57 protein-coding genes (1 of these 57 running past the window's edge) are annotated in these 57,671 nt (G+C 33.1%); 29 read left to right on the top strand and 28 right to left on the bottom strand.

The window, feature by feature from the left end:
- The 3 genes in view from Z053_RS0113915 to Z053_RS0113905 are tightly spaced (at most 22 nt apart) and all read right to left on the bottom strand, a layout consistent with a single transcriptional unit that may run on beyond the window.
- On the bottom strand, positions 1-40 hold the beginning of the coding sequence (locus tag Z053_RS0113915) for a hypothetical protein (protein WP_152538312.1). It extends 311 nt beyond the left edge of the window; the window shows 40 of its 351 coding nt (coding positions 1-40); its start codon is at positions 38-40; the stop codon falls past the left edge of the window.
- Positions 41-62: 22 nt separating this feature from the next.
- A complete protein-coding gene (locus tag Z053_RS30130; protein WP_025665619.1) occupies positions 63-659 on the bottom strand; it encodes a prolyl hydroxylase family protein in 597 nt (198 codons plus the stop codon).
- A complete protein-coding gene (locus Z053_RS0113905) occupies positions 640-1,542 on the bottom strand; it encodes a GlcNAc-transferase family protein (RefSeq protein WP_035096155.1) in 903 nt (300 codons plus the stop codon). Before Z053_RS0113905 ends, Z053_RS30130 begins: the two co-directional genes overlap by 20 nt.
- 333 nt (positions 1,543-1,875) lie before the next feature.
- Here Z053_RS0113905 and Z053_RS0113900 point away from each other — a divergent pair, with 333 nt between their 5' ends.
- From Z053_RS0113900 to Z053_RS0113890, 3 genes are all read left to right on the top strand, one after another.
- On the top strand, positions 1,876-2,436 hold the full coding sequence (locus Z053_RS0113900) for a Crp/Fnr family transcriptional regulator (protein ID WP_025665617.1): 561 nt from the start codon (positions 1,876-1,878) through the stop codon (positions 2,434-2,436).
- Between the two features lie 87 nt (positions 2,437-2,523).
- A complete protein-coding gene (locus Z053_RS0113895) occupies positions 2,524-3,666 on the top strand; it encodes a helix-turn-helix domain-containing protein (protein ID WP_025665616.1) in 1,143 nt (380 codons plus the stop codon).
- A gap of 148 nt (positions 3,667-3,814) precedes the next feature.
- Positions 3,815-6,199, top strand: coding sequence for a TonB-dependent receptor domain-containing protein (locus tag Z053_RS0113890; RefSeq protein WP_025665615.1), 2,385 nt, complete (start codon positions 3,815-3,817; stop codon positions 6,197-6,199).
- Here Z053_RS0113890 and Z053_RS0113885 read toward each other — a convergent pair.
- Positions 6,196-6,648 (bottom strand): Lrp/AsnC family transcriptional regulator, encoded by a 453-nt coding sequence (locus Z053_RS0113885; RefSeq protein WP_025665614.1) that lies wholly within the window; start codon positions 6,646-6,648, stop codon positions 6,196-6,198. The genes Z053_RS0113890 and Z053_RS0113885 overlap by 4 nt on opposite strands.
- A gap of 122 nt (positions 6,649-6,770) precedes the next feature.
- On the opposite strand from Z053_RS0113885, the gene Z053_RS0113880 reads away from it, so the two are divergent.
- The 3 genes from Z053_RS0113880 to Z053_RS0113870 all read left to right on the top strand — a co-directional run bounded on the left by Z053_RS0113880 (position 6,771) and on the right by Z053_RS0113870 (position 9,967).
- On the top strand, positions 6,771-7,406 hold the full coding sequence (locus Z053_RS0113880; RefSeq protein ID WP_025665613.1) for a LysE family translocator: 636 nt from the start codon (positions 6,771-6,773) through the stop codon (positions 7,404-7,406).
- Between the two features lie 283 nt (positions 7,407-7,689).
- Positions 7,690-8,820 carry a PQQ-dependent sugar dehydrogenase gene (locus Z053_RS0113875; RefSeq protein ID WP_025665612.1) on the top strand — a complete coding sequence of 377 codons (1,131 nt, stop codon included), beginning with the start codon at positions 7,690-7,692 and terminating at the stop codon, positions 8,818-8,820.
- 895 nt (positions 8,821-9,715) lie between these two features.
- Positions 9,716-9,967, top strand: coding sequence for a hypothetical protein (locus tag Z053_RS0113870; RefSeq protein ID WP_025665611.1), 252 nt, complete (start codon positions 9,716-9,718; stop codon positions 9,965-9,967).
- A gap of 114 nt (positions 9,968-10,081) precedes the next feature.
- On the opposite strand, the gene Z053_RS28525 is transcribed toward Z053_RS0113870, so the two are convergent.
- Genes Z053_RS28525 through Z053_RS0113855 form a run of 3 tightly spaced genes read right to left on the bottom strand, consistent with a single transcriptional unit; the run spans position 10,082 to position 12,540 of the window.
- Positions 10,082-10,912: a DMT family transporter gene (locus tag Z053_RS28525; RefSeq protein ID WP_231389099.1), complete on the bottom strand. Its 831-nt coding sequence runs from the start codon at positions 10,910-10,912 to the stop codon at positions 10,082-10,084.
- 18 nt (positions 10,913-10,930) lie between these two features.
- Complete coding sequence (locus Z053_RS0113860; protein WP_025665610.1) at positions 10,931-12,217, bottom strand: type II toxin-antitoxin system HipA family toxin; 1,287 nt, start codon at positions 12,215-12,217, stop codon at positions 10,931-10,933.
- On the bottom strand, positions 12,211-12,540 hold the full coding sequence (locus Z053_RS0113855) for a helix-turn-helix transcriptional regulator (RefSeq protein ID WP_025665609.1): 330 nt from the start codon (positions 12,538-12,540) through the stop codon (positions 12,211-12,213). Before Z053_RS0113855 ends, Z053_RS0113860 begins: the two co-directional genes overlap by 7 nt.
- Before the next feature lie 347 nt (positions 12,541-12,887).
- Here Z053_RS0113855 and Z053_RS0113850 point away from each other — a divergent pair, with 347 nt between their 5' ends.
- The 3 genes from Z053_RS0113850 (at position 12,888) to Z053_RS0113840 (ending at position 16,076) form a co-directional block, all read left to right on the top strand.
- Positions 12,888-13,211 (top strand): hypothetical protein, encoded by a 324-nt coding sequence (locus Z053_RS0113850; protein WP_152538310.1) that lies wholly within the window; start codon positions 12,888-12,890, stop codon positions 13,209-13,211.
- A gap of 131 nt (positions 13,212-13,342) precedes the next feature.
- Complete coding sequence (locus Z053_RS0113845; protein WP_025665607.1) at positions 13,343-14,956, top strand: FAD-binding protein; 1,614 nt, start codon at positions 13,343-13,345, stop codon at positions 14,954-14,956.
- A gap of 154 nt (positions 14,957-15,110) precedes the next feature.
- Entirely contained in the window at positions 15,111-16,076 is a 966-nt protein-coding gene (locus Z053_RS0113840; protein ID WP_025665606.1) for a peptidase associated/transthyretin-like domain-containing protein, read from the top strand.
- A 7-nt stretch (positions 16,077-16,083) separates the two neighbouring features.
- Here the strand turns inward: Z053_RS0113840 and Z053_RS0113835 are convergent, their stop codons facing one another.
- Positions 16,084-17,802, bottom strand: coding sequence for a SulP family inorganic anion transporter (locus tag Z053_RS0113835; RefSeq protein WP_262482486.1), 1,719 nt, complete (start codon positions 17,800-17,802; stop codon positions 16,084-16,086).
- Positions 17,803-18,044: 242 nt separating this feature from the next.
- On the opposite strand from Z053_RS0113835, the gene Z053_RS0113830 reads away from it, so the two are divergent.
- Positions 18,045-18,800 carry a sulfite exporter TauE/SafE family protein gene (locus Z053_RS0113830; protein ID WP_025665604.1) on the top strand — a complete coding sequence of 252 codons (756 nt, stop codon included), beginning with the start codon at positions 18,045-18,047 and terminating at the stop codon, positions 18,798-18,800.
- 186 nt (positions 18,801-18,986) lie between these two features.
- Positions 18,987-19,790, top strand: a complete 804-nt coding sequence (locus Z053_RS0113825) for an MBL fold metallo-hydrolase (protein WP_025665603.1) — start codon at positions 18,987-18,989, stop codon at positions 19,788-19,790.
- Positions 19,791-19,892: 102 nt separating this feature from the next.
- Here Z053_RS0113825 and Z053_RS0113820 read toward each other — a convergent pair whose 3' ends face one another.
- Positions 19,893-20,342 carry a cold-shock protein gene (locus Z053_RS0113820; RefSeq protein ID WP_025665602.1) on the bottom strand — a complete coding sequence of 150 codons (450 nt, stop codon included), beginning with the start codon at positions 20,340-20,342 and terminating at the stop codon, positions 19,893-19,895.
- 329 nt (positions 20,343-20,671) lie between these two features.
- Here Z053_RS0113820 and Z053_RS0113815 point away from each other — a divergent pair, with 329 nt between their 5' ends.
- The 3 genes from Z053_RS0113815 to Z053_RS0113805 all read left to right on the top strand — a co-directional run bounded on the left by Z053_RS0113815 (position 20,672) and on the right by Z053_RS0113805 (position 23,783).
- Positions 20,672-21,262 (top strand): pseudouridine synthase, encoded by a 591-nt coding sequence (locus Z053_RS0113815; protein ID WP_025665601.1) that lies wholly within the window; start codon positions 20,672-20,674, stop codon positions 21,260-21,262.
- A gap of 278 nt (positions 21,263-21,540) precedes the next feature.
- Positions 21,541-22,662, top strand: coding sequence for a histidine decarboxylase (locus tag Z053_RS0113810; protein ID WP_025665600.1), 1,122 nt, complete (start codon positions 21,541-21,543; stop codon positions 22,660-22,662).
- A gap of 335 nt (positions 22,663-22,997) precedes the next feature.
- Entirely contained in the window at positions 22,998-23,783 is a 786-nt protein-coding gene (locus Z053_RS0113805) for a DUF3050 domain-containing protein (RefSeq protein ID WP_025665599.1), read from the top strand.
- A gap of 55 nt (positions 23,784-23,838) precedes the next feature.
- Here Z053_RS0113805 and Z053_RS0113800 read toward each other — a convergent pair whose 3' ends face one another.
- The 4 genes from Z053_RS0113800 to Z053_RS28520 are packed head-to-tail and all read right to left on the bottom strand — an operon-like array spanning position 23,839 to position 27,081.
- Entirely contained in the window at positions 23,839-24,468 is a 630-nt protein-coding gene (locus tag Z053_RS0113800) for a chloramphenicol acetyltransferase (protein WP_025665598.1), read from the bottom strand.
- Positions 24,469-24,470: 2 nt separating this feature from the next.
- Positions 24,471-25,163, bottom strand: a complete 693-nt coding sequence (locus tag Z053_RS0113795) for an HAD family hydrolase (protein ID WP_025665597.1) — start codon at positions 25,161-25,163, stop codon at positions 24,471-24,473.
- 1 nt (position 25,164) lies between these two features.
- Positions 25,165-26,856 (bottom strand): energy-dependent translational throttle protein EttA, encoded by a 1,692-nt coding sequence (gene ettA, locus Z053_RS0113790; protein WP_025665596.1) that lies wholly within the window; start codon positions 26,854-26,856, stop codon positions 25,165-25,167.
- A gap of 42 nt (positions 26,857-26,898) precedes the next feature.
- Positions 26,899-27,081 carry a CAL67264 family membrane protein gene (locus tag Z053_RS28520; RefSeq protein WP_034238511.1) on the bottom strand — a complete coding sequence of 61 codons (183 nt, stop codon included), beginning with the start codon at positions 27,079-27,081 and terminating at the stop codon, positions 26,899-26,901.
- 532 nt (positions 27,082-27,613) lie between these two features.
- Here Z053_RS28520 and Z053_RS0113780 point away from each other — a divergent pair.
- From Z053_RS0113780 to Z053_RS0113770, 3 genes are all read left to right on the top strand, one after another.
- On the top strand, positions 27,614-29,242 hold the full coding sequence (locus tag Z053_RS0113780; RefSeq protein WP_025665595.1) for an acyl-CoA carboxylase subunit beta: 1,629 nt from the start codon (positions 27,614-27,616) through the stop codon (positions 29,240-29,242).
- A 119-nt stretch (positions 29,243-29,361) separates the two neighbouring features.
- On the top strand, positions 29,362-29,553 hold the full coding sequence (locus Z053_RS0113775) for a hypothetical protein (RefSeq protein WP_025665594.1): 192 nt from the start codon (positions 29,362-29,364) through the stop codon (positions 29,551-29,553).
- Positions 29,554-29,747: 194 nt separating this feature from the next.
- Positions 29,748-30,989, top strand: a complete 1,242-nt coding sequence (locus Z053_RS0113770) for a M14 family metallopeptidase (protein WP_025665593.1) — start codon at positions 29,748-29,750, stop codon at positions 30,987-30,989.
- Between the two features lie 11 nt (positions 30,990-31,000).
- Here the strand turns inward: Z053_RS0113770 and Z053_RS0113765 are convergent, their stop codons facing one another.
- From Z053_RS0113765 to menA, 7 genes are all read right to left on the bottom strand, one after another.
- Entirely contained in the window at positions 31,001-32,323 is a 1,323-nt protein-coding gene (locus tag Z053_RS0113765; protein ID WP_025665592.1) for a M24 family metallopeptidase, read from the bottom strand.
- Between the two features lie 112 nt (positions 32,324-32,435).
- The gene (locus tag Z053_RS0113760; protein WP_025665591.1) at positions 32,436-34,526 is read right to left on the bottom strand and encodes a vWA domain-containing protein; all 2,091 of its coding nucleotides are present in this window, start codon (positions 34,524-34,526) and stop codon (positions 32,436-32,438) included.
- A 192-nt stretch (positions 34,527-34,718) separates the two neighbouring features.
- On the bottom strand, positions 34,719-35,834 hold the full coding sequence (locus Z053_RS0113755; RefSeq protein WP_025665590.1) for an AMP-binding protein: 1,116 nt from the start codon (positions 35,832-35,834) through the stop codon (positions 34,719-34,721).
- Positions 35,835-35,904: 70 nt separating this feature from the next.
- Positions 35,905-36,843, bottom strand: coding sequence for a CPBP family intramembrane glutamic endopeptidase (locus tag Z053_RS0113750; RefSeq protein ID WP_025665589.1), 939 nt, complete (start codon positions 36,841-36,843; stop codon positions 35,905-35,907).
- 6 nt (positions 36,844-36,849) lie between these two features.
- Entirely contained in the window at positions 36,850-37,890 is a 1,041-nt protein-coding gene (locus Z053_RS0113745; RefSeq protein WP_025665588.1) for an o-succinylbenzoate synthase, read from the bottom strand.
- On the bottom strand, positions 37,890-38,570 hold the full coding sequence (locus Z053_RS0113740; RefSeq protein WP_025665587.1) for a metal-dependent hydrolase: 681 nt from the start codon (positions 38,568-38,570) through the stop codon (positions 37,890-37,892). The genes Z053_RS0113745 and Z053_RS0113740 overlap by 1 nt, the downstream gene beginning before the upstream one ends.
- A 105-nt stretch (positions 38,571-38,675) precedes the next feature.
- Complete coding sequence (gene menA, locus Z053_RS0113735) at positions 38,676-39,575, bottom strand: 1,4-dihydroxy-2-naphthoate octaprenyltransferase (protein ID WP_025665586.1); 900 nt, start codon at positions 39,573-39,575, stop codon at positions 38,676-38,678.
- Between the two features lie 196 nt (positions 39,576-39,771).
- On the opposite strand from menA, the gene Z053_RS0113730 reads away from it, so the two are divergent.
- Together Z053_RS0113730 and Z053_RS0113725 are read left to right on the top strand one after the other, a co-directional pair.
- Complete coding sequence (locus Z053_RS0113730; protein ID WP_025665585.1) at positions 39,772-41,478, top strand: alpha-amylase family glycosyl hydrolase; 1,707 nt, start codon at positions 39,772-39,774, stop codon at positions 41,476-41,478.
- A 562-nt stretch (positions 41,479-42,040) separates the two neighbouring features.
- Positions 42,041-42,406 (top strand): hypothetical protein, encoded by a 366-nt coding sequence (locus tag Z053_RS0113725; protein WP_025665584.1) that lies wholly within the window; start codon positions 42,041-42,043, stop codon positions 42,404-42,406.
- Positions 42,407-42,516: 110 nt separating this feature from the next.
- Here Z053_RS0113725 and Z053_RS0113720 read toward each other — a convergent pair whose 3' ends face one another.
- The 4 genes from Z053_RS0113720 to Z053_RS0113705 form a co-directional block, all read right to left on the bottom strand.
- Positions 42,517-43,320, bottom strand: a complete 804-nt coding sequence (locus tag Z053_RS0113720; protein ID WP_025665583.1) for an alpha/beta hydrolase — start codon at positions 43,318-43,320, stop codon at positions 42,517-42,519.
- Entirely contained in the window at positions 43,307-44,182 is an 876-nt protein-coding gene (locus Z053_RS0113715) for an alpha/beta hydrolase (protein WP_025665582.1), read from the bottom strand. Before Z053_RS0113715 ends, Z053_RS0113720 begins: the two co-directional genes overlap by 14 nt.
- A gap of 104 nt (positions 44,183-44,286) precedes the next feature.
- Entirely contained in the window at positions 44,287-44,877 is a 591-nt protein-coding gene (locus Z053_RS0113710) for a porin family protein (protein WP_025665581.1), read from the bottom strand.
- 118 nt (positions 44,878-44,995) lie between these two features.
- Positions 44,996-45,343 (bottom strand): 4Fe-4S dicluster domain-containing protein, encoded by a 348-nt coding sequence (locus tag Z053_RS0113705; RefSeq protein WP_025665580.1) that lies wholly within the window; start codon positions 45,341-45,343, stop codon positions 44,996-44,998.
- A gap of 66 nt (positions 45,344-45,409) precedes the next feature.
- On the opposite strand from Z053_RS0113705, the gene Z053_RS0113700 reads away from it, so the two are divergent.
- The 8 genes from Z053_RS0113700 (at position 45,410) to Z053_RS0113665 (ending at position 52,156) form a co-directional block, all read left to right on the top strand.
- Complete coding sequence (locus Z053_RS0113700; RefSeq protein ID WP_025665579.1) at positions 45,410-46,471, top strand: acyl-CoA reductase; 1,062 nt, start codon at positions 45,410-45,412, stop codon at positions 46,469-46,471.
- 228 nt (positions 46,472-46,699) lie between these two features.
- On the top strand, positions 46,700-47,764 hold the full coding sequence (gene serC, locus Z053_RS0113695; RefSeq protein ID WP_025665578.1) for a 3-phosphoserine/phosphohydroxythreonine transaminase: 1,065 nt from the start codon (positions 46,700-46,702) through the stop codon (positions 47,762-47,764).
- Positions 47,765-47,836: 72 nt separating this feature from the next.
- Positions 47,837-48,787 (top strand): D-2-hydroxyacid dehydrogenase, encoded by a 951-nt coding sequence (locus Z053_RS0113690; RefSeq protein ID WP_025665577.1) that lies wholly within the window; start codon positions 47,837-47,839, stop codon positions 48,785-48,787.
- 175 nt (positions 48,788-48,962) lie between these two features.
- Positions 48,963-49,595: a DUF937 domain-containing protein gene (locus tag Z053_RS0113685; RefSeq protein WP_025665576.1), complete on the top strand. Its 633-nt coding sequence runs from the start codon at positions 48,963-48,965 to the stop codon at positions 49,593-49,595.
- Between the two features lie 118 nt (positions 49,596-49,713).
- Positions 49,714-50,226 carry a hypothetical protein gene (locus Z053_RS0113680; protein ID WP_025665575.1) on the top strand — a complete coding sequence of 171 codons (513 nt, stop codon included), beginning with the start codon at positions 49,714-49,716 and terminating at the stop codon, positions 50,224-50,226.
- Between the two features lie 4 nt (positions 50,227-50,230).
- Positions 50,231-51,127, top strand: a complete 897-nt coding sequence (locus Z053_RS30125) for an arabinofuranosidase catalytic domain-containing protein (RefSeq protein ID WP_051476048.1) — start codon at positions 50,231-50,233, stop codon at positions 51,125-51,127.
- Positions 51,128-51,174: 47 nt separating this feature from the next.
- Entirely contained in the window at positions 51,175-51,603 is a 429-nt protein-coding gene (locus Z053_RS0113670; RefSeq protein WP_025665573.1) for a DUF6146 family protein, read from the top strand.
- A gap of 31 nt (positions 51,604-51,634) precedes the next feature.
- Entirely contained in the window at positions 51,635-52,156 is a 522-nt protein-coding gene (locus tag Z053_RS0113665) for a DUF6787 family protein (protein ID WP_025665572.1), read from the top strand.
- On the opposite strand, the gene Z053_RS0113660 is transcribed toward Z053_RS0113665, so the two are convergent.
- The 3 genes from Z053_RS0113660 to msrA form a co-directional block, all read right to left on the bottom strand.
- Positions 52,153-52,452, bottom strand: coding sequence for a hypothetical protein (locus tag Z053_RS0113660; RefSeq protein WP_025665571.1), 300 nt, complete (start codon positions 52,450-52,452; stop codon positions 52,153-52,155). The two genes, Z053_RS0113665 and Z053_RS0113660, sit on opposite strands and share 4 nt — an antisense overlap.
- A 63-nt stretch (positions 52,453-52,515) precedes the next feature.
- Entirely contained in the window at positions 52,516-53,112 is a 597-nt protein-coding gene (gene folE, locus Z053_RS0113655; protein ID WP_025665570.1) for a GTP cyclohydrolase I FolE, read from the bottom strand.
- Positions 53,113-53,122: 10 nt separating this feature from the next.
- Positions 53,123-53,674 (bottom strand): peptide-methionine (S)-S-oxide reductase MsrA, encoded by a 552-nt coding sequence (gene msrA, locus Z053_RS0113650; protein ID WP_025665569.1) that lies wholly within the window; start codon positions 53,672-53,674, stop codon positions 53,123-53,125.
- Between the two features lie 145 nt (positions 53,675-53,819).
- On the opposite strand from msrA, the gene Z053_RS0113645 reads away from it, so the two are divergent.
- The gene (locus Z053_RS0113645) at positions 53,820-56,255 is read left to right on the top strand and encodes a DUF5916 domain-containing protein (protein WP_025665568.1); all 2,436 of its coding nucleotides are present in this window, start codon (positions 53,820-53,822) and stop codon (positions 56,253-56,255) included.
- A 55-nt stretch (positions 56,256-56,310) separates the two neighbouring features.
- Complete coding sequence (locus Z053_RS0113640; RefSeq protein WP_025665567.1) at positions 56,311-56,973, top strand: ABC transporter ATP-binding protein; 663 nt, start codon at positions 56,311-56,313, stop codon at positions 56,971-56,973.
- A 133-nt stretch (positions 56,974-57,106) separates the two neighbouring features.
- On the opposite strand, the gene Z053_RS0113635 is transcribed toward Z053_RS0113640, so the two are convergent.
- Positions 57,107-57,671 (bottom strand): M57 family metalloprotease (locus tag Z053_RS0113635; protein WP_025665566.1); only part of this gene is annotated, 565 nt, incomplete at its 5' end.

Below are 57,671 nucleotides of genomic sequence, written 5' to 3'. Positions count from 1 at the left end.
TAGAACCTTCGGCTTTTAAGTTTTTGATTTTTTTTGTCATATGCGTTTCAATTTTAGAGTTTTTATCGTATTGCTTTTTGTCTTTCCCAGGTAACCAATGTTGTTTTTTTACCATTAATAATGGGTAAGCCTGCATGCAACATATTATAATTACAATTTCCGTCTGGCAGTAAATTATCCCAGACCAATAATCTTCCTTGTTTTGGTTTGACTTTGATATCTAAATTTTTGAAATGTGTCGCACCTCCTTTTTTAGGTGTATTGAGGTATAACAAATAGGTTTTCTTTCGTTCTCCTGCATAATGCTCTCCCCAGGCTCCACTATCATAGTGATAATCAAACTTACCATGTTTGGCATATTTTGTGGCTTGCCATTGCTCTAGCCTATTCGGTTCTACATCAAATAATGATGTAATATCTTCTTCTATTTTCTTTATCACTCCTATAAGTGTATCTGTAAACAATTCCTGATCTGCACTTTTACTAATCCGGGTGTTGCTAAGATGACTCTTATGTATCCTTGGATCTATTACCGTACTGCGTTTCCAGAAAGAATATTCGAGTTCTTCTAATATTTTGGCACACATCGATGCAGGTACAAAACCATCAATACATATGATTTTATCTTTTTCTAATATCTCAGCTACAGATTGCTTCATTTTCTATACCATTATCATACAACTTAAGATCAATATATTTTTCATACTCAATCACTTTCCTATCAGGGCCAAGTATAGTATTAGAAGTCATGTTTGTTGTATAGATTATTTTCATTTTATGATAAGATATCTCCTCCTGTTTATACCATGAGGTATGATCATCCCAATGTGGTGTTCTTGTTTCTCTATCATATAAATGCCATCCCAAAATAATATGAGGGTGAAACAAATCATATCCATACGTATATGCCCTAAGACTGGTTAATACCTCATCTCCAAAAAAGTAGATCTCTGGATCGAAATGAATTTCATTATTAAAGAAACCATCGGCAAACAAAAAGTGTAATGAGATAAATTGTGCAAGAAGTGGTTTCTTAATTTTTTTCCAATGAGGAATAGGATAACTTGTTAACTTCGTAAGGAGTCCTTTGTCTCGCTCTAAAGGATAGATTTTAAGCGGGTATTTCATTCTTCCATCGGGTTCATTTTCGGGATCATAAGAAGGAAGATATGCTGTGATAATTGGTTTTTTTATACCTTCATCTTTTAAGGCTTTAAACATTTTTATAGTTTCCTCGTCCCAGTTTTTCACAAACCTATGATGAGAATCAAGGTATAAGGTATAGGCTTCATTTTTCCATTGTTTCTGAAGTAAATTACGTGCCCAGTTACAACCTTTACTGTCTTTGTAGTGAATATCAATAATTTCGACATTACCGTAGTCAAAAACTTCTTTTTTAAGTTGTTCTTTATTTCCATGTTGCCATGCAATTACGATTCTTAGTCTCTCGGGATGTTTAGCCATTTTATTAAGGTCAATCACTGTGTTAGACAGTTCTTTATCCCGGTATGCTGGTATTTGTATGTATATCTTTTCGAGCATTATTATTCTCTTTTTAGTTGCAAGTTGTATTGCTATACTTGTCTGTACAACTAAATTTTTATCAAGATACAATGGGTTCGCCTCTCAAAAAAGGGGGATTTACCTATTAATAGTCAGTGATTTACCCTTTTTAAGTATGATCTAATGTGATGTAAGCTTTGAGAGGTTAAGGTAGTGATATACTCTTCTTACGATGAGTTAACCTACTTTTTCAGACCTGATCCAGAATCTATAATTGAATCAAAATATCTACTTAATCATACTACTTCTTTAGTATATTGCAAGTGCATCATTTTTTAACTCAAAAAGACGGTTCGTTTAAGCATTTTTCAAATGATTAGGATTAATCAAGAATTATTAGATTTCTTTTCACAACTATCAGAGTCTTCTGTAAGTACTATGGTAAAAGAGAAGAGATTTATTTCAAAAGAAAAGATTATTATTCAGGGAAAATATGTACCCTCTATATTCATTATAAAAAATGGAGTAGTAAAATGTTATGTAAACGAGGATAATGGCAGAGATTTTATTCAGGAGTTTTTTAGCACTGGTGAAATCCTTGGAGAATTAGAAGTCTTTAATGATATTATTAGTTTTTGTAATGCAGAAGCAATAACAGAAGTTACTGGATATGAGATTGATGCTAAAGATTTCTATACCCTATTAGAAAATCACCCAAAACTTAATTTACTACTTTTAAAAGCATTAGCCAATAAAGTAAGAGATACTGCAATTAGAGCCTCTCAACAACAATCATATCCTATTGCTTATAATCTTAAAAAATTAATGAAATTTTCTTCTAATGAAGCCATGGCTTTTTCTAAACAAGATCTAGCTGATTATTTAGGAATAACACTACGCAGTCTTAATAGAGCTCTACATGAGATATCTTAATATAGTTAGTATATTTGATGAAATTATGAGAATCCTGTATAGAAACCAATGTATCATCAAAGGTAAACACAAGTATTAAATTATTAAATGGATAACTACGCTATTCTTAGCATTATAAGCCTGATGATTGTTTTTATATCGTCGCTTTTTGCCATCTTCTTACTAACTGTAAAAACAAAAAACAAAACCAGTAATCGGCTTATTGCTGCTTTTCTTATACTCGTAGCCATCGATATCAGCTCTTTTTTCTATCATCGGTTTATAGATATGCCTCTAACGCTAGAAATGATACGTATGGATCTTCCATTTTTTTCTAGTCCGGTACTTTATCTTTTTGTCTTATCGGTTATCTATATAGATTTTAAGCTGAAACCAAAACATTTGCTACATGGTCTTCCTTTTGTGATAAATACCTTGATATTAATTCCCAGATTTTATTTGGCAAACCAAGAAGCCAAGCTTTCTTTTATGAATAATTATTTGCTGACTCCAGAATCCATTTCCACTTTGATTATTGGTCATATTCAGGTTATAGCATATATTATTGCCATTTTTGTCATTCTAAAAAAATCTAAGAAGGTAATGCTGGAAAACTACTCTAATGCAACCACAGCAAAACATAAATGGTTGTTTCAGTTAAACGTTATTTCTAGCTTTATCTTTGTTGTTAGTACTTCTAAAACGATATTTAAGTTTTTCAATGATGATTTCCAAACCATAAATATTGCCAGAATTATTGTTGTGTTTCTGGTTCTATGCTTTATATGTTGGTTAATTTTAAAAGCATTGTATGATCCGGGAATTTTTAGAGGAATTGATTCTAAATTACTCCCGGTAGAAAATATGATCACAAAAAACGAGACCGTGATCAATCTTCCTGATGATAAAGAGGTTCAAGATCAAATACAGCAATTAAGAACACATATGATCGAGCAAAAGCCTTATCTGAATCCCACACTTACAATACAAAACTTGGCAGATGATCTACAATTGCCTGTTAGAGAAGTATCAATTCTGATCAACCATCATCTGGATCAGCATTTTTTTGATTTTGTAAATGAATATCGTATACAACATGCGATGGATATTTTAAAAGATCCTGCCAAAAAACAGGTAACTGTTCTCGAAATCTTGTACGAAGTAGGTTTTAATTCTAAATCTTCTTTCAATACTTCTTTTAAAAAATACGCTGGCACCACCCCTACTCAATACAGAAAAAACAACTCATAATCAGGTATTTGTAAAAAGTCGAACGTTTGGCTGTAAAAAGTCGAACTCATTTTTGGTGATCAAAAGCGTTCGATTATTTTAATCGGTCGCACAGGTTGTATTCAAAAATGATATTTGCCTCATAATTAATCTTAAATATAAAATTGTGATGCGATCTATCTTTATTTCTTTATTGTTTTTATGTCCCTTCTTATGCTTTTCTCAACTAGAAATCAAAGGAACGGTAATTAGTAAAACAGAAACCATAGCTTTTGCTAATGTTATTTTATCAACTCCAGGATCTGATGGAGCAGTAATTACGGGAGCAATTACTGATGAAAACGGAAACTTTACAATATCTGCAAAAGAAGGAACCTATATTCTGGCAATACGCTTTATGGGATATACCGAATGGCAACAAGATATTGTATTAAATAACACTGTGGATTTAGGTACTATTACCCTCGAAAGCAGTACTACCAGTCTTGACGAAGTGGTGATTACCAAAACCAAAAAAGTAATTGAACGTAAACCCGACCGTCTGGTGTTTAATGTAGAAAATAGTATTGCAGCGAGTGGCGGAGATGCTTTAGATGCCCTTAAGATAGCACCAGGGGTTACGGTTCAGAATAATACTTTGAGTATGATTGGTAGAGGTGCATCGCGTGTAATGGTAGACGGAAGGATATTACAGTTATCTGGAGAAGAACTGATAGACTTTTTAAATGGTATAGCAGCAAGTGATATTAAGAAAATAGAAATCATTACGAACCCACCAGCCAAATATGAAGCTGCCGGAAATGGTGGACTTATTAATATTGTTTACAAAAAAGGAGCACGTAACTCTTGGAAAAATACCACTACCCTGGCTTACAATCAGAATACATACAATTTTACTACGCTTCGTAACAACTTTTTCTACAACAAAAACAAACTACGATTTTCTGTAACTGCCAATGGTACTAAAGGGAATATAAGAGAAATCGAAGAAGTAGATGTGTATTACCCTAATGGTCCATGGGTGTTGGATATGGATAATAAAGCAAATAAAGACAATATATCAGGTCGTTTATCAATAGATTATGACATTACCGATAATATTATAGTAGGTGCACAATACCTGGGTAATCAAAATACTCCCGATAATACTGTACAATCAACTACTCAAATTTTTAATGCAACCAACCAACTGGATTCAATATTGGATAATACAGGTTTTTTTGATAGAAAGGTAAAAAGCCACCTGTATAACCTACACATGATTACTACATTAGATACCCTGGACAGAAAGATTTCTTTTGATATTGATTATTTTGATTATGATAATACTCTGAAACAAGACAATGTAGTAAATACGTTATTACCAAACGGTGAATTTGTTGGGATTAACTATGCTGCTATGAATCTATCAGATCAACGTATTGATAATTTTAGTGCAAAAATAGATGTCGAGCACCCTTTTCCTTCTGTTAATTTATCATATGGTGGTAAACTTAGTTTTATCAAAACCATAAATGGATTACAAAACTTTATAACAGAAACTGGTACTCCGGTTTTTGACCCTATATCTTCCAACCAATTTGAATACACAGAAAATATTCAGGCATTATATGTAAATGCTTCTAAAAAGATCAATGACAAATGGGAGTTTCAACTGGGGTTACGAGTAGAAAACACACTTACAGAAGGCTTCTCAGAAACCCTAAACCAAACCAATACAAACGAATACTTAAAGTTTTTTCCGACAGCCTATATATCGTATCAAAAAAATGATAATAACGTATTTTCGCTCAATTACGGAAGACGTATTAACCGACCAGGTTTTAGAAATTTAAATCCATTCAGGATATATGTTAATAGCAATAGTTTCTCTGAAGGAAATCCATTTTTACAACCATCATTTACAGACACTTTCGAATTTAATCATACCTACAACAATACATTAACTACCAATGCTTTCCTTAATATTACCACTGATGGTTTTGGTACTATTTTTACAGCAGATCAGGAGACCGAAGTACAGGCAGTAATACGAGAAAACTATTATAAAAGTTATAATTGGGGAATTGGTGAAACCTTCTCATTTAGCACACTACCGTGGTGGAAAAGCCAGAACCAGGTATATGTTCTTGGATACAAAACTGTCATTGATGACGCGATAAACGCTAATGCCGAGGATGGGTTTCAGCTTCATCTATCTACGAACAATACCTTTACATTAAGTAAAACCACCAAATTGCAGCTTAACTTTGTATATAATTCTCCGCATAAAGCAAACTTGTTTGACATTAGTGAAACCTACAATCTTAATTTAGCACTAAAACAAAGCATGTTTAAAGATAAACTACAGCTTTCAGTATTGGTAAATGATATATTAGATACATCGAGTTATAGTAGATTAGCTTCTGTAGTAAATGGTATAGAAACAGTATATGCCCAAAATTATAGCCCTCGATTTGCCAGAATATCACTATCCTACACATTTGGAAATAATAAGATAAAAGGTAAGCAAAGAGGTTTTGGAAATGATGAGGAAAGAAATAGAAGTAACTAATGAGCACATCTTCCTATCGCACCATTTTTCATCAACTCATTCAAAATCAATAATGTTGTTGGATCTCCATGTTGCGCTAAACGATTGATGACTTCTTCAAGATGCTTACTGTTCTTTACATGAAACTTCATAATTAAACAGTCTTTACCGGTGACTCTGGTGCATTCTACCATTTCAGGATACGCATCCGCATCCAGTGCATCGGTAAACGACTGAAAATTGATTCTATTTACACTCATCATAATGAATGCAGAAAGAGACCATCCTAGTTTAGCAGGGTTTACCTGTGTCGTATATCCTGTGATCACTTCTGTATCTTCTAAACGTTGTACACGCTCTGCCACGGCAGATGGAGAAAGCCCCACTACTCTACCTATGTGTGCAAATGGCAAACGTGCATTTTCCTGTAAGAGCTCTAAAATCTTCCAGTCTAAATCGTCTTTCACCATAATCGTCGGTTTTTGTTTATAATTAAGATATATTCTCCAGAAAAAACAAAGATAAACCAATGATTTGTTTTCTAAGTCTCCTTTGTTTGGTATAATTTTGAATCAAAATCTAATACAATCCTATGTTTGGCATTCTTAATTTTGGAACCTTTATTTTAGCAGGAATACTGCTTAACCTCACGCCTGGAGCAGATACTATATATATTTTAGGACGTAGCATTTCGCAAGGAAAAAAATCTGGGGTGATTTCTGCTCTGGGGATTTCTTCGGGAGCTCTTTTACATTGTATTTTTGCAGCACTTGGGTTATCTATTCTATTAGCAAAATCTGCTACTGCATTTAGTATCGTTAAATATGCTGGTGCTGCTTACCTAATGTATTTAGGAATTAAATCATTATTAACAAAATCAACAGTTATTGCTGAAGTAATTAAAGAAAAAGAAACAGCAAAAAACTACAAAAAAGTATATATCTCGGGGGTTTTAACCAACCTACTTAATCCAAAAGTTGCACTCTTTTTTTTGGCTTTCTTACCACAATTTATTAATCCGGATTACGCTAAAAGTGCCATCCCTTTCTTAATTCTGGGGTTAACTTTTGTGACTACAGGCACAATATGGTGCATGATACTGGCTTTCTTTTCTGCTAAGTTCGCTAACAAGATCAGAGAGAATAGTAAAGTGAAGTTTTGGATGGATAAAACTACTGGGGTTCTCTTTATTTTACTAGGAATCAAATTAGCCTTAAGTAAAAAATAATACTTCAAATAAGTGTTAAAACCTTACGTAACAGAATGTAAACAATTCTTAATAAACAATTAAAAACAATTAAAAAAAACAAAAAAAAGTAGGGTTTCGTATAAGTTAATCGTTATAATTAAGAGAAAGTAATTGGCTTTTGAGAATAAAGTTGGATATGTTGTTTTCTCATAAAAACATATAGAATAATTGATAGGTGAAATCATAATTATCAATTACCACGCAAATCATTAACAATCACTACCTTATACAGGATTCAATTGTTGATTTAAAAAGAAATATTATGAAAAGAATATCAAAATTAGCAAGTATTGTACTAATTTCATCCTTGCTATGGTTTTGTTCGGGAGATGATGATACTACAAATCCTGGTACAGATGAACCTGTAGAAGCGACAAAAATATTGGTAGAAACCTTAAGCGTTCCTTGGGAGCTAATTTGGGGTCCTGATAATTTCTTGTGGGTAACCGAACGTAATGGAAAAATTAGCAGGATAAATCCTGACAGCGGAGAGCAACAATTGGTATATACGATTCCTAATGTATCTCAAGTTGGAGAAAGTGGGTTATTAGGTATGGTACTTCACCCCAATTTTGATACCAATCCATATGTATACGTTGTATATACCTATAACGGGGGAAGTGGCTTATTGGAACGATTGGTTCAGTTTACATATGCAAATAACACCTTGTCTAACGAAACTGTACTTATCGATCAAATTCCCGCCAACTCTAATCACGATGGTTCTCGGTTATTGATCACACCAGATATGCATCTATTTATGACTACAGGCGATGCTGGTAATACCAACCTTTCTCAGGATATGAATTCTCTGGGAGGTAAAACACTAAGATTAAACTTAGATGGTAGTATCCCTGCCGATAATCCTTTTGCGAGTAGTTATATCTATAGTTTAGGGCATAGAAATGCACAAGGACTGGTATTGCATCCTAATGGTAAATTATATAGTTCTGAGCATGGACCCAGTTCTGATGATGAAATAAATATCATACAATCTGGTAAAAATTATGGATGGCCTGCTGTAAAAGGTAAAATAGATACTCCCAACGAACAGACTTTTGCAGCGAGTACAGAGGTTATCGAATCCATTTTTGAATGGACACCCACCATTGCTCCTTCTGATCTGGTCTATTATACGGGTAATCGAATTCCTGAATGGACTAATAAACTACTGATGACAGTGTTAAAAGATCAAAGAATAATTGCGCTTACTCTAAACAGTGACGGAACTGCAATTACCAATGAGGAAATATTCTTTAATGGACAGTTTGGTCGTCTGAGAGATATCGCTATTTCTCCTCAGGGACGTGTTTTTATCGCTACCAACGGAAATTCGTATGGGGATACCAGTAATACACATCGTATTATCGAGATTAATAAAATTGAAAAGTAACTCCTCAAAAAATATAATCCTAAATCCTATTTATTTATGAGTGTTCTGTAATTACACTTCTTATGAAATTTATATACAGGTATTAGTTTTCTCACATAAAATTAAATACATTATGTATAGTAATAATACGCTATAATTAGTTTTGTTTTTCTCTGAATTGAGAACAGATTTTGCATCTATTTGACTTTTTTCATTTTCTTCATTATGGCTACCCCATAAAAAGTGTAGAACAAACCTAGAAAGGAACTCCCGAAATAAGTATAATCCAACAAATACAATCACATATGCAGACATTCAAACAACTGGTTAAGAATTAATTAACATTGCTTTGTTATTAATTGATTAAATGTTAAATTTTTTATGAATAAACATGAGAAAATTTATAAAACTAAGATATCTTTGAACCAGTAAAAAGTAAAGTTGAAACTTCATAATTAGTATAAGTTGAGTTTGTGTTAAATACCGATTATGTTTCAATTTAGGCCCTCTATAGGAGTAGTTAACCTAGAGGGCCGCTTTCTATTAAACACCTATTTATTAGTTATTTACAACTAAAATAAACAAAAATCTACAAAGACATATTTTTTTGTAGGATTTGTTGTATTCCGACACAAGTTTTTTCTTACCAAAGGTAAAAAAACAGGGTTAAATAAAAGCCTGTGATAGGTACTTTATCCATACACCTATATTTGTTAAAAAAATCATAATATTCTTGTACTCAATATTAACCTTAAAGCTATTTAAAGTCTCTATATTTTATAGTCAAATATATTCTTAAACAAGGGTTATTCTATATGTGCATTTTATTGTTCTTCAGGATATTATACAATTTTCACTTGCATATGTTACGGTTTTTCCGTAATTTTATCCTGCCTCATTATAAAATTAATAGCTTATGCGCAAAATTACCCTTGAAGAAGAGTTTAATGCTCGACAGTTAGATATCAAATACAAAGACCTCTGGGATCGAGGTATTCACCTCTTTACTATAAATGACCAGAATCGCGATTTTTACTATTCTATTTACTACGTAGATTTATTGTTTGTTGAAGTGATTTATAATAAAATTACTGGTGATATCATTACTATCAAAAGTTTTACAGATAAAAGAAAACTCATGTTTTATCTTAGAGAAGACTTTTCGTAATTAAAGTTTTTTAGATACTTGCAAATACAGTAATCCGTTTTATACATTAGAAAATCTACTAAGTTTTCAGGCTTTCTAGTCTTATAACGATAAGATCCTAATGTATAAACCAGATTAACGTTGTCGATACCAAATATTAAGGATTAATCCGGTAATCACTAATAGGGTGCCTATAATACTTAGAGCTGGATATATATCGGCAAACCAAAAAGTACCTGCAATCATTGTAAAAATTACTTCGACATATTTTAGGGATACCACTTTATTTGTTGCTTGAGATTGAAATGCTTTGGTCATAAATAATTGCCCGAAATATCCAAAAACCCCTAAACTAAGTAATAGTGGCCACTCTATACCTTTTGGTGTAGTCCAGTTGAAAATAGAAAGAATACCTCCTACGGTAACAGAAATCCACATAAAATAGTTAACGATCACAACAGGGTGGTCTCTATGACCAATTTTATTTATTAGTACATATACTATTCCGCTAAATACTGCTGATCCCAGTACTAATAACAGACCAAAAGAATCAATATTAGGATCAAAACCTTTGATCATTAAAACACCGCTAAACGCCATTAAAAAGAACAACCACTGTATTGGTTTTACTTGTTCTCTAAGAAAAAGTATAGCAAAAATAGTAGCAAAGATTGGTGATAAATACCGTAATGATACTGCAGAACCAATAGGAAGGTAATTAACCGACATAAAGAATAACCCCATCGAGGTTACTCCTGCCAATCCTCTATAGATCAACAATCCTTTTTGGTTACCCAATATTGGAATCTTATGCCATAACAAGTAACTCATTGTAAAAAATAACGAGCCAAATGCTCTAAAGAATACAAGCTGTGCTCCTCCAAAGTGCGCTAAATACTTAACAAATAGGTTCATTGCTGTAAAAGACACAGCACTTAGAAGCATAAAGTATATAGCTTTCTTCATTTTATCTAGTTAGAAGGATCAAAGGTATAATCTAAATGGTTTTGCTAATGTATTACCTTGTGATTTTGGAATTCCTGTTTTCTGTACATAGTAATCCCAGTTAGAAACAACATCAATAATTTGCTGTATGGTCTCCTTATGACTTTTATAGCTAATCTTCTCTCCTATTGCAATTAAATCCTGTAATGTAAAATCATCTCGTTTACCATTAATTGACATTTGATGCATACTGGTCCAAATCCCTGATGGATTGTATGAATAGGTTACATCATATGCAGGCGAAAGTCTCCAAACTCCACGTTTATCCATCAAAAAAGAAATATTCTTGGTATGATCATCCTGGTTACGGGCAATAACATTAAATACCATTCTTTTATATAATTGTACAGCATCACTATGTGGTAATCGTAGTTGTCGCATTACTTCAAATGCATTTTCATAAGAGTGTGCACCTGGAGATTTATAATCAAAATGTGCTATCGAACACAAGGTTTGCATATGTATTTTTTCATTATTACCATGGCGATCAAAGCGTTTGGTCATAAAATGAGCTCTGTCATGTTCTTCAAAAAGCAAAGATTTTTCCATATTGATACCACAATCCAATGCCATTAAGTAATATGCATATTCGATCCTACCATACCCTTGTGGATCACCAAGAGTAGTATCATCTACTCCATCAAACTTAAAAATATAATGTTCAAATCCGTGAGGAGCTATGGCCTGGCCCGACCGTATCTCATTTGTTGTAGAGTTATAAGCAATTATAGCCTTAGCTCGTTGCCCTCCTGCCGAAGTTCCTACTTTAATCAATTCATTAAGGTGTTCTGTTTCAGAAAGATTAAGTTCTAGTTTTTCTCGTGTATTAAGTATCTTTTCTGCCAGTTGTGCTAGTTTATCTACCTCTAATGTAGTAGTTTGAGCTTGCCCTATATGTTTCGCAGGTTGAAACTCTAGTGCTCCCATACCGCGAGTGCCAATATAACATAAGCGATCTAGTGGGGTAAATTTGGATTTTGGAATGTTATTAAGAGCAAGCCATTGGTCAATTAAACGATTCCCAAAATCATCGGGCAATACATCAGATAACATTCCTGGTAATCCACGGTAGGTGTCCTGATTTAGATTAGGAAAGCTATATATTTTTTTTGCAGAAGACTGTATTGGCATATGTATTGGTGAGACATCCTGGTTTTTATTTAGGAATGAAGGAAAAAACTCAAAAGAAGCAAAGTTTTTTTGACTATCCCAACTTAATGCTCCCAATTCTTCTCCCCAAAGGGTAATTTTAATAACATCTACCATAATGGATCTTCTTTTTGATTTTTAGAGCTACGTGATGCACGCTCACGTTCCTTTCCTTTTAGTTTTAATAATTCTATAGGGCTTATGCCCGGATCGGGAAATAAAGAGCTTAATGCGTTTAAATCTCCAAATGCTCGGAGTATCTGTATAAAAGTTAATAGTGTAGTTGTCTTTCCGGATTCAAAATTCTTAATCGTTTGCACATGCACTCCTGCCCTCTTAGAAAGTTCATCCTGAGTAATATTAAGATTAAGACGCCGTTGTTTTACTCTTTGAGTAAGTTCTGCTAGTATTTGTTCGTCTGAAAGGTTATTTACATTCATCACACATAAATTTAATTAATGTATAGAAAAATATACATTAAAATCATAAAACGTAAATTACGTATATTTTATTATACTTTATAACATAATTCTTTACTAAATACAATAAAGTATAATAAAATATACACAAAATTATTAAAAATAAAATAAAGTACACCATAATATACCTTAAATATTATGATTAGATTTTAAATATCTTCATCATTTATCGAAACTGAATTTTAGATATTTGTCTTCATAAAAAACAGGTAAATCCCCCTTTTATATCGTTTAAAATAGTATTATTTTTAACCTACTTAGCGATCCCCCTCTAATCATATCGTCTGATTGTCTTAAAGTCTAAGACAATGAAACATTCTATCCGATTACAATACATAAGCATAGTACTGGCAATAACTATTTGTTGTACAAGCTGTATGTCTACACGAGTTGTAAGTCTTCATGACAGTGATGCTGTAGTTAAAAACACTAAAACCACCTGGAGCTTTGCTTGGGGGCTGGTTTCTCCTAAAGATATCGATGCCAGATGTGAATCCAAACATTTAAGCTCAGCAACCAACACCACCAATTTTGGATACATTTTATTATCCACAATCACATTAGGCATTGTTGTACCGCAAACCATAACATGGGAATGCGCCCCACCAGACCCTCCAATAGAAGAGTTATAGAGAAAATGCATCATCTCTACTTGATCTATACCAATAAAGACAGAAATCATATCTGGTTTTGATATTGGCTTACTAACAGTACTACCTAAAAAACAAAGAGCAGTTGCAATAAAATATTAAAAAACATAATCATGGCGTTACCAAAAGGCATTGAAACATTACCCATAAGAAAATGGGAAAACAGGCATCAAAATTTTACACAAAAGCTAACACAAAACGCTTCTTTTAAAGTACGTAATGATGATTCGCTAAGCAAAGGAGCGGATAAATATATTGCTACAACCAAAAACTTACGATGGTTAATAGGGCATGCAATTGATAACAATATTCGATTACGTGCTATGGGTAGCGGCTGGTCATTTTCTAAGGTAGCGGTTTCTGAAGGCGGTATCTTAGATACTAAATCATTACGTCTAAGTTTTTCGGTTAGTAAGTCTAATATAAGCAACGAATACCTCGATAAAGGAGGGCTAGCCGACGATTTATTTTTTGTGCAATGCGGCGTTTCTATATTGCAACTCAACTCAAAATTAGAAAAAGAGAAACGTCCTAATCGCTCTATCAAAGCCTCGGGAGCTAGTAATGGTCAAACAGTAGCAGGCGCATTATCCACAGGTACACATGGCGCTGCTTTTAACGTAGGAGCAATACAGGATTTTGTAACAGGAATACATCTCATCGTTGGTCGCAATCGTCATGTATGGCTAGAGCGAAGCTCCAACCCTGTAGTATCAGATCGGTTTATTGATTGGTTAGGCGCAGATTTAATAAGAGACGACACTATGTTTAATGCCGCTTTGGTTAGTTTCGGAAGTTTTGGGATTATACACGGTATTATGATCGAAACAGAGCCCAAATTTCTACTTGAAGAGCATCGTATAGACAAAATTGCATACAACAGTGAGCTTAAAAACACCATGAAAACATTAGATTTTTCAGCAATTAATACTATACTCCCCTTTCCTCAACACTCTCCTGATCGAGAATTATATCATTTTGAAATACTAATAAACCCTTATGATTTTGAACCCGATAACAATAATAAAGGTGTGTTTTTAAAAGTTTCCTATAAACGCAAATACAGGGATAACTACACCCGTAGAACTCCAGATGATAAAGGGTTAACCTATGGTGATGATCTACTGGGGTTAATACAAACAGTTATGGATAGTCTGGGAGGGTTATCTATTTTATTAGTCCCGAAATTAGTTAACATACTATTCCCCCTGGCCTATAAAGAAATCCCTCCTATGGAAGGAACTATAGGAGAAACATTTAGCAATACCAAATTTAGAGGTAAAGTTGCCAGTGCAGCTTTAGGAATAGATATCAAAGACAGTGTACGAGTTGTTGAAGAAATTATGATGATTATTGAAGATGGCGACCCTTTTCCTGGTGGAATATCATTACGATATGTAAAAGGAACTGAGGCATTATTAGGGTTTACGAAATTTCCAGAAACCTGTGTATTAGAATTAGATGGTGTAGATGCAGATATAACTCGTAAGTTCTACGAAAAAGTATGGAATCGATTAGAAGCTATCAATATACCATATACCCTACATTGGGGAAAAATAAACTTCAACCTTAATTTTCAGCGAATCCAGAATATGTATAGTACCGCAACAGTACAGCATTGGCTTGACACTCGTAACGATCTACTAGAACCAGAAGCAATGAATGTGTTTACCAATGGCTTTATTGAAAGATGTGGGTTAAACAAAGTAATTGGAGTAATTGTTTAAATAAAATATATAAGTACTTAATTTACAAACACATATGCAATAAAAGTAGTTGTGATTTAAAATAATTCTAATTATTATTGAAGCTCTTTGGCATGATAATCGTTCTAGTATAAATATATTTCATAACTTTATTTTTTTTAATCCCCATTACTCAATGAAAAAGCTGTCCTTCCTACTACTGCTTTTTTTAGCACAAATTGTCTATTCGCAGACTTATACTGTACTTGATTCAGTACAAAATACACCTATACCATATGCCACAATTTCTTTTAGAAACGGAAGCGGAACATTTGCTGATGCAGATGGTAATTTTCGATTCTCAAAAAAATGGTATTCTGATGTAGACTCCTTATACATATCATCTATAGGATATAAAGAATTAGCACTGTCTACTTCTGCCTTACCTCAGAAAATACGTTTAACACAAGATATTGCAGAACTTAAAGAGGTGTATATTGTTGCAGAAAAGAAAAGAAAGTACAAAACCAAGAGATTGGCCTCAGAAGTGCATAATGATTATTTTAAAAGCTGGCTCCCTACAGTAGAATCTGAAATTGCAGTTTTCTTCCCCAAAGACCCCGAGAAATCTACCAAAATAGCTTCAGTATATATACCCATTAAAACAGAATCTTCAAATCGAAATGCTAACAAAAAGGAATCATTTTCTACTTTATTCAAAATGCAGTTTTATGGCAATAACAATGGATATCCAGGAAAAAGATTGCCTTATGAAGATATTATATTTAAAGTAACCAACAAGGATAAATCTAATTTTGAACTGAACGTTTCAGAATATAAAGTTTTCATACCAAAAGATGGTATTTTTGTTTCCATACAGGTATTAGGCTATACAGATAAGGACGGAAAACTACAACAAACAAAAAAGTATAGTGAGATTGAAACTCGAAAAGGTATCGTTAAAGTATCTACCACTTTTAGACCTTTACTTCCGTTTACAGACAAAATAAGTAGTTACAAAACTTTTACCAGAAGAGTATTTTTTAAAAATAGAACCTGGCAGCGTTTTGACAGAGGGTATAGCAAAAACAATAATCTGATTAAAAATAACAACACCAATTATGGTATGGGGTTAAAACTACATTTATACGAAGAGGATTAGAGTAACATTAATCTAAAAAAGATTTTCTTTTCGTATTAAACTGTACTGCTGCTTCGTGTATTTCTTTATGTTTGGCAGTTTGGTTTTCTGCATGATCTACCGCATCAGAAATTGTCAAATAATAATAGGTCGCACCTAATCTATCTGTAAAACCTGATCGTTTTAAAAAGTCTCGAACAGGACCTATTGTCCCCACCATTAACAACTGAACTCCGATACCATCAAGATATTGCTGTATATCGTCTAATACATGCAAGCCAGTACTATCAATATCATGCATATTTGTATTGTCGAGGATTAGAAATTCGGGTAACCGTTCTCGATCAGAAACATAAGCCAGAATAGCATCCTTAAAATAACTTGAATTACCAAAATACAATTGATTATCAAACCTGATAATTAAATACACCTCTGATTGTATTGCATCTGGAAACCTATTAATATTTCTATAATATTTGGTACCTGGTATATTTACTAATTCGGCAATATGAGGACGAGCACTGTAATACTGTAGAAACACGAACGACAATATTACCCCGATAAAGATTCCATTTTCTACTCCAAAAATCAATGTTCCTAAAAAAGTAATGATCATTACAATAAAATCTCGTCTTCTAAGTCGAAACAAGTATTTTGCTTCACTAAAATTAATCAGGCCAAATACAGAAACCAATATAATTGCCGCCAGAACTGCTTTAGGGATATAATAAAAAAATGAAGTGAGAAAAAGCAAAGAAAACATCACCATTAATGCAGCTATAATAGAGGACACAGTGGTCTTCCCTCCTGCCTCATCATTAATTGCTGTTCTACTATAACTTCCCGAAGAAGGTACTGCCTGAAAAAAAGCACCAATAACCTTAGCTATTCCTAATGCAAATAATTCTTGATTAGGGCGTATGATATGGTCTCTCTTTTTCATTTCTATAGATTTGGCAATCCCAATACTCCCTACATACCCAATAAAAGTGACCGTTAATACCGATGGGATAAGTGCAACCATCGTATCATAATCCATATTCGGAATACTAAAAGAAGGGAGCCCGCTAGGTACATCCTTAATAATCGCCAATCCTTTCGCATTTAAATCAAAAATATAGGCTATAGAAGTTGTAATCACCAATACAGTAAGTGCTCCTGGGAAAGAGCGTTTCCATTTTTTAAGCACATTAATAGTTACAATAGAGCATAAACAAATCCCAAGTGTAATCCAATTTACTTCAGCAAAGTGACTAATTGCATACCAAATTGTCTGGTGCGTGTATTTAAAATCCGGAATAGCAATCCCCAGCCCCTGATCTAATTGAGAAACAATAATAATTATCGCCGCTGCAGAGATAAATCCAGAAATTACAGGCTGAGAGATAAGATTTACCAAAAACCCCATACGCAACACACTCATAATAATCTGCAATATTCCTATCAAAAACCCCACAAACAGAACCAATTCTACAAATCTCTCTGTAAATGGGTCTGCAAGTTGACTCACTCCACTCATTACTAATATTGCAGTAACCGCTACCGGCCCTATACTTAGTTGTCTGGATGTTCCAAAAAAGGCATAAAGCAACAAAGGAATCAGACAAGCATACAACCCATAAATTGGGGGTACCCCCATAAGTAATGCATAAGCGATCGCTTGCGGTATAAGAATAACTCCTACTGTAATACCAGCAATACAATCTGCTTTAAAGAAAGAGCTACTATACTTTTTATCTTTAAAAATCTGAAGAAACGGGACTATTTTATATAACTTTTTAACGCTACCGAAGGTTTTTGATTTATTAGGTAAATCTACAACAGTTTCAGAAGTTATACCAAAAGAATTTATAATTCATCTGTTTAAAGTTGAATTCGTTTTATTTTGATAGAAATAACTAATTTTAATCAGGCTCATTATAGAGATTTACCTATTTTTGAAAACAACATCATATACTTTTTTTCTCTTAGCACTTTTCAAAAAACTCTATGAACGAAACACTACTTCTTTTCATTTTAGCAATTATTGGATTTATAGCAGGAGTAATTAATACTATAGCTGGCGGCGGTTCTTTACTCACCTTACCTATGTTAATTTTTATGGGACTCCCTCCTGCCGTTGCTAACGGCACAAATCGTATAGGAATTTTCATTCAATCTATCTCCTCTATTGCCGGTTTTAGAAGTAAAGGAGTTAAACCAGGTTCTTTTGGGGTCTATCTAGGAATATCGGCTCTTGTTGGATCATTAATCGGAGCACAGATTGCAATCGACATTAAAGGAGAAACATTTAATAAAATCCTTGCAATTGTAATGGTTATCGTAGTCCTTTTTATGGTTTTTAAGCCCAAAGTAAATCTTCAGGATGTGATAGAAAGAACACAAGGTAAACATTTTTGGATTTCGATTCTTGCCTTTTTCTTTATCGGGGTCTATGGTGGATTTATCCAGGCAGGTGTAGGAATATTTATCTTGTTAGCATTAACCTCTATAAATTACCTAAACCTGGTTACATCTAATGCCGTTAAAGTATTGGTCGTTTTTATTTATACCATTGGGGCATTAGCCATTTTTGTATATAATAATCAGATCGACTACCTCTATGGTTTTGTTCTTGCAACAGGAAATGCTACAGGAGGGTGGATTGCAAGCAGATGGTCTGTAAAAAAGGGAGATGGTTTGGTTAAAGTGTTTTTAATCATTATGGTTATTGCTATGGCTATTAAATTATGGATAGACAGTTAATCGCATAAAAAATAAGCAATTTTTGTTACACCACCTCTTCTCTTGTTTTATACTCTTTTACAATATATTACACCAAAAACAAGATATAACAATTGCTCTATCTGCTCGCGATAATACAGCTTACCCCACATATCTCGCTCAATATTCTTATCTTTTAGAACTAATAAACACAAAAATCACCATCTCATGAAACTTTCCCCCGTATTCATTACCCTGGTATGTCTTATTTTTTTTAACTGTAAGTCACAAAAAAATGAAGACACCGAAGAAAACAACGAAACTATTACCGAAGCCCCACAAGAACTACCCAAAAAACCGATTAGTGATATCACTATCGACCCAATAATTCATGCTACAGCTATTATAGAATGGAAAGAAAAAACTATTTATATAGATCCTGCAGGAGGAGCCAAAGCTTTTAAAGATAAAAAACTTGCAGATCTTGTACTTATCACAGATATACATGGTGACCATATGGATATTGAAACCTTGGATAGCCTGGATTTATCAAAAGCCGAAATTATAGCACCTCAGGCAGTGGCCGAAAAACTTCCTGCACAATACACAGATCACTTGATTATTCTTAATAATGGAGAAACAAAAGAAGTACAAGGTATATCCATTGAAGCCATCCCGATGTACAACCTAAGAGAAGAAGCTTTAAAATTTCATGATAAAGGAAGAGGCAATGGTTATGTAATCACTTTAGGAAAGAAACGGCTTTATTTTTCGGGAGATACAGAAGATATTCCGGAAATGAGAGCATTACAATACATAGATATGGCATTTGTAACCATGAATCTACCCTATACTATGACCGTAGAAAGTGCAGCGAGTGCTGTTCTTGAGTTTAAACCTAAGCAAGTATACCCATATCATTATCGTGGAACCGAGGGACTAAGTGATGTTGCGAAGTTTAAAGAACTGGTATCAAAAAATCCGGATATAGAAGTAATTCAATTAGATTGGTATCCCAACAACACCAAATAGTAAGTTAACAGTACCGTTCTATTCTAATAAATAATCTAACATAAAAAAGGTCTGCGACAAATGCAGACCTTTTTTATATGTTCTATGTAGATTATATAATAATTATATCTTTTTTACTCTAACAGCATTCATCCCTTTCTGACCTCGCTCAAGTTCAAAAGTCACTTTATCATTTTCTTTTACCTCTTGCATCAAACCATTCACATGCACAAAATATCGCTCCTGCGTTTCAGTATCATTAATAAAACCATATCCCTTAGAATCATTAAAAAACGCAACTTTTCCTTTTCTTACCGGATCAAATTCCTCTTTTTCTCTTTTAGGAACCCCAATCTCAATATTCTCAGCTTTGATTTTTTTCTTTTTGGTCGGATCTGGTGGGGTATCAGTAGTATACCCATTCTCATCAACATAAGCAATCATACTATCCAAGCCATTACCCTTATTAGAATTAGCTCTACGCTCCTGCTTCTTTTTCTGCTTTTCTTCTCTCTTTTTTAATTTCTTTTTCTCTTTTTCAATTTTACTAAAAGTCTGCTGTGATTTTGCCATTCGTTATTTATACTTTGTTTTTTGTTAAACCGATTTTTAACCTTAAAAATGGAGGTTGTCATTGAAATACTAAACGAATGATTGGAAAATAGCAATTTCTAAGATTGATTTACCTAATAATTTACCCAGTTGTTGCAATAACGCATACATCTAATATATAAATATTGATATACTGAATTTTTTACAAAGATAAGTTTTCATTTTTAATTTTAGAAAAGTATTTACCTGATTCATGGTTCTGTATGAAATTTTAGCTCTGATAAAACTAAATTCGTAAATTCGAAAACTCATTTTTTCACCTCTAAAACACCAATCCCTATATTTTTTGAATGAAAAACAATACCGATAAACAAAATCATCAACATTTCGCTATTTACAAACCATATGGCTATCTAAGCCAGTTTATTAATAACGGTCAAAAACAAAATTCAAAAAAACTATTAGGAGAGTTGTATAATTTTCCTGAAGGAACTATGGCTATTGGGCGGCTGGATGAAAAATCAGAAGGGCTATTATTACTCACTACAGATGGAAAAACCAGTAACCATATCTGTAGCGGTCATGTAGAAAAAGAATACTATGCTCAAGTAAACGGTGATATTACCATAGATGCAATTGAATTATTAAGAAAAGGGGTCGAAATTGGTTTTGAAGGAAAAAAATATATCACTACACCTTGTAAAGTTTCCAAAATAGATACTATCCCCACATTTCCCGAAAGGCCAAAAAAAATACGTGATGACAGGCATGGCCCTACCAGCTGGGTATCTATCACATTACAAGAAGGCAAATTTCGCCAAGTACGAAAAATGACATCAGCCGTCGGTTTTCCTACATTACGATTAGTACGAGTAAGAGTTGGTAATATTTATTTAAATGAAATGAAAGCCGGAGAAGTGAAAGAACTATACACTTTATAATCAAATCATACTCTATAAACCCACACAATCGCTACTGTTTTTAATTATTTGGATTAAATATTCTGTTTTCTTCCTATAACACAACTTTACTTCTCCTGTGTCATTAGTAAAAATGAAATATGTATAAGAATGATATTCTAAAAAACATGTTTTAATTACAGCTGACTAGAATTAAAATCTACAAAAACCATATAACAAAGACTAATATTCTAAATTAATATGCATATTTAGAATATTCATCCATGCTATGTAATTTTGAACAAATTATTTAGCCTATTATGAAATTACATACTACAGAACAACAGCAGCTTGAAGAATTATATCATAGCATCAAAAGTACAACACAAAATTTTTTAGGATACCCGGTTTCAAAAGATTTTGATTATTCAGAATTAATGCCATTCCTCCAATTCCCTTTAAACAATTTAGGAGATCCGTTTAGTGAATCTACGTATCGTGTAGATTCTAGAGCCATGGAGCGTGAAGTTGTAAATTTCTTCGCCAGATTATTTAGAGCCCATGAAAATGATATTTGGGGATATGTAACCAATGGTGGTTCTGAGGGAAACTTATATAGCCTTTATGTAGCGCGAGAATTACACCCAAAAGGGATGGTCTATTTTTCTGAAGCTACACATTACAGTATTCAGAAAAATGTAACCTTGCTTAATATTAATTATGTGATTGTAAAGTCGCTTCCTAATGGTGAGATGGATTATGATGATTTAAAAGAAGCAATTGGTTACAATAGACATAGACCAGCAATAGTAGTTGCTAATATTGGAACAACAATGACAGAGGCCAAAGACAATACCAAAAAAATTAAAGGAATTCTGGAAGACATGGCTATAGAGAAGCATTACATACATGCAGATGCTGCCTTAGCCGGGGGATTTGCACCGTTTGTCACCCCAAGACCACAATTTGATTTTGAAGATGGTATCGATAGCATCTCAATCAGTGGGCATAAGTTTATAGGGTCTCCCATGCCGTCGGGGGTAGTTATTGTAAAAAAGGATAACAGAGACAGAATTGCAAGAAGAATAGCGTACATCGGTAGTTCTGATGCTACTATAACCGGATCAAGAAATGGACACACCCCATTATTTTTGTGGTATGCAATAAAAAAATTAGGAGTCGAAGGGTTCAAAAAACGAACAGAGCATAGTTTAGGTGTAGCTTCTTATACAGAAAACAAACTCAAAGATCTTGGAATTGAAGCCTGGAGAAACCCTAATGCTATAACTATCGTTTTCCCTGCTCCCAGCACAGAAATTATAGATAAATGGCAATTAGCAACAGAAAACGGACAATCCCATATCATTTGTATGCCAAATGTATCTTACGAACAAATTGATAGTTTTATAGCAGATATTGAAGTAGAAATGTGTACTGTCTAATATAAAATTAAAATCATATGATTATAACATAACATAATGTGGCATAACAAATTGTAATGATTCTTTCATAAGAAAACATTCAATTTTATGGTATTTTCGTCAGTGAATTTGTGTAAAAAGTATATTGTTGTTTCTTATATAAAATACCCCATTCACTATTTAATATAATTCAACAATACTTTCTTATAATGTAATTAACTTATCATTGCAAAGTACCACCGCCATATGCGGTGGTATTCTGTTTTTATATTATTTTTGCGCCAGTTAAAAAACATGGTTGTCTTTTTTTGGTTAGAATAGCTAACATGTAATAGAAAAATAGAACGTAATACATTATGAATAGATTACAACACATAGAAAATGAACTTTTTGATTTAAGGGTACAATTACAAAATCATAAGCTTTATAAAAATTTAAGCCATATTGATGACATAAAAATATTTATGGAAAACCATGTTTTTGCAGTTTGGGATTTTATGTCTTTATTAAAAGCAATACAAGTTAAACTAACCAATGTAACTACCCCATGGATTCCTAGAAAAAACCCTATATTATCCAGATTTATCAATGAAATTGTACATGCAGAAGAAAGTGATATTAATGAGTTAGGAGAACCTAAAAGTCATTTTGAAATGTATTTAGATGCTATGAAACAGATAAAGGCCGATACATCTAAAATTGATTTGTTAGTCGATTTAATTGCATCAGGAAATGATGTCGATCATGCATTAAATCAATTAAATATAGATCAGCATGTACTGGATTTCGTTAAATTTTCTTTCGAAATTATAGAAACTGGCGAATCTCACCGTATTGCATCTGCATTCACTTTCGGAAGAGAAGATGTTATTCCCGATATGTTTATTGAAATATTGAAAAAATCTGACTCAGAAAATAAACGATACAATAAACTAACGTATTACCTCGAAAGACATATTGAACTTGATGGAGATGAACATGGGCCGCTTTCATTAGAAATGATTTCTGAATTATGCGGAAACGATTCAAAAAAGTGGGAAGAAACTTTGCAGATTGCCAGGAAAGCTTTAGCACATAGAATTAAGTTATGGGATTGTATTTCTGATACAATAGAAAAGAAAAAGTTAACGTATAGTATCTAAAACACCTAAAAGCAAACACATCATAAAGAGTAATTTTTATGAAATCGAAAGTATATTATTCATTCAATAGTCGTTGAAACTCTTCGAGATAAAGGCCAATATGATACCCATCCATTAGTCCGTGATGTACATTAATAGCAATAGGCAAACTTAATTTACCATTTTCTTTGGTATATCTGCCAAAAGAGATTTTTGGTACACTATCCTTAAACTGAAAATGTCTGGCATGTGTAAGCCCTGTATAATTATACCAGGGAATAGATGAATAATGAATGGTATCTATACGCTTGGCATTATCCGTATGTCGTAATCCTGTACTTTTTTTAACAGCTTCAATTTCTTGTTGTGCTTTACTGCAAAACATCTCAAAATCATTGTCATACTCCATAAATGAAAATCCGAATGTATGATCCTCTCTTCCTATAGTTGGGGATGCATGAATTTTATCATACACAAACACTTGATTATCCTCTATACGATATCTAAAGGCCTCAATAGCATTAGCTGCATGAAGAGATTTGTAGAGGTAAAATAAAAAATAAGGATACCCAAGGTCTTCTATTTTTTGGTACCCCATTGTAAAATCTACAGTTGTGGTTATCCCAAAAAACGGTTCGTCAAAACTACCAAAAAAATCAAAATGCTCTTTTCTGTTCCAGGTAGTAAGATCTAGTTTTGTTTTCATTTTTATAATATTTGCAATAACTCGCTAGCCTTTGCAAAGCTCCTAAAATTAGGATGATCTATTTTATCATCAACCATTTCATGAGTCCAGGTAGTATGAAATGGAATATGAAATGCATGTGCCCCAATATTTAAAACGGGTAGGATATCAGATTTTAGAGAATTCCCCACCATTAAAAACTCATTTTCAGTAATATCCAGGTGTTTTACCAGTTTTTTATATTGTTTTTCTGTTTTATCAGAAACAATTTCAATATGATGAAAATAATTCTCTAATCCAGATTTAATAAGTTTACGCTCCTGATCCAACAAATCTCCTTTGGTAGCCATTACAAGTCGGTATTTCTCTGATAACCGACGTAATGTTTCATCAATCCCATCGATCAACTCTATAGGTTCTCGAAGCATTTCCTTTCCTTTTTCAATTAGCCTCTGTACCAGGTCTATCGTCATATCTCCATTAGAAATTTTGATAGCTGCTTCTATTAACGAAAGCGTAAATGGCTTAATCCCATAGCCATATAATGGCAGGTTTTGCATTTCGACATCAAAAAGTAATTTGTTTGCTTCTTCTTTAGGTAAATACTCTTCTAATAACGTACAAAACTCTTCTTCTGCTTTTCTGAAAAAAGTCTCATTTACCCAGAGCGTATCGTCTGCATCAAAAGCAATTACTTTAATTTTTTTTAAAGGCATTTTATCTCACCAATTTTTTATACTTAATACGTTTTGGCATTAAATCACCACCTAAACGTTTCTTTTTATTCTCTTCATAATCAGAGAAACTTCCTTCAAAGAAATATACTTGCGAATCTCCTTCAAAAGCTAAAATATGAGTACAAATCCTATCGAGGAACCAACGGTCGTGAGAAATTACCACGGCGCATCCGGCAAAGTTTTCTAGCCCTTCCTCTAATGCTCTTAATGTGTTAACATCTAGATCATTAGTAGGCTCATCTAAAAGTAATACATTACCTTCTTCTTTTAAGGTCATTGCCAAGTGTAATCGGTTACGCTCACCTCCAGAAAGCGTAGATACCTTTTTATTTTGCTCGCTTCCGCTAAAATTAAAACGACTCAGATACGCTCTTGAATTTACTTGCCTTCCTCCCATCATAACCAACTCCTGTTCTTCACTAAAGTTCTGCCAGATAGTTTTATCCGGATCGATATTACTATGACTTTGATCTACATAAGCAATCTTAGCAGTATCTCCGACTGTAAAGCTACCCTTATCGGGTTGCTCTTCTCCCATTATCATTTTAAATATAGTAGTTTTACCAGCTCCGTTTGGACCAATAATCCCAACAATACCTGCCTGAGGAAGATTAAAATTTAAATCTTCATATAACAACTTATCATCAAAAGCTTTACTTACTCCTGTAGCCTCGATAACATTAGTTCCTAATCTAGGGCCATTCGGGATGTAAATTTCAAGCTTTTCATCTACTTGTTTTTGATCCTGACTTAACAATTTATCATAGTTACTCAAACGTGCTTTTTGCTTTGCCTGACGACCTTTTGGAGCCATACGAACCCATTCTAACTCTCGTTCTAATGTTTTTTGACGTTTAGAAGCCTGTTTTTGTTCTTGTGCAAGTCGTTTTGATTTCTGATCCAACCATGAAGAGTAATTTCCTTTCCACGGGATACCTTCTCCTCTATCAAGTTCTAATATCCACCCAGCTGCATTATCCAAAAAGTATCTATCGTGAGTTACAGCAATCACAGTACCTTTATATTGTTGTAGGTGATGCTCTAACCAATGAACAGATTCTGCATCTAAATGGTTAGTAGGCTCATCTAATAATAAGACATCTGGTTCTTGTAGTAAAAGACGACAGAGTGCCACTCTTCTACGTTCACCACCAGATAGTACTCCGATTTTCTTATCAGATTCTGGAGTACGAAGTGCATCCATAGCTATTTCTAACTTGGTATCCAACTCCCATGCATTACTGGCATCGATCTGATCCTGTAGGTTCGCTTGTTTATCCATAAGTTCCTGCATTTTATCAGGATTCTCATAGACCTCTGGTAAACCAAACATATCATTGATCTTATTATACTCGTCTAAAACGGCAACCGTTTCTGCTACACCTTCCTTTACAACTTCTAATACTGTTTTTTCAGGATCTAGCTTTGGTTCTTGTTCTAACAAACCAACTGTATATCCCGGGGCAAATACAACATCTCCCTGGTAATTTTTATCTATTCCTGCTATAATCTTAAGCAAAGTAGATTTTCCCGAACCATTAAGCCCAAGGATACCTATTTTCGCACCATAAAAGAAACTGAGATATATGTTTTTGAGAACCGGAGTATTTGCACTTTTGTACGTTTTACTCACTCCGGACATCGAAAAGATTACTTTTTTATCGTCTGACATAAGCCCTTAATTGTTATTTTTAGATTGTATAGTTTATAAGAGTTAAACTCTCCCTTTTAATGCATTAAAAACCCAGGCAATTGCAAAAAAGCCAACTCCAACAGCCGCAAAACCATATCCAGATACATCTCTATATCTAAAAGCTCCTAATGCAATAAGTGCTAAACCAACTATTATCATTATAAAAGTTGCCCAAGCCAACACTGTATTTTTATTCATTCCCATAAATTATTTTTTTTAGTTTAGTACGGTTACTCATGTTTTTATACATAAGCAAGTGCAAATATCGGTATTTTATCGTCAAAACACAGGTTTTTATAGAGTTGTTAAGACAAAAAAATAGTTTACCTATTGTCCTACAGTAAATTAAGAATTCACTTTTATTTAAAAACAGTTCTTCAGGGGTCTAGATCAACGCTAAAACATAGTGCCGAATATTATTAATGGCATATGCACTTCTTTTTCTGATTCGAAATATTAGCATACTCATGTTAATACTTCGTAGCTGGAAAGAAAAGTTATGATCAAATTATTTTGCTGATATTGAATTTAAGTACCAAATAGTGGGGATTTCTAAGTTATAGCCTCAACACCTTTCGTTATTAAACTACTAAAAAACAACAGGTTAAACCGCCTTAAAAACAATATTTTAAGAACAAAATAATAGCGTGGTTTAATTTGGTCTCCTATCATTCATAAAATCTACGTTTTTTGTATTTTCGTGCAAACAATACACACAATATACACAATACACAAAATGGATATAAACTTCAACAAAAACGAAGATCACAATAAACTCTTAGTATCAGAATTACGACAACGCCTTGCCAAAGTAAAATTAGGAGGAGGCGAAAAACGTATTGAAAAACTTCATGCCAAAGGTAAAATGACAGCAAGAGAAAGAATCGATTATTTATTAGATACAGATTCTAAATCTATAGAAATTGGTGCTTTTGCAGGAGAGGATATGTATCATGATCACGGAGGATGTCCTAGCGGCGGTGTTGTTGTTAAGATTGGATATGTAAGTGGAAAACAATGTATTGTTGTAGCTAATGATGCGACAGTAAAGGCTGGTGCCTGGTTTCCTATTACAGGAAAGAAAAACTTAAGGGCTCAGGAATTATCTATTGAAAACAAATTACCTATTATTTATCTTGTGGATAGTGCGGGAGTATATCTACCCATGCAAGATGAAATCTTTCCCGACAAAGAGCATTTTGGGAGGATATTTCGTAATAATGCAGTAATGAGCAGTATGGGGATCGTTCAAATTTCTGCAGTTATGGGGAGTTGTGTTGCCGGAGGCGCTTATCTGCCAATCATGAGCGATGAAGCTCTAATTGTGGATAAAACAGGTAGTATATTTCTTGCGGGAAGTTATTTGGTAAAAGCTGCTATTGGAGAAAGCATTGATAATGAAACTCTGGGTGGTGCTACCACTCATTGTGAAATTTCTGGAGTAACCGATTATAAAGCTAAAGATGATGCTGATGCTCTGGATACCATTAAAAATTTAATGTCAAAAATTGGAGATTTCGAAAAAGCCGGTTTTAATCGTAGTAAACCTGTTTCTCCAAAAGAAAATCAAGATGAAATCTATGGCATTTTACCAAAAGCCAGGAATGAACAGTATGATATGATGGAAATCATCAATCGACTGGTGGATGATTCTGATTTTGAAGAATACAAAGCCGGATACGGACAAACGATTTTAACTGGGTATGCGCGTATCGACGGCTGGGCTGTAGGTATTGTAGCTAATCAACGTAAAATAGTAAAGACTAAGAAAGGAGAAATGCAGTTTGGAGGTGTCATCTATTCTGACTCGGCAGATAAAGCAACCCGATTTATTGCCAATTGTAATCAAAAGAAAATACCGTTGGTGTTTCTGCAGGACGTAACCGGATTTATGGTTGGTAGTAAAAGTGAGCACGGAGGTATTATTAAAGATGGCGCAAAAATGGTAAATGCCGTGAGTAATAGCGTAGTACCAAAATTTACCATAGTAGTCGGTAATTCTTATGGTGCAGGTAATTATGCGATGTGTGGCAAAGCATACGATCCTAGATTAATTGCTGCCTGGCCAAGTGCAGAATTAGCGGTAATGGGCGGCGCTCAAGCAGCAAAAGTATTGTTACAGATTGAAACAGCTTCTCTAAAAAAGAAAGGAGAGCAATTATCTGAAGAAGATGAAAAAGCACTGTTTAATAAAATTAAAGCTCGATATGACAAACAAACTTCTCCATATTATGCCGCTGCACGAATCTGGACAGATGCTATCATAGATCCATTAGATACAAGAAAATGGATTTCTATGGGTATAGAGGCTGCAGATCATTCTCCAATTGAAAAGAAATTTAATTTAGGAATCATTCAAGTATAACATGAAAATATATCGTATGTAGTAATGATTTGTGTATTAAAAATATGCAAAATGTATGTTTTAGGTTTTTTAGAAAACTTAACTTTAAAACTTAATTAACCATTTTAAATATTTTCGCAATGATTAAGAACATTTTAAATCTAGACAAGGTCATAATCCTTAAAAAAGAACAACAAAAGTCTATTAATGCAGGTTCATTTGATAGAGGGTGCCCTCAATTTCGAGCATGTTGGAAAGATAGTGATTGTCCTTGTGGAGGATGTGGAGTAACAATAGCAGGCCACTATATTGATGATTTGTGCGCTTTTTAAGGGATAAAAGAAATCCAGTCGATTTCCTAATTATACAAATATCTACTTTATAGATTAGTAAAATATACATACTCTAATTACTAACGTAACCTATACCTAAGTAATTAGAGTTGTTTATTAATATAATTAGTATTCAGTATCTTTATTTATCTATTTGTAGATCTTCATTTATGAGGAATAAATACGCATTAGTTATGAAACTACATATCAACATCTCATGCATACTATCGATACTGAGTTTTATTTTTATAGTGAGTTGCCAGACTGCCAAAAAAGTTGCTTTTGAAACCCCTGTAGATACTACTTCAAAAAAAATCAACCATCAAATTAAGCAAACATATACGTTAAAAGATATTGGTGTATATGCCAGTAATGAGTTTGACGGTGCTCGTCTAAATGGATTTAAAAAAATGAACGATAGTACTGCGGTGGTTATTATACATCCTGAAAATACTCCTATAAATAAAAGCGCATACTACGCTTTTAAAGCATGGGCCAATACACCAAAACCTTTTTATTTTCAGTTCCTGTATCCCGATGGACATAAACACAGGTATCTCCCACAATTAAAAGCAAATAACGAACAATGGAAAAGTATTGACTCTATTAATTTATATCAAACAAATGAAAACACTACGATAAAAATTCAACTAGATAAAACGCCTTTATTGATCGCTGCTCATGAAATACATTCTTCTAAACATGTTAAGGATTGGTATACAAATTTGATTAAGGGAAAAGAGAGTTATGTAAATCTGAATGTATTCGGAACCTCTAAATTGGGTAGAGAATTGCCTGTGTTAGATATTTTTAACGGAAATCCCGAAAATAAGGATGTAATCGTTTTGTTAACGCGACAACATCCTCCAGAAGTTACAGGTTATTTTGCTTTTCAACACTTTGTACAAACTTTATTAAATGATGACTCTGAGCTTTCGAAAGAATTTTTGAATAAGTATCGTGTATTAGCTTTTCCTATTATGAATCCGGATGGTGTAGATCTTGGTCATTGGAGACATAATGCTGGTGGTGTAGATACTAATCGAGATTGGTCTGCATACCGACAACCCGAAATTAAGCAAACAGTACAATTTATTTCTAAAACATTAAAAAGAAATAATTCGAAACTAATATTAGGTCTTGATTTTCATTCTACCTGGTATGATATATTTTATACCAATGAAATACGAAAAGGCACTACACTCCCCTATTTTATTGAAGATTGGTTTACCGCATTAGAAAACAATATCCCTGACTATGTTGTAAACGAAAAACCAGGAAATAGCAAGAAACCAGTTTCTAAAGGATGGTTTCTATATGGGCATAATGCTACAGGTGTAACTTATGAAATAGGTGATGATACTCCAAGAGATAAAATAAAAGTGATCGGTACGGTTACTGCACAACAAATGATGAGGATTTTAACCGATAAGTGATGTAGTTCAATTTATTTTCTTTTAGGAATGGTTATCAATTCTGTTTGCCTGTCATTCACATATTTAAAACCTGAAGTTCCCCAAAAGCCCGCTTCTTCGAGCATAATACGAATATCTTTTTTCCATTCTGGGAGTGTTATTGTAGTATTTAATTCGATAGCATACACAGTATTTTCATACAAAGGATAATCTCCTGTTCCCGGGACTCCGCCTTGTGCATCCCACATTCCTATTGTTGGTCCTGCAGAGTGGCCAAATACTCCTAATGGATGTGTATATATTGACGGTTTAAGCCCTTCGGCTTTTGCTTGTTCAAGAGATTTTAATAAAATCTCATTTCCGGTCTTACCGGTCTTAAAATTAGAAGTAAAAATGTCCTGTACTTTATTTCCATCTGCAAAAGCTTTTGTTAAAAACTCAGGAGGAGATATTTCTCCATTTTTAAGAATATAGGCGTGTTGCTGGCAATCTGTATTTAATCGTAAATATGTAATCCCAAAATCACAATGAATCAAATCTCCCGGCCGAATTACTTTATCTTTTGGTCGATCAGAAAAGGAAACAATATGGCTTTGTAATGCTTCACCCGAACGCTGAATATCTACCGTAGGATGAAACCAGGTTTTTAGCCCCATATCAGTTACCTTTTGCCTTAACCACCAAACCACATCATCTGTAGTAGTGGTTCCTGGTTGTATAACCGAAGTACTAAATGCTTCATCAATAATATCATGAGTGATTTTTACCAACTCTTTATATATTTCCATTTCCTGTTGGGTACGTGTTTCTACCCATGCAATTGATAATTTTTCGGCAGAGGAAATTCTTGACTTATATTCTTCTGGCAGCGCATTCATCAACTCATCATAGTCTGTTTTTACTATACCATCCAGAATTCCGAAGTCTTTAGAATAATTAATTCCAATTTTTTTAGGATCTCTTTTTGAAATTATATCAATAAGTGCTTTCCATTGATCTGGTTGTTCATCTTTGTCCCAGGCAGAATCAATATTTTTGCCCACATTATATCGAGCTACTGCCAGTTTTTCTATTGTATTTTTAGCTTTATCCCTATAAAAAACCAATATAGTTCTCCGTCTGGCATTTAACCATGTCGAAGGTAACATTGTTTTAAGCACGGGGTCTTCATTGTATTCTCTAGAAATCAAAATCCACATATCAAACCCTGTACGATCCATTAGTTGAGGTAAAAGATTATCGAATCGATCTTTTAAAACCATATCAATTGCTGCAGCTCTTTCTCTTTGGTTAAGGATTTGGGATTGAATTGTAGTACTTAGAAAAAATAAAATTATAATAACGAAGTTTTTCATTGTGTGATTAGTGTGAGGCAATTAAATATATAATTGAAATAAAAATATCACAAAAAAAGACACCTGCAAAACAATACAGGTGCCTCTTTCGAACTTTAACAATACCTTTTGATTACTCCTCTAATCCTAGATAGCTATTCATAAGTCTTATAAATTCTGCTTTATATCCCTGGTTATCTTTTTCTTTATTTGTTTGGGCTAAATCAATAATATCTTTAATATCTTGGTTTTCAATATATTTCGAACCTCTTAGTTTCATCCCAAACCAAGCGATTGAAGCTGCAAAATTAAAATCTTGTGATGCAGAAGTTTTGGTATCTGTATGTAAAACATGAACCATTTCAATACTCTTTTTCTCTTGTGGTTTTTTATATCTGAACTTAACAGTTAATAGTTCATCTCCATACTCTTTTTTAATCGTTGAATTGGTATATTTTAGATCTGCAATCTCTTTCAGATATTTGTTTTTTACTCCTACAGGAATTACCTCATATAGTGCGGTTACTGTATGCCCGCTTCCCAGCTCTCCAGCATCTTTAGTATCATCTATAAAATCCTCATCTGCCAAAAGTCTGTTTTCATATCCTATCAATCGATATGCTTGCACTTTCCCTGGGTTAAATTCAACCTGAATTTTTACATCTTTAGCTATTGTATATAAAGTACCTCCGAATTCTTGCCCCAATACTCTTTGTGCTTCTTGCATGGTATCAATATATGAATGGTTACCATTACCGGTATCTGCCAATGTTTCTAGCTTACTATCCTTGTAGTTTCCCATCCCGAATCCCAGACATGTTAGAAACACATTAGATTTACGTTTTTCTTCAATCAATTTTTTCATGTCTTTATCGCTACTAATCCCTACATTAAAATCGCCATCGGTAGCCAGGATAACTCTATTATTGCCATTCTTTATAAAATTTTCTTTTGCTATTTTATACGCCAACCTTATTCCTTCTCCTCCTGCCGTTGATCCTCCTGCTTCAAGGTTTTGCAATGCTTGATTAATTTCGTGCTTATTAGCTCCAGATGTGGGTTTTAATACCATTCCTGCTGCCCCTGCATATACAACTATAGAAACCTTGTCTTTTTCTCGTAATTGATTAACCAAAAGTTTAAAAGCCTTTTTTAGTAGAGGTAACTTATTGCTGTTACTCATCGATCCTGATACATCAATTAAAAATACAAGGTTAGATGCAGGAATTTCATGTTGAGGAATTTCTTTTCCTTTTAATCCTATCTTAACCAATTGCGTTTTTGTATTCCAAGGAGTTGAAGCATACTCAGTATGAATTGCAAAAGGATGTTCGTCTTTGGGTTGTTCGTATTGATAATTAAAATAATTGATCATTTCTTCAATTTTAACGGCATCAGCAGGAACTTTAACTCCATTATTAATCATTCTACGAATATTACTATAGGATGCTTTGTCTACATCAATAGAAAAAGTCGAGAGAGGAGCCATTTGAACTTTTTTAAAATCATTCTCAACAATTTCTCGGTATGACTCATCATTTTGTACTTTATAATTACCAGAATGTGTAGTAATTACAATGCATCCATGCTTAGCCTTAGGTCCATAAACCGAAGTTGCTTTTTTATTTTTAAGTACTTCTACCTTTGCTATTTTTGTTGGATCTATTGCGTTAACTACGGCTATGTCTTTATTATCAACAGGTACTCCATCTACCACATACATCGGTTGTTTTGCTCCCGAAACCGAATTAACTCCTCTAACTTTTAATGTATTACCTGTATTAAAAACCCGTACCCCAGGCGACTTATTTACGTGCCTTTGCCTGTGTTTTCTCCCTTTCCTTCTTGGTCTATTACTAGATACAGCATAACTCATTGATTTTCTCACTCTATTTGATCCATATGCTGTAACAACCACTTCTTCTAATTCTGCTGAAGAAGGAATCAATTTAATATGCATAAAAGCCGAGGCAGCGGTTATTTTTTCTTCAGCGGTTTCGAATCCTATGTAAGAAAACATTAGTGTATCTCCTATAGTAGCAAGAATGGTGTAATTACCATCAAAATCTGTTTGCGTTCCGTTGGTGCTTCCTTTTATAACAATATTTACACCTGGTAAAGGCTGGTTTTGATCATCTGTTACTTTTCCTGTAACTTTTATGTCTTGTGCATTTGAAATCCCTGTTATAAAGAAGACAAACAAGATGTATTGTAATAGTCTCATAGTTAATAGTTTTTAATTATAAACCAAAACTATGCGTTCTTATAAGCGATAACAATCAAGAATGAGTGAAGTCGTCTTTTTATTGAGTAAAAAGGAAAATATTGGTTTTTATGTTTCAAGAAAATGTAAAAGAGGGAAGTTTATTATCTGAATTGATTGGTTAATACAATCTATACTTTAACCAGAAAAGCATTACAATTTAGAATTCATAGCCAATTCTACGGTTTGTTTTCTTTGCACTTTTCCGTTCTCTGTTCCTATAAATTGAGGGATAAAATAAATCTCTTTCGGGATTTCGTATTTATTTAAGGTATTTAAATTCTGTATCGCTTCTTGCAATGTTAGGTATGCAATTTTATCATACTCACGTTCTATTAGTAGGATTACTTTGTCACCAAGCGTATCATCGGGGATACTGGTAATAAAAAAACGATGTCCGATCAATAGTTGTAATTTTGTTTCTATCTCTTCTGGATATAACTTTACTCCTCCACTATTAATTACATTATCATGACGTCCTTTCCACAAAAACTTTTTATATGTTTTTAGCTCTACCACATCATTAGTAATGATCGTCTCTTCATTTAGCTGCGGAGCTTTAATAATCAAGCAATTTCTATTATCAATGCTTAACGTAATATTAGGTAGAGCCTTAAAATAGTGAGCATCTTTTTTATCTTTTTTCTTCGGGTTTATTCTTCTTGCGGCTATATGAGAAACTGTTTCTGTCATACCATAGGTTTCAAATATTTTAGTCTTAAAACCTTGGACCAATTCTTTTAAGTTTTCTGAAACTGGTCCACCTCCTACTATTAACTTTTTAATTAAATGAAGTCTATTAAGAGAGTTATCTAATTGTAGAGGTACCATTGCGCAAAAATCATATTGCTTATACACGGTATCCAAAGGATTTGTTCTTGGAGGTACCAAATCTATTTTCCATCCCAATACCATAGCTCTTACAAGCATCATTTTTCCTGCAATATAATTTGCAGGAAGGCATAATAGTGCGGTAGTTCCTTCTTCAGATTTAAAAAACTTTCCTGTTGCTATTGCACTATTGATCATGTGTTGTTTATATACCTTAATTTTTTTTGGCTTTCCTGTAGAACCCGAGGTTTGTACAACAATATGATCTTTTTCATTTAGCCAATCTAACAAAAAACTTCCTGCTTCCTGTTCATATACCTCACCTTCTTTAATAAAACCATAGGCTAAAGATTTTAGTCTTTCTTTATCAAAACAATTTTTATTTATTGAGAAGCTTTGATGTATTTCGGGAATAGAAAATGTACTTTTCGTTTGCATATTCAAATTTCAATTTTCTAACAAACTCATAAGTTATCAATATGTAAAGAGTGTGTTATTTCTTTGTTAGTTATTCTGAAATTGTATCAGATGGTATATTTCCAAAAAGTTTATCTTTCCATCCTGTCCATTTATATTTTTTAGCTAATATGAATAGATAAACAGGATATAATATAATAACAGGAAGTACAATATCAATACCTGCTGAAGGTTCTGAAATATCTAAAAATATTGCATTGGTTTGAAAAGCGCTCCAATCTGTTGTAACCAACATTGCAGCCATTATATTATTTGCTGCGTGAAAACCTAGAGCCAATTCCATACCATCGTCCATTAAGGTCATAATACCTAATAGAAGACCAGTTCCTATATAAAACACCATCATAATATAGCCTAGTTTCTCAACTTCTGGATTTAAACCATGAAGTAATCCAAACGTTACAGAAGTGATGATAAGTGGTAACCATTTATTCTTAGCTAAAACACCTATACCTTGCATTAAATATCCTCTAAACAAATACTCTTCAAAACTAGTTTGTAATGGTAGCAAGAGTAAAGAAATTAAAGCCAAGATTAAAAACGGAATCATTTCAAAATTAAGCTTATAAATTTCTGGTTCTGCATAAAAGCTAATCACAAAAAACACAATATTTATAAATGAAACAAGAAAGAATGTAAACCCAATACGTTTCCAATCAATCTTTTTTCTTGTTGTAGTCAATTCTCTAATCGTTTGTTTATGAATAAACTTAGCAGCTATAAATAACCCCAATAATCCAGATATAAAACTTATAATCACTAAGGTTAGAAATAAATTAGAATTCATATCTAACGAGGTGAAGTTAGATTCTGCAGCAATCATCAACGTTTGTAAATCACCAGTATTTATAAATGCCCCTATGAATAAAGGTATAATACCTATAAATTGCCAAAAAATAAAAATGATTGCTAACCCGATTAAATATCTCCACCAATCATGCTTTATTTTAAGTGCTTGTGCTATATACATATAATCTTAATTTAAATAATTTACGTTCCAGTTTATGTTATTATAATATCCTAAAGTTCCTTGACTAACAACCAAAGGTGAATCAATATTATTTGTATACAATCCTCCTGTTCCTAAGCCTTGAGGCATTTTGTTATTTAAAGTATATGTATATTGCGCAATAGCACTTAGTCCTATATTACTCTCTAGTGCACTGGTAATCCACCATCCAATTCCATAAGATTTTGCTATATCAATCCATTCTTTGGTTCCTTTAAAACCTCCTATCAAACTTGGTTTAAGAATAATATATTGTGGTTGTATAGTTTGTAATAGTTTTTTCTTTTCTGTTACATCAAAAACACCTATTAACTCTTCATCTAATGCTATAGGCAATGGGGTCTCTTTACATAAGTTTGCCATTTCTTTAAGCTGTCCTTGTCGTATCGGTTGCTCTATACTATGCAAATCAAAAGCAGAAAGCCGTTTTAGTTTATCTAAAGCTTCTTCTGGTTTAAACGCGCCATTAGCATCTACTCTTAATTCAATACTATTTGAGGAAAATTGAGATCGTATATAAGACAACAAATTTAGTTCTGTTTCAAAATCAATAGCCCCAATTTTCATTTTTATGCAATCAAATCCATCTTCTAATTTAGAGGTAATTTGTTGTCTCATAAATTCTTTATCTCCCATCCATATGAGTCCGTTGATAGAAATTTGTTCCTCACCACGGGTAAATGGTGAAGGAAACAGTAAAAAAGGAGAATCGCTTTCTAAAGATTTAAACGCCATCTCTACTCCAAATTGAATACTTGGAAACTCTATAAGCTCTTCCCAAAGCTTGTCTACACCTAAATGAATATTCTCACAGGTCCATTTTAATTTATCCTCATAATCTGGTCGGTCATCTATACTTAATGTTCTTAGAATACCACATTCTCCTATTCCTTCTTTTATTCCGTCAGAAATCACAATCAACCAGGTTTCTTTGGTTTTTAGAATTCCTCTCGAGGTACCGCTTGGTCTTTTAAACTTAAGGATATGTTTATAATATCTGGCATTCATTATAATGTGATGCTTTCCCCTATATCTAATAGCATAAGGTCTTTATTTTTTTCAAAAAACTTTTGTTTGGCTTGATCATGATCAATTTCAATATATCCAAAAGTATCATAATGTACTCCTAATATTTTTTCACATTCAACAAAATCACTTGCGATAATAGCATCATCTACACCCATTGTAAAATTATCACCAATAGGTAGAATAGCTAGATCTAAAGTATTTCTCAATGGGATTAATTTCATATCCATTGTTAATGCTGTATCCCCCGCAATGTAAATAGTTTTATGTTCTCCTTCAATGATAAACCCTCCTGGTTGCCCTCCATATGTTCCATCGGCAAAACTACTGGTGTGAATTGCATTCACATATTTTACTTTTCCAAATTCAAAACTCCAGGTTCCTCCATGATTCATAGGATGTATTTCGACACCTAGATTCTGGTAATATGTGGCTATTTCATAATTTGAGACAATCGTAGCATTATTACTTTTGGCTATAGCTTCTGCATCAAGAACATGATCTTGATGTGCATGAGTAAGCAATATATAATCTGTTTTAATTGTATTTATATCAATTTTATCCTTAGCTAACGGGTTACCCGAAATAAATGGATCTATAAGGATATTTGTTTCATTGATTTCAATTAGTAAAGTATTATGACCGTAAAAGGTGATTTTCATGTGTGAAAAATTTAAAACTAATTATACTACAAATAGGTTCTGAGATACAATAGAATGCTCACAAAAGCTATTATAAATTATCTGCTATAACAGAGTTCGACTAAATTATAAAATCTGCCCCAGACTAAATAAAATTGACAGTAAAAATGTTGTTAAAGCTATTTTTTTAAGCTCGGGGTCTAATAGTTCTGAATTACTGGTTTTAGCAACTTTTCGTATATGAATAAGTAAAGGTATATAAGCAATCAAGAACAAAAAGTTCATAGGTGTTTTATAGGTAGCATATAAATATACTAACATGGATAGCATAGCGATAATTAGTAAGGTAAAATGATAAGTTCTTGCTCGATTAATTCCTAGTTTTACAACAAGTGTATTTTTACCTGCTTTTTTATCACTATGATAATCTCTCATATTATTAAGGTTTAACACTGTGGCACTCAATAATCCGATAGTGATCGCAGGTAGAAAAACAAGAACATTTAATTGTTTTGCAAACAAAAAGTAACATCCAACGACGCTAACCAAACCAAAAAAGATAAATACAAAAAAATCTCCTAACCCCCTATATCCATATGCAGAGCTACCCATTGTGTATTTAATAGCAGCGGCTATAGCAGCAAGTCCTAATATGAAAAAGAATACAGAATAGAAAAAGTACTCTTTTCCGAAAGAAACATAAATTAAAGCAATAGCAACTCCTAAGGTGATTAATGCTGTAAGTACTATTCCTTTATACATTTCCTTTTTAGAAATGGCTCCACTTTGTAAAGCTCTTTGTGGCCCTATTCTATCTTCATTATCAGTTCCCTTTACCCCATCACCATAATCATTAGCGAAATTGGACAAAATTTGTAAACCTAATGTAGTAATAATAGCCAGCCAGAAGGTATTTGTTTCCAAAAAGTTCTTATAACCTAAAGCAGATCCGACAACTATTCCCGAAATCGATAGTGGTAACGTTCTTAATCTAGCTGCAGAGATCCATGCTTTTAATTTGGTCATTTTTATAATTTTGACTTCAAAGGAACATTATTTTTATAGAAAAATAAAAATTAATTACATCAATTCTTTGCCTTAAGAGTTTATAAAAATGTGTAACAAATTATAATATCACTTATTTTTACGAATTTAGTAATTCATCTTACTCTAATTTTTATGAGACTTTTTATAGCTTAGCATTTTTAAATCCCTAAATACAATGATTAAACTTACAAAAGCCATTACTTTTTTGCTCTTATGCCTTATGATCGGATGTAAAGATGAGCCAAAAACAAATGGTATTAATCAATCAAAAACCATTCAATCCGATACTCTAAAGATAAAAAAATCAGAAAAACCACCTTTTATTTGGGAAGGGTCTAATATCTATTTTTTATTAACCGATAGATTTAAAAATGGAGACCCAACAAATGACGAGGCTATAAAACGAACTAATGAAACAGGCAAGTTAAGAGGTTTTGAAGGAGGTGATATTAAAGGAATTATTCAAAAAATAAAAGATGGGTATTTTAAAGCACTCGGAGTAAATGTTATATGGTTTAGTCCGATAGTAGAACAGATACACGGAAGTGTAGATGAAGGCACAGGAAATACATATGCGTTTCATGGATATTGGACAAAGGATTGGACAAAAATTGATCCTAATTTTGGCACGTATAAAGAATTAAAAGAGTTAATAGATACAGCCCATAAAAATGATATTAGAATCCTAATGGATGTGGTAATGAATCATACAGGTCCTGTTACAGAGCAGGATCCTGTCTGGCCTGATAGTTGGGTACGAACCTCGCCACAATGTACTTATAAAAATTATGAAAGTACTATAAATTGTACGCTGGTAAAAAACCTCCCCGATATTAAAACAGAGAATAACGAAAATGTAGAATTACCCGAAGCGCTAATAAATAAATGGAAAGCCGAAGGTCGACTAGAAATAGAACTTGCAGAGATAGACGTTTTCTTTACCAAAACACGGTTAAAAAGATCTCCCAAGAATTATATTATCAAATGGTTAACCGATTATGTTAGAGAGTTAGGAATAGATGGATATCGTGTAGATACGGTAAAACATATTAAAGAAGATGCATGGAGTATATTGGCCGAACAAGCTAAGCTGGCATTTTTAGAATGGAAATCAAAAAACCCCGACAAAACACTAGATGATAATGAATTCTATATGTTGGGTGAATTATATGGCTATGGAATTGATGGGAAACGATATTATGATTTTGGAGATCGTAGAGTAGACTATTTTGCTCATGGATTTAACAATATGATCAATTTTCAGTTCAAATATGATGCTAATCAACTTGATTATGAAAAATTGTTTAGCAAATACAGTAAAGCTTTATACACGAATTTAATTGGTAAAGGAATAACCAATTATATAAGTTCTCATGATGATGGTAAACCTTTTGACAAAAAAAGAAATAAAACGTATGAATCTGCCACCAAACTGTTACTAACTCCTGGCATATCCCAGATATATTATGGAGATGAGATAGCAAGACCATTAATTGTCGACGAAACCAAAGGAGATGCCACGCTTAGATCTAATATGAATTGGGATGCAATCGATAATGAGGATACCAAAACACTATTACAGCATTGGCAAAAACTAGGAGTTTTTAGAAAAAATCATCCCGCTGTAGGAGCTGGTAAGCACAAAATGATATCTCAAAAACCTTATGTATTCTCAAGAAAGTATCATAAAAATGGAGTATCAGACAAGGTGGTAATAGGATTAGATCTTCCTATGGGTGAAAAAATAATTAAAATTAATTCGGTTTTTCCAGAGGGAGCTATTTTAATCGATGAGTACTCGGGTAAGGAAATTACAGTTTCTAATGATTCGGTAATGATTGATTCTGAATATGAAATTGCTCTATTAACAATAAAAAAGTAAATTAATAATAAGAATTCTTTTTAAGTATCTATTGTGGTTAAATGACTATTAATTTGGTTTTACTTTTTCTAATATTCAAAAATAATATATCCCAAAACTAGACTCTATAACGGTTGTATATATACATATATACCATATATTTATATGAATCTAAAGTAAAAATTGGATAAGATATCAAGTAGAAAATCGTTAATTTATTTAAGTTCATAATACCCCATGAAGAACTTACCTCCTTAGGATAAGGAGGTAAGTGTTGGGGAAAACAAAAAAAGTAAGGGAAAAATTGTAATTGGAATACATGTCAAAGATAAAGAGGTTTGGTGCATATACGGTTACGGTTTTACCTCAAACTTTAGCCGGAATAGTAGTATGAATTGAAGATAAGCCGCTTAATTAACTGAAAAACAGGTATTTAACATAAATCAACTCTGTATGTTAAATTATACTAAATAAAAAAAACAAATATCTGTATAAATAAATACCCGTAATTGATTTCTAATAATTCAAGAAAAATTTAAATTTGCAATCATTAGTAGTTAATCATCTTTATAATATTACCCATTTGGAAAATAAAAAAGCAATCAAGTTAATCGATAAAATTCTGGTAGACCTGGAAAAAACAGGTATCAACACAGATGCACTAATTGTAGACCTTAAAGAATTAAGGACTTATGCTTTAGAAGAGCAAATACCACTTGTAGTAAAGGTTCTTAGGTTTACTTATGAGCATATAGAAGAGAATAATTCTTTTCTCATACCTATTCCTGATGATGAACCTATAGATGAGGACAATGAAATCCCAAATAATGAAGAAACTAAAGACCCTGTAGAGAGTCTTAAATATTTGGTATCATTAACAAAAAGTCTTAAAAACAGAACAAATATTTCAGATTTAAAAGAGTACAGAGATGCTCTTATGGAATATTAAATGATAGCTTTTTAGTGAGTCATTTTTCTGATTTAGTTTTTAAAAAATTATAGATCTTATAGAAGCGTCATATCTTTTATGTAGGAATAGCGCTTCTCTTTTTAACAGTATCAATCATTTTTTAATACGCTATCAATCGTAGTAAGATATTCCTCAAATTTTATTAGGTTATTATGCGATCCTTTTGGTATTGTAATCATTCTTTTGTTTGAAACTGTAATACTATTAAATAATAGCTCTCCTGATGCATAAGGGACTACCCTATCATCGGTGCCATGGTAAATAGTAATACCACAAACTACATTTTGTATAAACTCATGAGACGGAATTTTATATCGTAGCAATAGGTTTGTTGGAAAAATGGGTAACCAATTTTCTGCAATATCTTTCATATCATAGTATGGAGTTTCTAATATCAAATGGTTAGGTCGATTATCTGAAGCTACTTTTACTGCTATTCCGGTTCCAATAGATCTTCCATAAATAGTTATCTGATCCTCAGGATACCGTTCTAAAACATAATTATAGAACAATTGTGCATCTTCATATAATTTTTGTTCGCTGATTTCACCTCTACTTTTTCCATACCCCCGATAATCCATTATGATGACATCATATTTTTTTTGAGCAAAGAATATCGCTATTTCCCCCCAACGTTTCAAACTTCCCTTATTACCATGAAAATACAAAATAACCCCTTTGGGATCTTCATTAACAAAACGAATAGCATTAAGACGACTATGATCGTTGGTTTCTAGAAAAAACTCTTCAAAAGGATGCGCAAATTGAAAAATAAAATCGGTAGGAAGTTTTTCTGGTTGAAAAATGATTTTTTCCTGAAAGAAATAAAGCAATACGATAGTAATACTATACAATATTATACTCCACAATAGTATTTTTTTAAGCTTGCGCATTTGCTTTTTTTGAAGAATGCACAACACCAATACTTGTATTAGAAAGATTTATCTTTTTAATTTTAGAATTGATAATTTCTCCAAGCATCTTATGATAAGATTCAAAATTATTCAAATTTTTATGCCCTCCTCCTATCACAGTGTATAACCGAGTAAGTTTTGGTCGAATTTTTGATAATTTAATACTTGATTTAAAAGGAATCAATTTATCATGGGTACCATGTATAATATGAATAGGGCAATTTACATACTTAAGCCATTTATAGGTTGGTATAGGATACCTCATTATTAAAGAAATTGGCATAAACGGGATAAACTTTGCAGCAACCTTATTTAGACTATAATAAGGAGCATCTAATATCAACATTTTAGGATTATTGATAGAGGCAAGTTTTGTAGCAAATCCAGACCCCATTGAACGACCGTATAAAATAATATATTCTTCCTTTACTCTATCTTTAATCTTATTATAGACAAACTGAAGATCTCTTTTTATTGCTTTAAATGAACGTCTACCTGTACTTTTACCAAACCCTCTATAATCTAACATAAATACATCATACCCATGTCTTGTAAAGTCTACAGCAAATTTTCCCCAGCCTTTAATGCTTTTAGAATTTCCTTTAAGATATAGAACAACACCTTTTGGGTTCTCTACTTTAAAATGAAGACCATTAAGTATAGCACCATCTCTTGTTTCCAGGTTGTATTCTTCTACAACCTGATTGTTATAATGAAACTCAAAATCCTTATCTAACTTCTCTGGTTTAAAAATGAAATATTCCTGCAAATAATACAAGATTATACTTACAACAACATACACTGCAAGAATACTAATTGCTATATATCCCCAATACGACATCCAATTATTCTTTTTTGTAAGTATCTAATTTACAAAAAATTAAATTGAGGTATAAAAAAAATCCTGCTTTGGCAGGATTTTAATTACATATTATTTGTTAAAATTTATCGTCGCGCATCATAAATTCTGAATCGAACTCCTACTCTTGCATAAATATCAAAGAATTTACTATTAGTATCGGTAATATTATCTACAAAATCGTTCATCACTCCTACTTCTGCCATAATATCGAACATCTCTCCTACCATTTGAGAAAAACCAGCTCCGTACACACCACCAATAATCAACTTCTCATAACCATCATCTTCTAATTCTACACCATTTATTTCAAATTTTGTATTTACTCGAAAAGAAGGTCCGACATTAATAAAACCACGAAACCGATCTTTACCATCACCAGTTAAATATCTAAATTTTGGATTAAATCCAACCTGAAGTGTCTCTGCATCGCCTGTTCCTTCTATTTCACTGGTACGTTGTAAAAGATCTAAAGAAAAAACAATACTTGTTCTCGCTCTAACTCCCATTACATAACCATATCCGGCATTAACATAAAAACCTGTTCCGCCCGTAGTTTCATTATTATCAAGGTTTAGTTTAGAAAAAGTAGCTCCAGCAGAAACTTCCCAGCGATATTGCCCATAAGAAACAACAGAAAGCGTTGCAAAAAGAATAAAAAAGACTATTTTTTTCATGATTTCGAATTTAGATTTGAGGTTGTAATAGAGCGAAAATACTAAAATTTAAAAAACGACCATAAAAAAACCTGTCATATGACAGGTTTTTTTATGGTCTATATTGAGATAATATCCTTTATTTATGCATAAAAGCTTGTTTCTGTAATAAAAATTCTTCGGTTTCTACTATATCCTCATCAGGAATACAACAATCTACAGGACATACTGCAGCACATTGTGGTTCTTCATGAAACCCTTTACATTCTGTACATTTATCAGGAACAATATAATATACTTCATCACTAACAGGCTCTTGTGCCTCATCGGCATTTACACCTTTACCACCAGGAAGAACTACATCTCCTTCTAAATCTGTACCATCAGAATATCTCCAATCATCAGCTCCTTCATAAATTGCAGTATTTGGGCATTCTGGCTCACATGCACCGCAGTTTATACATTCATCTGTTATTATAATTGCCATAGCTCTTTTTTATTCTAAATTTGCAGCACAAAAATAGCTCGTAAACTAGTGATAAACAAATAAGAAATGTTATTAAATGATCGTATCAAAGCTTTTTCTGAATTAGGAAAGTTTCTTAGTCAATTCAAATCCACTGGTTATGAGAAGGTTAATACCATTTATCATAACGATGATTTTTTTGATAAAATGCTTCATAAAATTACTACTGCCGTACATCATAATGGGTGGTTTACAGAAGAAAATGTACTTTTTTCTCTAGAACAATGGAGTAATGCTCTTACCGAGAATAGTTTAAAAGATTGGTTGTCTCCTTATACATTAGAAAAAATAGAACCAAAAACTGTCGGTATTGTTATGGCAGGGAATATACCATTAGTAGGTTTTCATGATTTTCTTTCTGTATTAATTTCTGGGCATCACGTTTTGGTAAAACAATCTTCTAATGATAATCAGTTGTTACCTTTTTTAGCTTCGTATCTAATAGCGGTAGAACCTCGATTTGAGGCATCTATTAAATTTACTTCAGAAAAATTTAAAAATTTTGATGCAGTAATTGCCACCGGAAGTGATAATACTTCTCGATATTTTGAATATTACTTTGGTAAAGTCCCCAACATCATACGAAAAAACAGAAATTCTGTTGCCATTTTAACAGGAAATGAGACCAAAGAACAACTCGAGGTACTAGGTAAAGATATTTTTAGATATTATGGATTGGGATGTAGAAGTGTATCAAAACTAATGGTCCCAAAAGGGTATGATTTTGATTCTTTTTTTAAAGCTATTTATCCATATCATGATGTCATTAATAGTGCAAAGTATGCTAATAATTATGATTACAATAAAGCAGTTTACTTAATGAGTAATTACAAATTATTTGAAAACGGCTTTTTAATGCTCAAAGAAGACGAAAGCTATGCTTCCCCTATTGCAACCTTGTTTTATGAAACCTATGATTCTAAAGATCAGTTAAGCAAAAAAATTAAGAGTGACAGCGAAAAGATCCAGTGTGTTGTAGGCCTTGATTTTTCTCCAGAATGTATTGAATTTGGAGAAACGCAAAGCCCTCAACTTTCAGATTATGCAGATGGTATAGATATTATTGAGTTTTTGACAAAAATTAATTAAATAATTTATCATTTTGATAATGATTTTGTATCATATTATTAGCACCTTTGTGGTGTTTTTTCTAACACTGTTTTTAGAGTAAAGAAAAAACAACGAAACCATACTATTTAACAACAATAAAACTACTAATGAAACTGATACAATTAGATAACCGTTAACATAAATAGTTATAAGATTTTTAATTGTTGAAGATTCCATGTGGCCATTAAAAACAACAAACATTAGCACATGAAAAAGCATAATTTTAGCGCTGGACCCTGTATTTTACCACAAGAAGTATTTAAAGAAGCATCACAAGCAGTGTTAGATTTTAACAACTCTGGTCTTTCTATTCTGGAGATATCGCATCGTAGTAAGGATTTTGTAGATGTTATGGAAGAAGCCCGTAGTTTGGTTTTAGAATTACTAGGTTTAGAAGGAAAAGGATATAAAACACTTTTTCTTCAAGGTGGGGCAAGTACTCAATTTCTTATGACCGCTTATAATTTATTACAAACAAAAGCTGGGTATCTAAATACAGGAACCTGGAGTGATAAAGCCATAAAAGAAGCTAAGCTTTTTGGTGAGATCGTAGAAGTTGCTTCTTCAAAAGATTCAAATTTTAATTTTATCCCCAAAGGGTATAATATTCCTAAAGGATTAGATTATTTACACCTAACTAGTAATAATACTATTTTTGGTACACAACTTAAAGATTTTCCTTCTACCGATACTACTCTTGTATGTGATATGAGTAGTGATATCTTTTCTAGACAGATGGATTTTTCTCAATTTGATTTAATTTATGCTGGTGCTCAAAAAAATATGGGCCCTGCAGGAGCTACTGTTGTAGTAATTAAAGAAGATATTTTAGGGAAAGTAAACAGACAAATTCCTTCTATGCTTAATTATCAAACGCATATTAGCAAAAGTAGTATGTTTAATACGCCGCCTGTGTTCTCAGTATACACATCAATGCTAACCTTAAAATGGATTAAAAAATTAGGTGGTATTTCGGCAGTAGAAGAACTTAATGAAAAGAAAGCTAAGCTTATTTACTCTGAAATAGATGTAAATCCATTATTCGAAGGTTTTGCTGCAAAAGAAGATAGATCAATGATGAATGCAACATTTAAACTTTTAAATGATGATCTTAAAGAAACTTTTGATGCTATGTGGAAAGAAGCAGGAATTAACGGAATTAACGGTCACAGAAGTATTGGAGGATATAGAGCTAGTATGTACAATGCATTAAGCCTTGAAAGTGTTGCTACTCTTGTAGATGTAATGGGTGATCTAGAACGTAAAGCGTAAAATATTCTAACAATAATCATTTAAGACAAGTCAAATTAATAGGACTTAATATTCAAAATTTAAAACTTGAAAATGAAAGTATTAGCAAACGACGGAGTATCTCAAAGCGGAATTGAAGCTTTAGAAAAAAAAGGCTTCGAGGTTTTAACAACTACAGTAGCTCAAGATCAATTGGTTAATTATATTAACGAAAATGAAATTTCTGTACTACTTGTGCGTAGCGCAACTAAAGTAAGAACAGATATTATTGATAATTGTCCTTCTCTTAAGATTATTGGCCGTGGTGGTGTAGGAATGGATAACATAGACGTAGCATATGCTAGAGAAAAAGGACTACATGTAATTAACACTCCCGCAGCATCTTCTGGATCTGTAGCAGAGTTAGTTTTTGCACATTTATATGGTAGTGTACGTTTTTTACATGATTCTAACCGTAATATGCCTCTCGAAGGAGATAGTAAATTCAAAAACCTAAAAAAAGCATACGGTAGTGGTATCGAATTAAGAGGAAAAACTCTTGGAGTAATAGGTATTGGGCGAATCGGACAGGCAACTGCAAAAATTGCAATTGGAGTTGGAATGAATGTTATTGCTTATGATCCTTTTATCGAAGAAGTAGAAATACCATTAGAGTTCTTTGATGGGCAATCATTAACGTTCAAAATCAAAACTGTATCCAAAGAAGAGGTGCTTAAAAATTCTGATTTTTTCACACTACACGTTCCTGCTCAAAAAGAATATGTGATCGGGAGTTCTGAAATTGAACAAATGAAAGATGGTGCAGGAATCATTAATGCTGCAAGAGGAGGCGTAATTGATGAAGTAGCATTGGTAGAAGCCCTAGAAAAAGGGAAACTAGGTTTTGCAGGACTTGATGTATTTGAGAATGAGCCTAGCCCGGCAATCAAAGTATTGATGAATAATAAAATATCGCTAACACCGCATATTGGTGCGGCTACAGGAGAGGCACAAGATCGTATTGGCCAAGAATTAGCTGAGCAAATTATTAAGATTCTGAACTAGATATAAAATATAAATTACATAAAAAAAGAGCTGTTTCAATGATTGAGACAGCTCTTTTTTTACTTTTCATCCTGTAAAATGGTTTTTTATCCCATTTTTATCAAAATAAAATGAGTTAATAATTCTAATTCTGGTATTAAAAATGTAAATTTAGATTCATTAAAAAATATTTACAATGTCAGGAATTTTAGATCTATTAAATAGCCCAATGGGCAAGCAAATTATCAACGGTGTGAGCTCACAAACGGGCCAATCCCAAGATAAAACCGGAGACCTATTAAGTATGGCTATGCCTGTACTTATGGGTGCAATGCAACGAAATGCATCTACACCTGAAGGAGCTTCGGGACTATTAGGAGCATTAACTGGTAAGCATACAGGTGGGATTTTAGATAATTTAGGAGGTTTATTTGACGGTGGTGTTGATCAAAGTGTTACTAATGATGGAGCTGGTATTCTAGGTCATATTCTTGGAAATAAACAACCTGCAGTAGAAAATGCTTTAAGTCAAAAATCAGGAATCGATGCTGGTTCTGTGGCTCAAATACTAAAAGTTGCCGCTCCAATTCTTTTAGGAGTATTAGGAAAACAAGCTAAACAGAATAATGTAAACGATGCTAATGGATTATCAGGTCTACTAGGTAGTATGTCTGGCGGTGGTACTAAGCAACAATCATTGATAGAATCTTTCTTAGATGCAGATGGTGATGGAAGTATTCTTGACGATGTTGCCGGAATGCTATTAAGTAGTGGAGGAAAGAAAAAAGGAGGTCTTGGAGGGCTGCTTGGTGGTCTTTTTGGAAAATAATACTCCTACCCAATAAGTCAAATAATATAATTTTTATTATTTTGATGTATCAAAAGAAAGGGCTTATTAGAGTTATATAACTTTAATAAGCTTTTATTTTAACCAACTACCTACTAACATGAAAAAATTACTAATTTTAGTAGTGTTTTTATATTACACAAGCACTATTGCTCAAATCGATGCTAATGCATTACTGGGATTGCCAGGAGCTACTACAACCGATATAAATGGTATTAGTACAACTACAATACAAGAAGGATCTTTAATCTTCGATACAGTTAAAAAAAAGGTATTTCAATTTAATGGAACAGAATGGAAAGAATTACTCGAATCCCCATCTGTATTTGCTAAAACCGGAAATTATACTCTTGTAGATACTGACAATCATAATATACTAACCTTTAATAGCACAACAGATGTTACATTAACAGTTCCTGCGGGACTTTCTATAGGGTATAATGTTAGTATCTATCAACTGGGAGCAGGAAAAGTAACCGTCACAGGAGCCGCAGGGGTAACTATAAAAAACAGATTATTACGATTTAAAACAGCAGGATTAGATGCAGGAGCCGGTATCGTATGCACAGCAACCAATACATTTCATATCACCGGGGATTTAAAAAGAAATTAATAGCATGGCAAGATTATTACTTTACATAGGTCTGTTTTTTTCTAGCCTTGGTTATTGTCAAATTGGTCAATACAATAATTTCCCTACGATGAAGCCGTCTCATATCCTCGATGAAAAACTTACTAATATTAGCTTTGCTTTTTCCTTAAGGGTGCTAGAATCTGATTATAATGGACCTCTTATACGCCTAAGAAGAGATAGCGATAACGCCCAACAAGATTTTGGGTGGGACGATAATGATATTGTGGATGTGGCAGCAATAGATACCTGGAGAGGTGCTGCAAATGTATTTGTAGTCATATGGTATGATCAAAGTGGTTTAGGTAGAAATGCTATTCAGAATACCAATGCATTTCAACCACGGTTTATAACCGATCCCGCCAGACCTTATTTTTTTGGAGATGGTAGCAATGATCGGTTAGATATCAATACAAGTATTCAAATTCTTACTAATGCAGGAGTTAACGGTTCTGTTTTTACAGTTTTATACTCTACTTCTGATAATCAGTTTTCATTCGGTACCAGGCAACCTGGTGTTAATAGAAATCGATGGTCTATTCATGTAAACTGGACAAATAACAGAGTTTATTTTGATTCTGGGATTTGTTGTAGTGATCCTGTTCGATGGGCTTCTAATACGAATAATCAATGGCAACAGTTCTCTTTTATTCGCGCTAATGTTGTACAGACAATTCGACGATCTGGTACTATTCTTAGAACCGGAAACTATACTTTGGGTCGTTGTACTGCAACAAATGGAGCGGGTATTCTATATTCTAATGGAGCCAATCGCGAATTTGCCACAAATCGATTTACCGAACTCATTATGTATCGCATGGATATTAACCTTGTTGATATTCAGGAAATTGAACAAGACCAGGTTGATTTCTGGAATTTATAATTTCTACAACACTATCGTATTCTTTTTTTAGATATATTTATAAGATCATGAAAAATTGTATTTATATATTAATCATAGGAATATTCATTTATAGCTGTTCTACAACCAAAAACAGAAAAATGGATGTAGCTACAACCGATACTGCTTCAGATACCATAAGGATCGCAAATGATAGCCTGGAATATGAAATTATTATTATAGAACCTGGATTTAATTCATGGTTAATTACTCAAAGACCCAGAGGGTTTTATTCTGAAACATTTTTAGAAACCAGAAATCGTATCTATGTTACAGAATACAATCAAAGAGTGATGCAACCGCAGCGATTTGATCCTAATTTATATCTTCAACAAATTAATTATGATCCCGTGATTCATTATGGGTATGAAGTAAATTATCTTCTATATAATTACTTTCTATATTTTGAGCAGCAATATCGACAACGATTTATTGTAACAAGAGGGCGACGATTTTGATTTCCATTCTTTTTAGTTGTATTTTTGTGACATGCAAAAATTTAAGGAACGTTGGGAAATAAAGGATAATTGGCAATTAATCTTTCCTATATTAGGGCTGCTAAGTCTAGTATTCTCGTCTTATCTGATTGGTAAGTATATTCTAAAACTATTACCAATTACCCAAAACGATAGCATTTATATTGGTGTACTATCTGCGATAATAATTTTTCTATCTTCATTATTTCTTTTTATTACCTTAAAACTTTTTAATGTTCTCGAAACAAAATGGAACGTTTCTTATCGATGGGAACTCATTGCCATTTTTATTGCGTTTGCTGTAACGGGTTCTACTGCTGCCCGTGTTTCTGATCCTATACTTACTTTTATAGGGATACATAGAGATACAACAAATGGTTGGTTGTATTGGCCTGCAAGAATACTATTGATATTTCCTGTATATCAAATATTACTTATTATCGTAGGGTGGCTCTTTGGACAGTTTAAATTTTTCTGGGATTTTGAAAAAAAGATGTTAAGTAGAATGGGATTTGCTCGTTTCTTTAAAGATTAAGAAATATCTACATCAATAATATCTTTTACTTTTTCCTTTTTAACCACATAGGTATATACCCACATAATAGTAAACGTTGGTATAATATCCAAACCTGGTAAAGCTTCTTCTACAAAGGTAAATACCCCGGCAGCCTTACCAACATTACCTTTATACATTCTGGTCATTAACCAACCCGCTAAAGGAGCCCATATCACATCTGCAAACTCCCCTACTCCAGGAATCACATAGCTAATCATTCCTAAGCCATCGAAAAGTAAACTTAATCCAAGTTTTTTATATTTATCTTTTGCCATATTTAATACATAATTTATAGTTTAATATACAATAAATAAAGCAAAGAGTATTCCAAAAATTTGTTATCCCAGATCTGCTGTAATTAATCTCAAAAACTCTGATCGAGTCTCTATTTTTTCAAATTGTCCTCTAAAACCAGAAGTAGTTGTTACAGAATTTTGTTTCTGTACTCCACGCATCATCATACACATATGAGAAGCTTCAATTACCACAGCAACACCTTTAGGTTTTAAGGTAGTATTGATACATTCTAAAATATCATGAGTAAGTCGTTCTTGCACTTGTAATCGTCTGGCAAAAACATCAACAATTCTAGGCAATTTACTTAGCCCTACTATATAACCATCGGGAATGTATGCAATATGTGCCTTACCAAAAAATGGTAACATATGATGTTCACATAACGAATACAATTCAATATCCTTAACTATTACCATATCGTCATAACCTTCCTTAAACATAGCGCTCCTAAGAATTTCGGCAGGATCCTGATGATATCCTTGTGTAAGAAATTGCATTGCCTTTGCCGCTCGCTCGGGAGTTTTTACTATCCCCTCTCTTTTTGTATCTTCACCCAGATCCTCAATAATAGATTCAAATTTCTCTTTTACTTCTTCGGTTACTTTTATGTTGTATTCCTCAAAATTCTTATATAACATAGCAATAATTCTATTTTTCTTTTTTCAATTTGTTTTTAAAGGTAGTATTTAATTTATTAAGTTTTGGATTTATCACAAATTGACAATATCCCTGACTACTGTTTTGGTTATAATAATCCTGATGATATGTTTCGGCATTATAAAATGCTCCTAATGCCGTTACCTCTGTAACAATCGGATTATCAAAAACAGATTCATCCTCAAGCATTCTAATTACTTGTTCTGCGATCTGCTGCTGCTGTTCATTGATATAAAAGATAGCACTTCGATATTGTGTGCCACGATCTGCTCCCTGACGATTTAAGGTTGTAGGATCATGTGTAGCAAAAAACACTTCAAGTAATTCTTGATAGCCAATACATTTGGGATCATATTCAATTTTAATTGCTTCGGCATGCCCTGTTCTTCCTGTTGTTATTTCGCGGTATGCGGGGTTCTTTATTGATCCTCCTGTATATCCAGATACCACTTTTACGACTCCTTTTAAACGCTGAAAAACTGCTTCTGTACACCAAAAACAGCCACCAGCAAATACTGCTGTTTCAAAATTATTTTCTTCCATAACTATTTAGTCGTCTTTTTTTCAACGAAAATACATATATGCAATACCATTTTTTGCTTTTTAACTTTTCGTTAGTACCACATCTCCTAATACAAGCCTAGTTTTGCAACTAATCAAAAAAAAGTAAGGTTTTTATTACAATTTTATGAATATACAATTACATTCAAAAGCTTATGCTATATTTTTACTTTTCATTACATTACAATCTTTTGCTCAAGAAAGAAAGGAAATTATAGCAGAAAGAATAAGTAATCCTCCTAAAATTGATGGTGTTCTTGACGATGATGTATGGAAAACCCTTCCGGCTCATGGTAATTTTCAGATGTGGCAACCTGGAAACGAAGGTGAAATACCAAAAGAGACCCAATCTGAAGTAAAAATGGCGTATGACAATAAAGCTGTTTATTTTGGAGTCTACTTATATGATGATCAACCCGATACAGTATTACGCCAATTTAGCCAGCGAGATGATATATTTGTGCAAACCGATCATTTTAGTATCGCGATAAATACCTATAATGATGGAGTTAATGAAACTCGTTTTTATATTACCAGTGCTGGTACTATTGGTGATGCTAGAGCAGATCAATTCAATGAAGATTTTAGTTATAATGTAGTTTTTGATGCGAAAGTTTCTTTTGATGATCAAGGATGGTATGCAGAGTTTAAAATACCATATAATGCATTACGCTTCCCAGAAGTGGATATACAGGATTGGAGTATCAATTTTTATAGAAGATCTCTAAGTCGAAATCAGACCCATACCTGGAACTTTATTGATAACAAAATTGGGCAACGCACGCAATATAATGGTTTGGTTAAAGGCGTAGAGAATGTTAACCCTCCTGTAAGACTTACTTTTTTCCCATTTGTGCAAGGTCTGGTATCACACTCTGATGGAGATACCGAAACCGATTTTAGTGCAGGGATGGATGTAAAATACGGGTTAAGTGATAGCTTTACATTAGATGCAACTCTAATTCCGGATTTTGGGCAAGCAGCTTTTGATGAAGTTCGTCTTAATTTAGGGCCGTTCGAACAAACTTTTGGAGAAAACAGGCAGTTCTTTACTGAAGGCACAGAATTATTTAATAAAGGAAATATTTTCTTTTCTAGAAGAGTTGGCGGTAAACCCTCTACATCTATATCAGACGATGACCTTAATACGAATGAAGTTGCAGAAGATGCTCCTTCTAAAGTAAACCTCCTTAATGCCTTAAAAATTTCGGGAAGAACAAAGGGAAATCTGGGTATCGGTTTTTTTAATGCGATTACAGAAAAAACAGAAATTCGAATTACCGATACTATCACTGGTGCTGTGCGTAAAGAAGTAGTTGAACCTATATCGAATTACAATATTTTTGTATTAGACCAACAGTTTAATAAAAATTCTTCTGTTTCCTTAATTAATACTAATGTAACTCGTAGTGGTAGCAAGTTTAGAAATGCAAATGTAACAGGGTTGGTATGGAATCTTGCCAATAAGGCAAACTCTTATCGCCTAACCGGAAGATCTTTGGTTAGTCACATAAATTCTCCGGGAGATAATATTGGTGGCTTTGCGTCAGAGCTTGATTTTGATCGTATAAAAGGTAAAATCAGATATGGTTTTGGTCATGATTTGGCAAATACAACATATAACATTAATGATTTAGGAGTAAATTTCAGGAATAATTTTAATAATTTTAGAGTAAGTGCTTCCTATCAAATCTTCGAACCTAAAGGATTATTTAATACGTATCGTATTAATGTTTTTGCAAGACATAGACGACTATATGATCCTAGTATCCAAACACAAAATTCTGTAGGTGCAGATTGGTTTTTTGTAACCCGAAAACGATTTGGTTTTGGTGGAAGAGGATCTTATAACTCTAAAAATCAAGACTATTTTGAGCCTCGTGTAGACGGAAGGTTTGTTACTTTTAGTCAAAGTATTGGTGGTAGAATGTTTGTTTCTTCTGATTATCGAAAAAAGTTCGCCTATGATATTAGTGCCGGAACAAGGCAATGGTTTGGTGATGGACAAAAGATATATAGAATAGAAGTTTCTCCTAGGTATCGATTTTCTGATAAATTATTAGTGATATGGAGATCAGAATACTATAATCGCCCAAATAATTTTGGATATGTTGATGATGATGGTACAGATGTATTTCTAGGACAACGAGATATTGTTTCGTTAGAAAATTCTCTAAGTGCTAGTTATAATTTTAATCCCTATAAAGCTGTAAATTTACGTTTTCGAAACTTCTGGAGTACTGCCGATTATTCTGATAATGTATTTTATATTTTGAACGAAAACGGATCCAGAACTCAAATTGATTATGATATTTCAGAAGATAATCCCAACACCAATTTTAACATTTGGAATCTGGATTTAAGTTTTAATTGGAGATTCGCACCTGGCAGTGAAGCTACTCTACTCTATCGCAATCAAATTTTTAATGATGATGAGTTATCTACTTTAAATTACACACAAAGTCTGGATAATTTATTTAACAAGCCTATCAAACATACTTTATCATTAAGAGTGGTCTATTTTCTTGATGTGAATAATTTAAAGCGTTCTTCTAAAGGATAATCTTGGGGATTCTAATGATATTGATTACTTTCACTCCTTCAAGTATAGAAAACAGATGATCAAAGCTAATAATATTCATAAAAATTATGGAGACCTTCATGTTCTTAAAGGAGTAGATCTTCATATCAAACAAGGAGAAATTGTTTCTATCGTTGGTGCTTCTGGTGCAGGAAAAACAACATTATTACAAATTTTGGGCACATTAGACCGTGTTAGCGAAAAAAAAGATTGTGAATTATCGATTAATGAATCCAATATTAATACATTATCTCAGAAACAGCTTTCAAAATTTAGAAATGAACAACTTGGTTTTATTTTTCAATTCCACCAGTTATTACCAGAATTTACTGCTCTAGAAAATGTATGTATTCCTGCTTTTATAAAAAAAACTCCAAAAGCCAAGGTAGAAAAAAGAGCCAAAGAACTCTTAGATTTCTTAGGGCTTTCTCATCGATATGATCATAAACCTAGTGAATTGTCGGGAGGAGAACAACAACGAGTTGCGGTAGCCAGAGCACTAATCAATAATCCAAAAGTGATTTTTGCTGATGAGCCATCTGGAAATCTAGATAGTGAAGCTGCAGAAAATTTACATCAATTATTTTTTAAGCTTAGAGATGAATTTGGGCAAACCTTTGTTATTGTAACGCATAATCAAGAGTTAGCCGATATGGCTGATAGAAAGCTGGTTATGGTAGATGGTAAGATTGTAGGGTAAATCCGGTGGCATATAACAGACCATATCTATACTATGAATATTATTTCAGGACGGGACAAAAAAAATAAAAAGGCTGCATAATTAATTATACAGCCTTTTCTTAATAAATTTCAAAGTTCTTAATAATTTTATATTAGTATATATACTGGAGAGCAGCTACATCCCCACTACTAAAACGACCAGTAGCTCCAAATGCTCCACATGAAATCATGATTGATGATCTATCTACGCCTGTTGGAGTTCCTGGGATATGAATAGCACCATCTTGTCCTTGTCCTTCATTTTGACCATTATCACATGATCTAGCAAACCAGTCTGTATGACGTAAACCAATACAATGTCCCATTTCGTGAGCAATTACATGTTTAGAATAAGTTACACCTCTACTACCTACACTAGGTCCGATTCTTGCCCACTTGTAAGGTCTTCCTCCTGAAGGAAATCCAGCTAATCCACCAGCACCTAGGTCTCCACGTACATAAACTACTATATCTGCTGCTTGATAATTAGTACCAAAACTAAGATTCATTCTAATCGTTAACCCTAAACTGTTATAGCTGTTTACCGCTTGCCTTAAACCTTGTTGTGCAGCTTGGTTTAATCCATTACCACCACCACCTGTGTATCCTAATACTGTGATTGTACGGGCAGAAACAAGATTTCTTGTTCTATATTGCTTCATTCCATTATCCAAAGAC

Source organism: Aquimarina megaterium XH134 (assembly GCF_000520975.1).
GTDB lineage: Bacteria > Bacteroidota > Bacteroidia > Flavobacteriales > Flavobacteriaceae > Aquimarina > Aquimarina megaterium.
This window is presented reverse-complemented; position numbering and strand designations above follow the sequence as displayed.

Bases quoted from the DNA above. Each gene is read 5' to 3' on its own strand.
- Z053_RS0113850 (WP_152538310.1), top strand. From the start codon at position 12,888: ATGAAACATTCTATCCGATTACAATACATAAGCATAGTACTGGCAATA.
- Z053_RS0113750 (WP_025665589.1), bottom strand. From the start codon at position 36,843: ATGTATATAGCACAAGCACTTAAAATAAAGCATGATTGGTGGAGATAT.
- Z053_RS0113900 (WP_025665617.1), top strand. From the start codon at position 1,876: ATGATTAGGATTAATCAAGAATTATTAGATTTCTTTTCACAACTATCA.
- Z053_RS28520 (WP_034238511.1), bottom strand. From the start codon at position 27,081: ATGGGAATGAATAAAAATACAGTGTTGGCTTGGGCAACTTTTATAATG.
- Z053_RS0113755 (WP_025665590.1), bottom strand. From the start codon at position 35,834: ATGCAAACGAAAAGTACATTTTCTATTCCCGAAATACATCAAAGCTTC.
- Z053_RS0113860 (WP_025665610.1), bottom strand. From the start codon at position 12,217: ATGGTAGATGTTATTAAAATTACCCTTTGGGGAGAAGAATTGGGAGCA.
- Z053_RS0113880 (WP_025665613.1), top strand. From the start codon at position 6,771: ATGTTTGGCATTCTTAATTTTGGAACCTTTATTTTAGCAGGAATACTG.
- Z053_RS0113815 (WP_025665601.1), top strand. From the start codon at position 20,672: ATGAAAAACAATACCGATAAACAAAATCATCAACATTTCGCTATTTAC.
- Z053_RS0113680 (WP_025665575.1), top strand. From the start codon at position 49,714: ATGAAAAAATTACTAATTTTAGTAGTGTTTTTATATTACACAAGCACT.
- msrA (WP_025665569.1), bottom strand. From the start codon at position 53,674: ATGGAAGAAAATAATTTTGAAACAGCAGTATTTGCTGGTGGCTGTTTT.
- Z053_RS0113895 (WP_025665616.1), top strand. From the start codon at position 2,524: ATGGATAACTACGCTATTCTTAGCATTATAAGCCTGATGATTGTTTTT.
- Z053_RS28525 (WP_231389099.1), bottom strand. From the start codon at position 10,912: ATGAAGAAAGCTATATACTTTATGCTTCTAAGTGCTGTGTCTTTTACA.
- Z053_RS0113705 (WP_025665580.1), bottom strand. From the start codon at position 45,343: ATGGCAATTATAATAACAGATGAATGTATAAACTGCGGTGCATGTGAG.
- Z053_RS0113775 (WP_025665594.1), top strand. From the start codon at position 29,362: ATGATTAAGAACATTTTAAATCTAGACAAGGTCATAATCCTTAAAAAA.
- Z053_RS0113885 (WP_025665614.1), bottom strand. From the start codon at position 6,648: ATGGTGAAAGACGATTTAGACTGGAAGATTTTAGAGCTCTTACAGGAA.
- Z053_RS0113770 (WP_025665593.1), top strand. From the start codon at position 29,748: ATGAAACTACATATCAACATCTCATGCATACTATCGATACTGAGTTTT.
- Z053_RS0113870 (WP_025665611.1), top strand. From the start codon at position 9,716: ATGCGCAAAATTACCCTTGAAGAAGAGTTTAATGCTCGACAGTTAGAT.
- Z053_RS0113645 (WP_025665568.1), top strand. From the start codon at position 53,820: ATGAATATACAATTACATTCAAAAGCTTATGCTATATTTTTACTTTTC.
- Z053_RS0113685 (WP_025665576.1), top strand. From the start codon at position 48,963: ATGTCAGGAATTTTAGATCTATTAAATAGCCCAATGGGCAAGCAAATT.
- Z053_RS0113875 (WP_025665612.1), top strand. From the start codon at position 7,690: ATGAAAAGAATATCAAAATTAGCAAGTATTGTACTAATTTCATCCTTG.
- Z053_RS0113710 (WP_025665581.1), bottom strand. From the start codon at position 44,877: ATGAAAAAAATAGTCTTTTTTATTCTTTTTGCAACGCTTTCTGTTGTT.
- Z053_RS0113765 (WP_025665592.1), bottom strand. From the start codon at position 32,323: ATGAAAAACTTCGTTATTATAATTTTATTTTTTCTAAGTACTACAATT.
- Z053_RS0113800 (WP_025665598.1), bottom strand. From the start codon at position 24,468: ATGAAAACAAAACTAGATCTTACTACCTGGAACAGAAAAGAGCATTTT.
- ettA (WP_025665596.1), bottom strand. From the start codon at position 26,856: ATGTCAGACGATAAAAAAGTAATCTTTTCGATGTCCGGAGTGAGTAAA.
- Z053_RS0113845 (WP_025665607.1), top strand. From the start codon at position 13,343: ATGGCGTTACCAAAAGGCATTGAAACATTACCCATAAGAAAATGGGAA.
- Z053_RS0113760 (WP_025665591.1), bottom strand. From the start codon at position 34,526: ATGAGACTATTACAATACATCTTGTTTGTCTTCTTTATAACAGGGATT.
- folE (WP_025665570.1), bottom strand. From the start codon at position 53,112: ATGTTATATAAGAATTTTGAGGAATACAACATAAAAGTAACCGAAGAA.
- Z053_RS30125 (WP_051476048.1), top strand. From the start codon at position 50,231: ATGGCAAGATTATTACTTTACATAGGTCTGTTTTTTTCTAGCCTTGGT.
- Z053_RS0113720 (WP_025665583.1), bottom strand. From the start codon at position 43,320: ATGCGCAAGCTTAAAAAAATACTATTGTGGAGTATAATATTGTATAGT.
- Z053_RS0113660 (WP_025665571.1), bottom strand. From the start codon at position 52,452: ATGGCAAAAGATAAATATAAAAAACTTGGATTAAGTTTACTTTTCGAT.
- Z053_RS0113665 (WP_025665572.1), top strand. From the start codon at position 51,635: ATGCAAAAATTTAAGGAACGTTGGGAAATAAAGGATAATTGGCAATTA.
- Z053_RS0113780 (WP_025665595.1), top strand. From the start codon at position 27,614: ATGGATATAAACTTCAACAAAAACGAAGATCACAATAAACTCTTAGTA.
- Z053_RS0113830 (WP_025665604.1), top strand. From the start codon at position 18,045: ATGAACGAAACACTACTTCTTTTCATTTTAGCAATTATTGGATTTATA.
- Z053_RS0113715 (WP_025665582.1), bottom strand. From the start codon at position 44,182: ATGTCGTATTGGGGATATATAGCAATTAGTATTCTTGCAGTGTATGTT.
- Z053_RS0113825 (WP_025665603.1), top strand. From the start codon at position 18,987: ATGAAACTTTCCCCCGTATTCATTACCCTGGTATGTCTTATTTTTTTT.
- Z053_RS0113745 (WP_025665588.1), bottom strand. From the start codon at position 37,890: ATGAATGCCAGATATTATAAACATATCCTTAAGTTTAAAAGACCAAGC.
- Z053_RS0113730 (WP_025665585.1), top strand. From the start codon at position 39,772: ATGATTAAACTTACAAAAGCCATTACTTTTTTGCTCTTATGCCTTATG.
- Z053_RS0113740 (WP_025665587.1), bottom strand. From the start codon at position 38,570: ATGAAAATCACCTTTTACGGTCATAATACTTTACTAATTGAAATCAAT.
- menA (WP_025665586.1), bottom strand. From the start codon at position 39,575: ATGACCAAATTAAAAGCATGGATCTCTGCAGCTAGATTAAGAACGTTA.
- Z053_RS0113700 (WP_025665579.1), top strand. From the start codon at position 45,410: ATGTTATTAAATGATCGTATCAAAGCTTTTTCTGAATTAGGAAAGTTT.
- Z053_RS0113810 (WP_025665600.1), top strand. From the start codon at position 21,541: ATGAAATTACATACTACAGAACAACAGCAGCTTGAAGAATTATATCAT.
- Z053_RS0113840 (WP_025665606.1), top strand. From the start codon at position 15,111: ATGAAAAAGCTGTCCTTCCTACTACTGCTTTTTTTAGCACAAATTGTC.
- Z053_RS0113805 (WP_025665599.1), top strand. From the start codon at position 22,998: ATGAATAGATTACAACACATAGAAAATGAACTTTTTGATTTAAGGGTA.
- Z053_RS0113905 (WP_035096155.1), bottom strand. From the start codon at position 1,542: ATGCTCGAAAAGATATACATACAAATACCAGCATACCGGGATAAAGAA.
- Z053_RS0113855 (WP_025665609.1), bottom strand. From the start codon at position 12,540: ATGAATGTAAATAACCTTTCAGACGAACAAATACTAGCAGAACTTACT.
- Z053_RS0113890 (WP_025665615.1), top strand. From the start codon at position 3,815: ATGCGATCTATCTTTATTTCTTTATTGTTTTTATGTCCCTTCTTATGC.
- Z053_RS0113795 (WP_025665597.1), bottom strand. From the start codon at position 25,163: ATGCCTTTAAAAAAAATTAAAGTAATTGCTTTTGATGCAGACGATACG.
- Z053_RS0113820 (WP_025665602.1), bottom strand. From the start codon at position 20,342: ATGGCAAAATCACAGCAGACTTTTAGTAAAATTGAAAAAGAGAAAAAG.
- Z053_RS0113690 (WP_025665577.1), top strand. From the start codon at position 47,837: ATGAAAGTATTAGCAAACGACGGAGTATCTCAAAGCGGAATTGAAGCT.
- Z053_RS0113670 (WP_025665573.1), top strand. From the start codon at position 51,175: ATGAAAAATTGTATTTATATATTAATCATAGGAATATTCATTTATAGC.
- serC (WP_025665578.1), top strand. From the start codon at position 46,700: ATGAAAAAGCATAATTTTAGCGCTGGACCCTGTATTTTACCACAAGAA.
- Z053_RS30130 (WP_025665619.1), bottom strand. From the start codon at position 659: ATGAAGCAATCTGTAGCTGAGATATTAGAAAAAGATAAAATCATATGT.
- Z053_RS0113640 (WP_025665567.1), top strand. From the start codon at position 56,311: ATGATCAAAGCTAATAATATTCATAAAAATTATGGAGACCTTCATGTT.